The organism is Chryseobacterium soli (assembly GCF_000737705.1).
Classification (GTDB): Bacteria; Bacteroidota; Bacteroidia; order Flavobacteriales; family Weeksellaceae; genus Chryseobacterium; species Chryseobacterium soli.
This window is the reverse complement of the sequence record NZ_JPRH01000005.1, coordinates 1-57,671: the sequence shown is the minus strand read 5'-3', so window position 1 is coordinate 57,671 and position 57,671 is coordinate 1. Positions and strand designations below refer to the sequence as shown.

Below are 57,671 nucleotides of genomic sequence, written 5' to 3'. Positions count from 1 at the left end.
GGTCAACTTTGTGAAGATCCAGGATCTCCAGATTTCCTGTTTCCAATGCCTTTTTGAGGTAGGTTTTATCCAGGCTGTTCTTACCATGATTATTTCCATAGATGACTTCCGTATTCAAGGCAGAGCGGGGAACCTCATTTCTGAATTCTTTCTCCATATATTTGAAATCATAAACGTTGGGAACACGGATGGTTTTAAAGCCCGCTTTATGCGCTTCTTCTTCACCTACTCTTGTAAATTTATAATAAGGACAGTCTTTTAAAAACTGCTCGTCAATCACATTCACTTTCAGTTCTTTATGGACTAATGGAAAATAGAAATTATAAAATTTTTCAGCATCAAGGTCCGGAAAAATCTCCTTAAAATAACTTTCTTTCGGGGTAACAGCCATTCCACCGTTAACGATTGATCCGCCTCCTACGCCTCTTCCTACCCAAACATTGATGTGTTCATAATCCAGCCGGTCCAATGCCGCAGTAAATGGAGTTAAAGAAAAAAGATTCATGAAAGGGGCTATACTTTTCTTTTTTAACCAAGCTGCACTTTTACCAGGCTTTAGAAGATTGGAAAAAGGAATTCCTGATTTTTCCCAATTAAGACCCATTTCCAGCATCACTACTTTTTTTCCGGCTTCAGACAAACGAAGTGCTGAAACAGCACCGCCATATCCTGATCCGACAATAATGATCGGAGCCTCTCGGTCTTTTTGTTCAGAAGCCGTACGCTGGGCTGCCTGAAATAAATTAGATTGTAAAAAATAGAAGCCGGATACCGCTAAAACACTTGTTGTAATGAATTTCTTTCTGTCCATGTTCTGTATTTTTCAAAAAGCATGCTAGAGAATTCTATTTAAAAGCAGATTGTGCTTTTTTGGGGGAATTTTAACTTTCATCCCATGAAAAATTCATAGTTTTACTCTTTTAATCGAAACATGTATGAAAAAATATATTGTCTTATTCTTACTATTCCCACTGTGGATCTTTTCTCAAAAAATGGTTTCTCCGGAAGTCATGGAGGTTAAAAAATTTCAGGAAGATTTGAATGCGGAATACCTTAATCCTAAAGAAACTCCTTTACGTGGAGATAACTTTACGAATTTTAAAGGGCATCCTTTCTTTCCTTTTGATCTGAAATATAGAGTTACGGCAAAATTCGTGAAAACAAAAAATGCGAAACCTTTTGACCTTCCGACATCTTCAGGCAAAACAAAAACGTACAGAGAATATGGAAAAGCAATCTTTGAATTAGATGGGAAATCCTATACCTTAAACCTGTATCAAAGTTTGGATTTAATCAAACAGAAAAAGTATAAAGATTATCTTTTCCTTCCGTTTCGTGATGCAACCAACGAAAAGGAAACCTATGGTGGTGGAAAATATATGGACCTGAGGATACCGAAAGGCAATACCATCATATTGGATTTCAATCAATCTTACCAACCTTTCTGTGCTTATAACGCTTACGACTATAACTGTCCGATTGTTCCGGAAGAAAATAAACTTCCGGTAGAAATAAGAGCAGGAGTAATGTATCAGGATATTTATCACCATTAAGCAATGACCAGTTTACATTTTTTCAAGCCTGAAGATGTATCAGGATTACAATATACGTTGGATGAAACTCAATCTCTTTTTACCGCAACTGCAGAAGAGGCGCTTGAACGGATTAAAGAACGAGATGATGATTTGGCATATCCAATAACCATTTTCCATGATGAAAAGCCAGCTGGATTTTTTGTACTGGATTTCGGAGAAGATAAATTCGATCTTACCGAGAATAAAAATTCTGTGTTACTAAGATCTTTCTCTATAAACCCTCAATTACAGGGGAAAGGAATTGGAAAATCTGCCATGATGAACTTGGATGATTTTGTTAAAGAACATTTTGGAGAATGTAATGAAATAGTGCTGGCAGTTAACGAAAAAAATAGTTCAGCATATCAGCTCTACTTAAAAACAGGATATGTTTTTGAGGGAAAAACGAGGGTAGGAAGAAGCGGTCCTCAATTCCTGATGTATAAAACTTTAAGAAAATTTTAATTTAAAATCTTTCATTCTCACCGATACTTTCCATTAACTTTGAGTAAGATCAAATAATAAATATGGAAATATCACTTCAAAATCAGGTGGCTGTCATTACCGGAGCCTCAAGTGGAATAGGCAAGGGAATTGCTGCATCATTAGCTTCTGCAGGTGCCACAGTCGTTATTAATTATCCGGTAGAAAAATCTTTCCCGGATGCCCAGGCAGTTTTAAAAGAAATTACTGATGCCGGCGGAAAAGGCATTACTTATCAATGTGATGTTTCCAAAGAGGATGAGGTGATTGCAATGTTTAAAGATGTCGTTGCTGAATTAGGAACAGTAGATATTTTAATCAATAATGCAGGCATCCAGAAAGATGCGAAATTCACCGAGATGACACTCGATCAGTGGAATGCTGTCATTGGAGTAAACCTTACCGGGCAGTTTCTTTGTGCCAGAGAAGCTATCAAAGAATTTTTACGTCGCGGCATCGATCCTTCACGTTCTGTTGCGTGTGGAAAAATCATCCATATCAGCTCTGTTCATGAAATCATTCCCTGGGCGGGACATGCCAATTATGCTTCGAGTAAAGGAGCAATCAGAATGTTGATGCAGACACTTGCTCAGGAATATGGAGCGGATAAAATCAGGGTTAATTCAATTTGTCCGGGTGCAATCCAGACACCTATCAATAAAGATGCGTGGAGTACTCCACAGGCTCTGAATTCTTTGTTGACCTTAATTCCTTATAATAGAATAGGACAACCGCAGGATATCGGGAATCTGGCTGCTTTCTTGGCAAGTGACCTGGCAGATTATATTACAGGAACCAGTATTTTCATCGATGGCGCAATGACCACTTTTGAAAGTTTTTCAACCGGAGGGTAGAAGATAGCGATTGTCAATAGTGAATTAACTTCGTTGTGAATTTTAATTGCCTTGCGAAGCAGAAATTGACGATTGACCATTCACTTTTTTAAATAACTTAAAACTTAATTCATGTCGGAAAAGCAAAGAATTTCAGATGTTTCATGGAAAAAATGGGGACCTTATGTAAGCAACCGCGAATGGGGACTTGTACGGGAAGATTACAGTGCCAACGGTGACGCATGGAATTATACCACTCATGATACAGCAGAAGCTAAAGCGTACCGATGGGGTGAAGAAGGAATATGTGGCATCTGTGATGATTTTCAGAAGCTCGTATTCTCCGTAGGATTTTGGAATAAGAAAGATAAAATGGTAAAAGAGCGGTTTTTCGGTCTTACCAATGGGCAAGGAAATCACGGAGAAGATGTAAAGGAATATTTTTATTATCTGGATTCCACTCCCACGCATTCCTACATGAAGATGCTCTATAAATATCCCCAGAATGCTTTTCCCTACGAAAATTTAATAGAAACCAATGCAAGTATAGGTAAAGATGCCCCGGAATACGAACTTATCGATACCGGAATTTTTGACCATGATGAATATTTTGATATTTTCATTGAATATGTAAAAGAAAGTCAGAATGATATTTTAATCAGGCTCACGATTGTTAATAAGTCTGAAAACAATGTTCCTCTTGTCTTACTTCCTACCGTATGGTTCAGGAATACCTGGAATTGGGGCTATGATGATTATAAGCCACAATTACGTTCCGAGGATTCTTCCTGCATTGAAATCAGTCATAAAGATCTCGAAATAAAAAATCTCTATGCCAGAGAGTCTGCACAGGTTTTGTTTTGTGAGAATGAGACCAACAGTGAACGCATTTACCAGTCACCCAACACTTCAAACTATTGCAAGGATGGGATTAACGATTTTATCATTAATGGAAATTCAGGATCTGTAAATCCGGAGCATGTGGGTACAAAAGCTTCATTTTTTATTGATGAAAATTTTAAAGCAAAAGAAACTAAAACTTTTGAATTCAGAATGTCTGACAAAAAGCTGGAAAAGCCTTTTGAGGATTTTGAAGAGACTTTCAGTAAAAGACAAAAAGAATCGGATGAATTTTATGCTGAAATCCAGAAGGGAATCCAGACGGATGACGAGAAGTTGGTGCAACGGCAGGCATTTGCAGGAATGCTCTGGAACAAAATGTTTTACCATTACAATGTAGATAAATGGCTTAAAGGAGATCCGGCAGAAATAAAACCTCCGAAATCGCGTGAAAAAATAAGGAATTCAGAATGGAAGCATCTTAATAATGAGCATATCATTTCGATGCCCGACAAATGGGAATATCCCTGGTATGCAACGTGGGACCTGGCGTTTCATACCATTAGTTTTTCTTTAATTGATCCGGATTTTGCAAAATACCAGCTGAAATTGTTCTTATTTGAATGGTATATGCATCCGAATGGACAACTTCCTGCCTATGAATGGGATTTTAGCGATGTTAATCCGCCGGTTCATGCATGGGCTGTTTTCAGAGTATTTAAAATTGATGAATTTCTTAAAGAAAAACCTGACATAGAATTTTTGGAAAGTGCTTTTCAAAAGTTACTAATGAATTTTACGTGGTGGGTCAATAAAAAAGATAAAAATGGGAATAATATTTTTGAAGGCGGATTTTTAGGCCTTGATAATATTGGGGTTTTTGACCGCAATGCAGTTCTTCCGAATGGTGAACAGCTGGAACAGTCAGACGGAACAAGCTGGATGGCGATGTTTGCCCTGAATATGATGAGAATTGCTTTGGAACTCGCTCAGTATAATACAGTGTACGAAGAAATGGCGATGAAATTCTTTGAACATTTTCTTTCCATTGCCCATTCGCTGGATAATATGGGAGAAGAGAATTTCAGCCTTTGGGATGAAGAAGATGAATTTTTCTACGATGCAATTTCTTCCAGTGACGGAACAAATATGTATCTTAAATTAAGAACAATAGTCGGATTAATTCCGATGTTTGCAGTAGAAGTGATCGATGATGAAATGATTGAGAATCTTCCTAATTTTAAGAAGAGAATGAAATGGGTTCTTGAAAATAAACCGGAACTGGCTTCTCTCGTTTCAAGATGGGAAGTGAAAGGACAGGATTCTAAACATTTATTGTCTTTATTGCGTGGCCACCGTCTGAAAAGATTGCTGAGCAGAATGTTGAATCCGAATGAGTTTCTAAGTGATTACGGAATTCGGGCGTTATCCAAAGAATATGAGAACAATCCTTATACGCTGAATTTAAATGAAACAGATTACCGGGTAAGATATACTCCTGCAGAAAGTGACAGCGGCCTTTTTGGCGGGAATAGCAATTGGAGGGGACCCATCTGGTTTCCAATCAACTTTTTGATCATCGAAAGTTTGCAGCGGTTTTTCTTTTACTACAGTCCTGACTTTTTGGTCGAATATCCTACAGGAAGCGGAGAGTACTTAAATTTAGATCAGATTGCCGATTCTTTAAGCAAAAGGCTTTCAAAAATATTCCTGAAAGATGAAAATGGAAACCGGCCTGTAAACAATCAATATGAAAGGTTTCAGACAGATCCTAATTTTAAGGATTATATTTTATTTTACGAATATTTCCATGGAGACAACGGGCGTGGAGTAGGAGCTTCCCATCAAACAGGATGGACGGGCCTGATTGCGAAAATATTGCAGCCTAGATTTACCAAAAAAGAAATCGCAGCATCTGAAACAGAAATGCCGGAAGATGTGGAAAAGCTTAAAAGTTAAGAATAACAATTATTCAAAAATCTGTTGAATAACTTCAAGGGATGCGGGTATTCTGAAGTCTGTAATGTGGTAATGGTAATATACCAAAAGGCTGTCCAGAAAATCTTTTCTCAAAGAAGCCGGGATTTTTATATGGTAGAGGTTTTCAGATGAAACCGCATTTTTCCATAGGGCGGAAATCTCTTCATTAAATAGCTGGTGAGAAGCACCAACGGCAAACGTTCCTGTTTCCGGATCAAGGTATTTTCCGTTATTGACTAGCGGAGCAACTCCCTGAATTTTTAATATAGCAATGAGAAACAGCAGATGGGACTGATAGTTTTTATTTGTCAGTTCGGCTATGAATTGGTCAATGCTAAAGAATATACCAGGATTTTTATTTTCATGTTTAAGAATTTGGTTTAAAAAATCTGAAACGAAAAATATAACCGTATTTACTTTGATATCTGTATAGATATCGTTGTTTTCTATCAGTTCAAATTTTGATACTGAAGGTATTCCATTGCCTTTGACTGGATTAGTCGTAAAATTAAGCTTGCTTAAAGGCAGAAGTAGGGCTTTCTTTTTGTTTCTTTTGGAATAAATTCCTTTTAGAAAGTAAGTTTGAAAGCCGTCCTCTTCTGTAAAACAGTGAAGGACGGCATCATTTTCTCCGTATTTGATGAACGAAAGTAAAAATCCGTTTTGTGAATTCATTAATTAACTACGGCTATTTTTGCAGTAGCTTTATCAGAGCCATCCTCATTGGTCATCAGTACAAAATAGATCCCGGAAGCTACTCTGGTACCTTTTACATTATTAAGATCCCATTCATAATACCCGCCTCTTGCTACTGCTGAATGTACTACGTTTCCTGCAGCATCGGCAATTCTGATATTTGTTTTTTCTGCCAGTCCTTTAATTGTTACTTTTCCTTTGAAATTAGAATATACAACAGGATTTGGATAGACTACGACATTTCCAAAATTGGAATTAACATCGGAAACATCACTTTGATAAGCTACAATACCGCTGTAAGTGGCAAAATATACTTTACCGGTCTTTCGGTCTACTTTAATATCTGTTACACTGTTGGTTGGCAGTGGCGAATTTTCTTTTGTGAAATGTTTTATGGTCTGTTGGCCATCTGCGGATAAATAATATACACCACCACCATCTATTGATACCCATTTATGATCACCGGCATCTACTTCTATCTGAAGAATCTGGGCATCTCTGAAAAGTTCTTCTCCAAGTCCACCTTGTTCAATGATAATAGGGTTTACTTCTGGATTAGTTCCTTTTATTTCTGTAGCGGCATTAGATAATATTCTTAGTCCGCTGTCTGTACCTATCCATGCATCACCCGATTTATCAATGGCAACTGATAATGTTCCTTTTGAGTTACCGGCAAAACCATTGGATTCTTTTAATACATATTCTACATCATCAGAAGTATTGGTCGGAGTATTTTTATAATCATAGACCATAAAATTATTTGTCCTTGGCATGGGAATCCATAACAGTCCTTCATATAGCAAAGGCTTCTGAACTGCGTCACTTGTGAAACTGAATTTTTTTACTACAAAATTATCTGCTGATTTATCATAAATACCAATAGAACCATTTCCAAAATTGAATCCAAAACTTACAAAAAGATTATTTTGATTATCACTTACAAAACCTACAGGACGATAATAATAAGCATCATTGGCTACTAAATCATAGTGTTTTACAAAGTCAAAATCTTTGTTGGTAGAATTATACTTCATTTTGTAGATTCCCTGAGTGAAATAAGTGTAATTTGTAAAAAGAACTTCATTATTGTCCATTGGATTGATAACCGCATCCAGGATATTAAATGCCGTGGAATTTCCAATAAAATAAGAAGAGTAAAGCCATTCTGTACCATTAAAATAATAAAAACCAGGATTTTCAGGATTTATAATCTGTGAACCATATCGGTCTCCTCTTGCACCTGAAGAAACCAACATCTGATTGTTATCATACAAGTTTATTTTGTAAGCATAATTAAGATAGGGACCGGATGGCTTATATGTACTATTGGCTTCATCCTTTATTCCTGACAGTATTGTTCCCCCATATACTTTTCCGCCCACCATTGTTGCTGTATTACATTCCTCTCCGACACTTACTGTGGTCTGGGCTATTCCGTTAGAGTTAAACGTGTATATTCTGTTTTGGTCAGTGATTATAATATTATCAGTTGTAGTAACTACATCGTGAATATTTCCAAAGGTGATAGGAAGAGCTGTTGCTGTACCGTTATTGTACATAAATGCAGCAGTTGCCGAAGAAAAAACAAGTCCGGCTTCCGAATCAATGTGTTTAAATGATCCGGGGATTTCTGTAGTCCAGGTTGAAAATACCGGGAATGTAGTATCCATTTCATGACTTTTTAGCCCGGTATTTGTAACCGCATAGACCTTATTTCCAAAAATGGTAGCCTCGTTAGCTGTTTCATAAATACCTCCACTTAAAAAGAAGGCAGAATCTCCAAATTCTTTTTTCTTTAAATTAAATATTGAAACACCATATCCTACAGAAACCACAGCCTGGTCTCCTGTTATAGAAATATGATTAATTTTTTTGCTTCCGTTATAGCCTGCAGCAATAGGAATATCTACTACATATTTGATTTCTTGTGGAGTAATGACGTCCATCGAACCGTTCTGATATCCGATAAGACCAATCTTGGTTTTCGAATTATAATCAAAAGCCGTGATTTTCACATCATGGAGTCCGTTGGCTTTCGACAACTTTGTAATCTCTCCTGTTGAGGTTGTATAATAGAATATCCCGTTTTCTGTAGCGGCAATTATTTTTCCGTTGTCTTCTTTCATGGCCAAGACATTATTGTAGGAAAACAGATCGGTCCACTTTTTTGATGAAATGGTCTGTGCATTTGTCCATTGCAGGGATGCTAAAATACCAAGAGAAATTATATAAAGTTTTTTCATATTATGCGATTATGCTGCTGTCGATTACCTGATTGTTCCAGGAAATATGTTGTATATTTTTATTAGAATCAAAGTGAAAATCTATTCTGCCTAAAAGAAGACCTGCCCATCCAACCTGATTAACCAGCACATTTTTTCCTTGCCTGTTCGTATAGGTTTGTGGTTCGGGTAAAAAAGTATGGGTATGCCCACCTAATATAATATCAATATTTTCCGTTTTGGCCGCTAGAATTTTATCACTTACTTTATTGGGTTCGTCTTTATAATCATAGCCGATGTGTGAAAGGCAGATGACAAGATCACATTTCTGCTCATTTTTAAGAAAATTTGAATAATGCTGCGCGACATCAATAGGGTTTGAATAAACGGTTTCTCCGTATTGTTTCTTGCCTACAAGTCCGTCCAATTGTATTCCTACTGCGAAAATCCCGACCTTAATCCCATCTTTATTAAAAATTTTATACGGAATAGTTTTCCCATCTAAAACTGTATTTTTAAAATCATAGTTGGAGCAGATGAAAGGAAATTGAGCATTAGGCAGCACCTTTAAAAAACCATCCAAACCATTGTCAAAATCATGATTTCCCATCGTAGAAGCATCGTACTTCATCATTGACATTAATTTAAATTCCAGCTCACCTCCGAAAAAGTTGAAATAAGGAGTTCCCTGGAAAATGTCCCCGGAATCAAGCAGCAATACATTGCTTTCCTGGCTTCGGATTTTCTGAATCAGGCTTGCTCTTCTTGCAAAACCTCCCTGGTTAGGATTTTTTGTATAGCTTTCGTCAAAAGGTTCAATTCTGCTGTGTTGGTCATTGGTATGGAGAATAGTCAGTTTTCTTCCGGATGTTATTCCTCTGAATTTTAAATCTTCTGCCATCATCATATTAGGAGCTAAAGCCATTGCTAAAGTTCCGCCGCTTATTGCTTTTAAAAAACTTTTTCTATCCATTATTTCTTACCAATAAAATTTAAACGAATATCATTATTAGGCACTACTTCAGCATTTTTCTTGAAATAGTCAATAAATAAATCTCTTAACCGGATTCCGGTAGGAATTGATTCTCCTTTTGCGAAGAATTTCATATTGTCGCCACCTAAAGCAAGATAATCTGAAGTGGCAATGTAATAATCCTGATTAGGATTTACAGGTTTTCCGTTGATTAAAGATTTTGATAACTGTCCGTTATTTGTTTCAATATATAAATGGGACACAGGATTGTTCACCTGAGTTTTTGCGTAATAATCAAAAAGTCCCTGAAGATCAGTTCCTTTCAGTTTAACAATAATCACTTCATTTTCAAAAGGCATTACCTCAAAAACGCTTTTCAAAAGAATGTCACCTTTTCCGATTGTGGTACGAATTCCTCCGATGTTGATCAGGGCGGCATCTACATTTTTGTTAAGCTTGGACTTTGCCCATTGATCAGCTCCATCGAATGTATAGTCTGCTAAAAGATTTCCCAGGTTACTGTTATCTCCCTGTTTGGTAAGATCTGTATTGGTATGAGAGATTTTCTGATTCATCTCTTTATCCAATTTTTGCTTATAAGGTTCGATAATTTTCACAAAATCTTCATCATTCTTCAGCTCGTTATTAATAGAAATGTTTTTCTGTGTCTGTACATTATATACCTGCAAAGAAGCCGTCTTGCAGGCAGTAAGAACAGTCAGAGAAATTCCCAGTAATAAGAATTTATTTTTCATAATCTCTTTTAGTATATGCAAATATAATTATATGTATAATAAAACATTATTATTTATTATAAATTCTTAGTCTAAATTATTAAATTTGAAGAAAATAATTCTAGCAGATGAGCATTTTAAAAGGAGTAGGTGTTGCATTAATAACACCCTTTAATGAAGATTTATCCGTTGATTTCGACAGTTTAACAAAACTTGTTGAATATAATATCGAGAACGGAATCAATTATTTAGTTGTATTAGGAACTACAGCAGAAGCTGCAACACTTTCTACCGAGGAGAAGAAACAGGTAGTAGATCATATCATTAAAGTAAATGGTAAACGCCTTCCCCTTGTCCTGGGGATCGGTGGAAACAATACTCTTGAAGTAAAAAAACAGATTGAAGAAACAGATTTATCAGCTTTTGAAGCTGTTTTGTCAGTATCTCCGTATTACAATAAACCTAATCAGGAAGGGCTTTACCAGCATTATAAAGCACTTGCTTCAACAGGTAAGAATATCATTATTTATAACGTTCCTTCAAGAACAGGACAGAATCTGGAAGCGGATACTACCATCCGCTTGGCAAAAGAATTTCCTAATTTATTCCTGATCAAAGAAGCAGCACCCAACATTCTTCAGTATTTTGATATCTTAAGGAAGAAACCTGAGGGATTTTCTTTGGTTTCCGGTGATGATGAATACACACTTCCGGTAACACTGGCTGGTGGAGATGGCGTTATTTCTGTAATAGGCCAGGCGTATCCTAAAGAATTTACAACGATGGTGCAGCTTGCTTTCGAAGGAAAAGTACAGGAAGCTTATGCAATTCACAATAAATTAGTGGAGATGATCCGTTTGATTTTTGCTGAGGGAAACCCTTGTGGTGTTAAAGCAGTACTGGTAGAAAAAGGAATTATTAAAAATTATTTAAGACTTCCTTTGGTTCCGGCTTCTGAAGGGCTTTACGAAAAAATTAAAGCAGAAATGGTTAACATTTAATAAAAAAAAGTTAGTAATTATAAAGTGGAAAACCGTACTGGTTTTTCACTTTTTTTAATCCAAAAAAGTATGAAATTAATTGGAGCAACAGAAAAAGACATACCGCTGATTCAGAACTTGGCAAGAAGGTCTTGGGAAAAAACCTATGTTGGAATTATTTCCACAGAACAGATTGAATATATGTTGGAAGAAATGTATTCTGCTAATGAAATTTTAAAGCATCTGCAAAATTCTAATTATCATTATTACATGATTTTAGATGATAGAAATAATTCTTATGAAGGGTTCATTGGTTATGAACATGATTACGAAGCGGCGACTACAAAACTTCACAGAATTTATTTGGCTCCTGAAAGTAAAGGAAAAGGCTTCGGAAAAGGTGCCTTAGAATTTTTAAAAGAAAAGGTTCAGGAGAGCGGAAACAGCAGGATTATTTTAAATGTAAATAAGGATAATTCTGCCAAAAAGTTCTATGAATCGCAAGGATATAAGGTGTATAATGAAGTGATTTTAGATATTGGTAATGGATTTGTCATGGATGACTATGTAATGGAATTTTTAATTCACGGTAATTTGACTTAAAATTCTATAACATTATCCTATAATTCTATAACAAGTGATGTGGTTTTTTAGATCATCTTTGTATCAGAACCAAATCACTTCATAACAATACATTCATATGCTTGGTTTTAAGCTGTTAAGCTTTTTATCAGTGTATTTTTTTTCATCCTTAGTGTTTAAATTCCTGTATTTAATAATACAGGAATTTTTCGTGTTCAATTTTAAAGTTAAAAAAAAGCATCCTATTTCACTTTAGATTGAAATAAATCCTTATATTTACTTAAAATTTAGCACACTTATACTAGGATGAAAATGTACGTAAAATTTGATTTCAATGCTCTCTGTAAGAAAGTATTGGATGAAAAACTTAAAGAGCACGGGCTTAAATACCGCCTGCTGAACTTTGGTGAGGTAGAATTCTATGAATCTTTTACACAAGAGCAGCATAGTGTTTTTAAGAAAAATCTTAAAGACTATGGCATAGAAATTATTGAAAGCCAAAAAACAGCTTTGGTACAGAAAATAAAAGATGCCATTGTAGAACTTGTTTTTTCTAACGAAGCTATTCCTGTGAAAGCCTCTATTTATATTGCAGAAAAACTGAATCACAGCTACGGTTACCTTTCTAATTTATTTTCCGAGGTTACCTATACGTCGATAGAGAATTTTATTATTCTGCAGAAAATAGAATACGCAAAAGAATTAATCATCAGCAATAAGCAAAGCCTTACAGAAATTGCCCATAAATTAAACTATTCCAGTGTTGCCCATTTGAGTACGCAATTTAAGAATACGACAGGGATTACCCCTTCTCAGTTTCATAAAATCATTATGAAGAGACGGAAGGCTCAGAGTTTGGTTATCAATTCAAAAATGCTCTATGAATAAAGAATTTCTGAACGTAATAGTAGTAGACGAAGATGAAGGAAATTTAATATTCTTTAAAAGCATATTTAAAGATTTAAAAGTAGGGGTTAAGGTGCAGTGTTTTATGAATGGAGATAATTTAATGGAATACCTGAACAGCGAAGATGCTCTTATTCCTGAAATTGTATTCATGAAATACGAAATTACCAAGAAGAGCAGCATGGAATGTCTGGAAGAAATAAAGATGGACTTCAGATTCGGTAATATCGTGACAGCAGTATATTCTCACCTGCTTTCGGAAGATGAAATTGAAAGCGTTTTTGTAAAAGGAGCCAATATTTTTATTAAAAAACCTGAGGCTTATGAACCGTTGAAGAAGATTCTTACGGAAGTAATCACCATCAACTGGCAGTATCATACTTCGGGATTGAATATTGATAATTTCATGATGAAAGTGGGATAATTGTATAGGGAAATGTTACCTGTATTTGAATAAAAAGAATAGTATTTATTACATAATATTCACACTTATGTGAAAATTTTATAACTAATAATAGAAATAATGTAAAAGCTTTTCAGGTGAATAGTTGCAATTTTGTAACTGTAAATAAGCGACACAAATTTATTATATATAAAATCAGTAAATGTTTGAAAAGATAATTGTTTCGAATGAGAAACTAAATTATATTAGTCACAATGTTAGTTAAACAAAATGGATTATATTAATTTCCAACTATAAAGCGCAGAAGATCTTTAAACAAAACGGTACAATCATGAAAACTTGAGAAGAGCTGGAGGATATTTTTATTCGTTTCATTCCCAAATCCTTCAACTCAGACACAGTTAGTTTTTATAATAAGCAAGTTGGAAAAGTAATTCATTTTGTTTTTTTATAATTTATTTTAATAGTTATGGCCCAAAAATATTTTCAAATAATATATAAATATTTTCACACCACACACCAAATCACAAGATATTAAGCTATGGCTATTAAAATAAGTTTTTTGAAAGATCAAAAGTAATTTCTTCTAAATAACAGTTTTATAAGGGGGCCGCGGGAAGATTTCTTTTCGCGGTTTTTTTATGAAATTTTACTCCATTTATTTTCACCCTTATAATATCTTACATAGTAATTCTTGATGATGAGGTTGTCCGGTTTTACAAGCAATGGATCATTTTCAAGGATTTTTTCTACTGCATCTTTAGTCGCTTTAATAATTGCTGAATCGTTTACCAGATCCAGTTTCTTAAAATCTACTACACCGCTTTGCTGCGTACCCAGAATATCGCCCGGACCACGAAGCTGCATGTCAACTTCAGAAATTTTAAACCCATCATTGGTTTCAGTCATCGTTTTGATACGGGTTCTGCTTTCTTTAGACAATTTATCAGAAGTCATCAAAATACAGTAGCTCTGTTCAGCACCCCGGCCTACACGTCCGCGAAGCTGATGAAGCTGTGATAAACCGAATCTTTCTGCACTTTCAATCACCATTACTGAAGCGTTTGGAACATTTACGCCAACTTCAATAACTGTGGTAGCAACCATTATTTCAGCTTTTCCGGAAGCAAAATAATTCATGGCTGCATCTTTTTCATCAGGTTTCATTTTTCCATGCAGCATCGTGACATTATAATCTGAAAATGAATTCATCACATGTTCCAAACCATCCATTAGATTTTTGTAATCCAAGGTTTCGGATTCCTCGATCAGTGGATATACAAAATATACCTGTCTTCCTTTCTTGATCTCGTCTCTGCAGAAATTATAAACAAAAGTTCTGTCTTTTTCACGTCTGTGAGCGGTTATAATGGGTTTTCTTCCTACCGGCATCTCATCAATCACCGAAACATCAAGATCAGAGTAAAAACTCATAGCCAATGTCCTGGGAATAGGCGTGGCGGTCATCACAAGAATATGGGGCGGAATTCTATTCTTAGCCCAGAGTTTGGCCCGCTGTGCAACCCCAAATCTGTGCTGTTCATCAATAATAGCCAGTCCTAGATTTTTAAATTTTACTTTATCTTCTAACACCGCATGAGTTCCTACCAGAATAGAAAGTGTGCCATTTTGAAGCTCTTCATGAATGATCTTTCTTTGAGAAGCTTTGGATGAACCTGTTAAAATCCTGATATTGATTCCTGTTCCTTCTAACAGATCTTTTATTCCGTTGTAATGCTGTTGTGCTAGAATTTCGGTGGGAGCCATCAGGCAGCTTTGAAAACCGTTATCCATGGCAATAAGCATCGTAAGTAATGCAACCATCGTTTTTCCTGAACCCACATCGCCCTGAAGCAGTCTGTTCATCTGGATAGGCCTTTTCATATCCAGGCGGATTTCCTTTAACACCCTTTTTTGGGCATTGGTCAATTCAAAAGGAAGATGATTCTGATAAAAATTCGTAAAATAATCTCCTACGATCGGAAAGGAATTACCGAATGACTGCGTTTTATGATGGAGCTTTTTTAAACCAAAACCCAATTGGAAAAAGAATGATTCTTCAAATTTTAACCGATTATCAGCCTTTTCAACATATTCCAGGTCTTTTGGAAAATGAATATTCAGATACGTATGCTGTCTTGATAAAAACTTAAAAGCTTTTATCATATAATCCGGAAAATTTTCCTGAATGAGATTAGGAATTTCTTTGCAGACATTTTTTAAAACAGTCTGAAAAAATCTTTGGTTTAATCCTCTTTTGGTTAATTTTTCAGAACTAGGATATATAGGACTTAATCGGTGGTCACCTTCTTTCTTTTCCTCAATTTCAATCTCAGGGTGAGGCATGGAATATTGATTATTGAACACATTGATCTTCCCGAAAATATAAATTTCACGGTTAATAGGAAGCTGCTCCTTCATCCATTTAGAATACTGAAACCACACCAGATCCATGGTGCCGGTATCATCATTGAATTTTGCGGCAAGTCTTTTTATTTTCCCAGTCTGGATCTCCTGCACATGGGTAATTTTTCCTTTAAGCTGAATTTCCAGATTGCTTTCCTGAAGATTGGAAATTTTGTATACCTTGCTTTTATCAAGATAGCGGATCGGGTAGAAGGTTAAAAGATCTTCCACGGTAGAAATACCTAACACACTTTTGATGAGTTTGGCTTTTTCAGGACCGATACCTTTTACATATTCTATGGATGTCTCTAAAGTCATTTAAAAATGGGCACTAATTTCGTGAAAATAGGCTAAAGTTTAAAATTTGCGACACGGAAAAATTAAAAAATATTGATAAAAAAAGACCCTCAATTTCTGAAGGTCTTCTGTATTAATCTTTTATTTTAGATTTAAATTTTTTCTGATAATCTTCCCACTGATCCCGTGTTTTTATTTTTTTGAAAAGATTGGTGGAAATCAATTCTAAATACGGTTCCAACTCTTTTGCGGATAATTCCCCTTGAAGGATGGTAATAGGACCTCCACTCTCATCAAGAAAAACAGTACTTGGGACAGCACCTACATTCATATACTGGGTAAATTCATGAAGTGCATTTTTTCCTTTTTTATGTTCTGTATTTGGATTTGTAAACGTTCTTCCAAAAATATCCATGGACTTTTTCTCTTCTGCATTAAATTTTACAGCATAGTAATTGGCATTTAAAATATCAGCAATAACGGGATGTCCATAGGTTTTTTTCTCCATAATTTTACAGGGACCGCACCAGTCTGCATAAAAGTCAATCAGTATTTTTTTTGGATTTTCTTTCTGGGCTTGTAAAGCTTCCTCAATGGTCATCCATTTGATTTGTGCAAAACTAAAGGTGAGCCAAAAAAGAAATACTATGCTTAAAATTTTTTTCATAATTTGATATTTAAGTAAAATTAAGCATAATACGTATGACTATTTTACATCCTGCATTAATTTTTTTACAAATGGAGAGATCAAAATTAGTACCACACCGGCAATAACGGCATATAATCCTAATTGTTTATATCCATCAGTATAAGTGATTAAAACATCATAATTGGTAGCTCCTTTTTTTGCAGTGGCAAGACCTGCTCCGATAATTCCCGCCACATACTGGCCATATGCCGAAGCAAGGAACCACATTCCCATCATCATTCCCTGAAGATTTTTGGTGGAAAGTTTGGTCATAATTGACAATCCGATAGGGGAGAGACAAAGCTCACCCAGGGTAATTACTAATAAAGCAATCGTGAAAAAGTTCAATGAGGTGATCCCCTGTAAATTAGCAAAGAATTTAGTAGCAAATAAAACATAATACCCAAGTCCAAGGAAGATAAATCCGAGACCGAATTTAATGATGGTATTAGGCTCTATCTTTCTTTTATTCAGCCAAATCCAGAGCAGGCCGATAATAGGTGCTAAGAAAATAATGAAAAATGCACCTCCTGAATTATTAACTCCGTTCGGATCTAATCCAAGAAGGTCTTTATTTAAATTTTTAGCGGCGAAAATACTTAATGAACCACCACTTTGCTCATAAATTCCCCAGAACAGGATAGAGAATAAAATGAATACAAGTGCTGCCCACAATTTTTTACGTTCTGCAGCCGTCACTTTTGTCATTTCATAGAACAGATAGATCAGAGTTAATGGCCCGATGGTATACATAAAATAGTCTGTATACTGGGTCTTTGCAACCATGATCATAATAATCGGAACGAAGATTAGTGATAAAACATATACCCCGTATTCCTGCCATTTTGCGATAGGAGCTGATTTTATTTCATTATTGGGATGTCCCGGCTGAAGACCGATTGTTCCTAAACTTTTTTGCGTAAAAACGAAATTAATTAAGCTTATTACCATTACAATTGCAGCAAATCCAAAAGCAAGATGCCATCTTAACTCTTCTGGAATAAAACTGGCAAAAAGTTCTCCTTTACCTATTGCAATACATAAATATCCTCCAAGCAAAGCTCCAAGGTTGATTCCTGCGTAGAAAAGTGAGAAACCTGCATCAGCTCTTGAATCATTAGGCTTATAAAGCTGACCGACCATAGAAGAAATATTGGGTTTGAAAAAACCTGTACCTACTACTGTGAATGCAATTCCCAGGAAGAAGAACTTATGCGGATCGGTTGCTAGAATTAAACTTCCAACTATCATTAAGAGTCCGCCCCAGAACAGAGACTTTCGGAAACCTAGAATTTTATCGGCAAAAAGGCCGCCTATAAAAGTGAAGGCATACACAAATGCCTGGGTGGCACCATATTGAAGATTGGCTTCCTTTTCGTGGAAATTAAGCTGGGAGATCATAAAGAAAACCAGCATTCCTCGCATTCCGTAGAAACAAAAGCGTTCCCACATTTCAGAGAAAAATAAGCTCCATATTTGTTTTGGATATTTTCCTTTGAAATTTTGTATTTCATCTAAAGTTAAGCTCATAATTGCTTTATAATTATTTTAGTTTGAGTGATTATTTTCCTGATCAAGTTCGAAACGGATTCTGTCCTGATCAATGATTTGCTTTAATTCTTCTTCTTTCGGAAGGTACAACAAATATTTACTTGCAAAAAGGTTATTTTTGTCGTTAAGAATAGAGTACTTTACGATAGTTTCATCTTTTTCTGAGCAGAGTAAAATGCCTATGGTTGGATTATCGCCTTCATTTCTTTTCATGTCATCATACCATTCTTACATACATATCAATTTGACCGATATCCTGATGAGAAAGTTCCCCGGTTTTTAAATACAAGAGAATTAATTTGTCTTTTCAGATCTCTGTAGTTCCAGCTGTTTTGAATAGATTCATTGATGTAATAATTCACTTTATCTGAATTATTCATCTTTATCAATAGCCTGTAATGAGTCCAGCTCAATTCGTGACGCAATGCGTCACATATTGGGAATGCCTGATAAAAAGAACGCATATTTCTTAGATTACTTTCATCAAAATCTTTTCCAAACTCTAAAGTTAATTTTTTTGAGAGATTCTTCAGTGTATAGGATTCATAAGTTCCCCGTTCATTTCCTTTCTGTTCATCTTCAACAATAAGTTGCCCGATTTGCCAGTACGTAAGCAAAAGTGTGGAATTCGCCATGCGAAAAACTTTTTCGCGCGATTGCGTAACGATTTCCTTTACGGATTGATATAAAGAATCTTCGGAGATTTCCATCGTACGAAAATAAAAAAAACCTCTGACTTAGCAGAGGTTTTACTTATATTTTATTGATACGGTTAATTTACACCGTTCATCATTTTCTTTAAGATTGGTGAAATTAAAGCTAAAATTACAGCTGCAATACCACACAATACAACGAATACCATAAAGAATTCGAATAAGTTGTGGATTTCAACTCCTGCAAAAGTTGGATTTGCTAAAGGTAGTTGAGCTTTTTCAAATGCTGCAACCTGATCAGCATTTAATGTCACTTTTTTATCTAAAACATCTTGAAGGTTTACTCCGATTTCCTGTGCTTTAGAGAATTTATCACCAGTTGCAGGAATCAATGCTCCTAATGAACCAGCCAATGCATAACCGGCAGCATTAGAAATAAAGAATACACCATATAATAAAGATGCGAATCTTTTTGGAGCTAATTTACCTACCAAAGATAAACCGATTGGAGATAAACAAAGTTCACCACAAGTTTGGATGAAATATAAAAGCATTAACCATTTGATCGCTAATAATCCTGAATTTCCAAGATCTTTTACGTTATGCGCGATAATGAAATAACTTAAAGCAATTAAAGCTAATCCCATTGCCTGTTTCATTGGAGAAACCGGCTCTTTTCCTTTGGCTCTTAATTTATCCCAACATAAACTGAAAGGAACTGCCAATAATACAACGAAAATACCGTTGAAAATCTGCACCATTGACGGTGGCATATTCCATCCGAAAATACTTCTGTCTGTTTGGTTATCTGCGATAAATGTTAATGAAGATCCTGCCTGCTCGAAAGCTGCCCAGAAGAAAATAATGAAGAATGATACAATATAAATTACCCAAATTCTTTGTCTTTCTATCTTGTTTTCAGCAGAACTCATAATTAAGAATGCCAAAGAAATACCTGCAGCATAAATGAAAGGATAAATAATTCCTTTGATTAATTGCCCCATTTCCACAGCTTTAAACCCAAATTCACCAACAAGTAAGTATCTGAAAACGAAGAATAAAACAACGAAAATACCTCCAGTAATTCCTAATGATACTCCAGTAAATTTTGCGGTCTGAGTTTCTCCTTCTTCAAAATCTGCACTTGTATTATTTTTCGGTAATCCACCGATAGGTCTTCCTTCCGGCGTTACTACATACTTGTTTTTAAGGATAAAGAATGTTATTGTTCCAACTACCATGGCAATTGAAGCAGCTAAGAATCCCCATTTAAAAGCAAAAATATCTCTTACTCCCGTTGTGGCATCTTTTACGTCTCCTACATAAGGACAAATGAACTGTCCCAGGAACGCTCCAATGTTGATTCCCATGTAGAAAATCGTGAACGCTGAGTCTAGTTTAGATTTTTCCTGTTTAGGATAAAGACTTCCTACCATTGAGGAAATGTTTGGTTTGAAGAACCCGTTACCAAAAATAATAACGAACAATGCCAACCACATAATGGTTTTCGCACTTCCTAAATCTGCGGAAAAACTTGAGGCACTGATGAATAATAAAAACTGACCAATTGCCATTAATGAACCTCCAATAAGGATAGCATTTCTATTTCCGATATATTTATCAGCAATAAAACCACCCAAAAGAGGGGTAAGATAACATAAAGCTAAAAATCCACCATAAATGATTGCCGCATCCGCTTCTTTTATTAATAGGGAATTTACCATGAAAAGCGTCAAAAGCGCTCTCATCCCGTAAAAGTTGAAACGCTCCCACATTTCTGTTCCGAAAAGAACCCATAATCCCTTTGGATGTCTGGAACCCTTATTCTCTACAAATTCATCCGGTTTCGGACTTAATGCTTCAATATTATCCATTTCTATTGTTAATTTTTGTTAAGACTGACAAATATAGTTTTTTTTGAGTTTTTGGCAAGGTTTTAATTTTATAATTAAACAAAAAAGCCGTAGAATAGTACTACGGCTTTATAATATGTATGAAAAACAGGAGATTAATGTCCTTTTTCTTTCATGATTTTATTTAATCTTTTTAACATGGAAAGTCCTAATAATGTGGCGAATATGAGTAAAGCAAAGTTCACCAGAAAATAATTCATTTTGTTGTCGTAATTGTACCAGGTGCTTGCCAGAATTCCGGAAAGCTTGTTTCCTACTGAGTTGGCAAGGAAGAATCCTCCCATCATCAGTGCTGTGATCCTTGCAGGAGACAATTTAGAAACGAAAGATAATCCCATCGGGGAAAGGCAAAGTTCTCCGACTGTGATCGCTCCATACCCTGCCACCAGCCATAAGGCCGAAACTTTAACCGCTCCATTTTCACCTGCCATCACAGCAAATACCATGACCAGACAGGAAAGTGCAGAAATAAATAATCCAAGGACAATTTTTGTAGGCGTTAATGGTTCTTTCCCTTTTCTCCTCAGCAATGCCCAGAAACCAACCACTACAGGAGTTAAAGCAATCACCCAGAATGGGTTGATCGACTGAAAAAGTTCAGTATTGTAGAGAAAAACCTGTTTTTCAGGGTTTTGTTCTAATGCAGCCCGCTGTTCAGGGGAAATGTTTTTAAAGTAAATGTCTTTTCCTATTTCTTTAACGGGTTTTCCATCTTTATCCTTTTGAGATTGATACTGCTCATTATACACCGGAACTTCTTTGTCTTTGTAGCTTTTTCCTTCCACCATATAAATGTCTTCCAAAGGTTTTTCTAATGATGCAGGGACACTTCGGTCGGTATAATAATTCGCCCATCTCGTTAAAGCCGTTCCGTTTTGTTTGAAAACTGCCCAGAAAAACATACTGATCATAAATACAGATAAGAGGGCGCCAATAGAGGCTTTCTCTTCAGGTTTTGCTTTAAAGTATAGGGAAGCATAAAAGTAAATTACAGGAATACAGGCAAAAATGAATGCATCCGTGCTGTCGCTTCCGAAGATATTATTCGGAATAAACCAGCCTATAACTCCAAAACCAATAGCCGGAACAAAAACTTTCATCATGATTTCAGAAAGCTTTGTATCTCCTTCCTGTACAGGTTTCATCTGTGCAGCATGGATGTAATGCTTTCTTCCGATGGTAAAAATAACCATCCCGATCAGCATCCCGACACCAGCGGTAATGAATGCTTCACCCCAGCCGAACTTATTTCGCATGAAGGCGGCGATAATATTACAGATAAATGCTCCGATATTAATTCCCATATAGAAAATATTATATCCAGAGTCTTTATTAGCCTTATAAGGTTCTTCAGAATATAGATTTCCTAATAAGGTAGAAATAGTAGGTTTAAAGAAACCGTTTCCAATGATGATTAATGCTAAAGATCCATAAAACAAAGGCAGCTCTTTGAAAACACCCATTCCAATATATCCTGCGGCCATTAGAATTCCGCCTAAATAAATAGATTTGATGTATCCTAATACTCTGTCTGCTAAAAATCCTCCGATAAAAGGCGTCAGATACGTCAGAGCAATATAAGTTCCGAAGATATCATCGGCAGTTTTGTCGGGAAGTCCTAAACCACCCTTTACACCGGTCGGTTCGATAACGTACAGAACAAAAATTCCGAGAATCAAATAATACCCGAAACGTTCCCACATTTCAGTGAAAAAGAGAAAGGGCAGGCCTTTAGGATGTTTAGTCTTCATAGTTTCAAATTTCAAATTTCCCAAAAATAAGTTTTTAATTTTAATTGATAAAATAAATAATACTTTAGAAAACGATTAATGAAATAAATAAAAAAATCCTTTCAATTACAATTTGAAAGGATTTTTTTACATTGTTACAATACAGATTATAAATTCTTAAGAATGAAATCTGTCATTTTCTGATACAGTTGCGGTCTTGTCTGTCCGCCATAAATTCCGTGGTTTTTATCCGGATAGGCCATAAACTCAAACTGTTTTTTATTTTGAATCAATGCTTCAGAAAATTCCATGGAATTTTGGAAGTGTACATTATCATCAGCTGTTCCGTGAATCAGTAAGAAGTTACCTTTTAACAGATTTGCATATTCCGTAGGGGAATTTTTATCGTATCCATCAGGGTTTTCCTGTGGTGTTCTTAGGAATCTTTCCGTGTAAACAGAATCATAATATCTCCAGTTGGTTACTGGTGCTACCGCAATTCCGGCTTTAAATACATCAGCGCCTTTGGTCATGGCTAAACTTGTCATATACCCTCCGAAACTCCATCCAAACATTCCGATTCTTGTTTTGTCGATATAAGACTGGTTTCCAAACCATTTTGCAGCCGTAATCTGGTCTTCGATTTCGTATTTTCCTAAATTCATGTACGTTACCTTTTTGAATTTAGCGCCTTTGTAACCAGTTCCGCGTCCATCAACACAAGCAATGATATATCCTTTTTGTGCCAACATTTCGAACCAAATTGCGTTTGCATTGTCCCAAGAATTTGAAACCTGCTGAGAACCTGGACCCGAATACTGGAACATAAACAATGGATATTTTTTGTTTTTATCGAAGTTTTTAGGTTTTATGATCCAGGCATTCATCTGATCTCCTACTGCATTCGGAATGGTGATGAATTCCTTTTCAGCAAAATTATCTGATTTTAGCTTTTGAAGCTGGTCATTATTGTTCTGAAGTTCTTTTAACGTCTTGCCATTTCCGTCTTTTAAGACATACATGTACGGTTTTGAGGCTGTAGAAGATGTTTCAATGAAATAATTATAGTTTTTGCTGAAGTTGGCAGAATTATTTCCGTCCGTATTGGAAATCAGCTGTGACTTTCCATTTTCGATATTGATCTTGGAAACGACTTTATTGATGCTTCCTTTTTCTGTGGTCTGAACGTAGATTTCCTTAGATTTTGGATTGTATCCGTAATAATCAGTTACTTCCCAGTTTCCTTTAGTCACCTGTTTTTTCAGCTTACCGTCTTTGTCATACCAGTATAAGTGACGGTTTCCATCTCTTTCAGATCCCCAAAGGAAAGAATCGTCCTCCAAAAATTCTAAAGTAGGACTGTCTGTATCAATCCATTTTTCGTCTGTTTCGGTAAATAATTTCTGAACGGCTCCTGTTTTTGTATTCACTTTCAAAACATCGGAAGCATTTTGCGTTCTTTCAGAAGTTATTAATATGATCTCATCAGGTTTTGCCGTCTGGATCACATTAGGAATATAATAATTTTTATAATCGTCTAAATTGATTTTTGTTTTTTTAGCTCCATCCAATTGATAGATGTGGGCAGAAACCACCGAGTTTTTTTCTCCTGCTTTTGGATATTTATAACGCATTTCAGATGGATACAGCGTCTTTCCATAAATAGGAATATAAATTTCCGGAACTTCACTTTCATCAGATTTTACGAAAACTATCGCATCGGAATTTTTAGTCCAGTCATACAGTCTGGCGTGTCCGAATTCCTCTTCATACACCCAGTCTGCCAATCCGTTAAGGATTTTATTTTTAACGCCATGTTCAGTAATCTGTGTGATTTTCTCTGAAGTAAGATCCTGATAAAATAAATTATTATCTACTATAAAAGCAATCTTGGAAGCATCAGGTGAAAATCTTGGCTCCTGAATAGGTTTTCCGTTATTAATGCTGATGGTTTTTCCTGTTTTTAAATCTTTAACTTCAAATTTCCCTAAGAAAGAATGTCTGTAGATCGGCTGGCTTCCCGTTAACAATAATATTTTTGATTCATCATCAGAAAATTCATAGCTTTCATATTGTCCGTCAACGATATTTCCTTCTTTCTGGGAAGTTTTATATGAATACTTGGCAATTCCTGTAGGTTCAATAACCAGATAATTTTCCCCGTTTTTCATGGAAGTTATTCCGGCAATGCCTTTTCCACGGTAGTATCCGGAGTATATTTTATCTAAAGTGATTTCCTGTGCAGACATATTTTGAAATGCCACCGCAACAGTAAGAGTTAAAAGGATTTTTTTCATTTCTAATTTTAATCGATTTCAAATTTAATAATTCTTATCAAGATAGCCATATAAAACTAAAAAACAGGGCAAAAGCCCTGTCTATGCAATATATCAAAGAGAAATTACTCTTCAAGGCGGCATATTGGATAAGTTGTGATTCCGCATGGGTTGTCAAGACCTCCAATATATCCTACAGTTCTGGTACAGGAAATCGGGCTGATGCATCTGATCATGCCAGGAAGAATTCCTCCCACTACATCTTTAAGTTGTTCTCTTGAAATTTTCTTTAGATTTTTCATAGTTATTATAATGTTTTGATTACAAAGACTAAAATAATAAAAAAACAGCTTACTAAATGAAATTATAATATTATTTGTATGCATTTGGCAATAAAATTGAATATATAAAGTATAATCAATTTAATAGTAATAATTATGGAAACGAATGCATATAACCAAAAACTTAACCGATACGTTTTGACGAACAAAATTGTGTATACTGGTTTTTCAAGTTTTAAAGATGCCGAAGCATGCGCGCAAAGTAAAGGAGGAGATCTTGTAGAAGTAGCTTTTAAAGATGGAAATGATAACCCTCAGCTAACAAATGAAGCAGGATTAATTGAAAAAAAACTCCATTTTTATGTAGATGCCGGTGATGAATATAAATTTATCCATTCATCTGACCCCGGATTTAAAAAATATGCAGATGAACTCCAGAAAATAAAGGCCAGCAACGATAAAACAAGCCCTGAAGAAAGATATTTCGCCAATTTTGAGATTGAAAATATGGAAGATCCGATTATTGTGATTAAAAATGATCATTTAGAGTCGGTAACTTCCAGAGAGCGTTCAAAATATTTGAAGCACGCTAGTGTTTATGAATTAGGAGTAACCCTGCCAAAACCTTAAAAAAATTATAATGAGCAAGACAAAATACTCAGACAAGGCTCAAGACAAAGTAGGAAAGGTAATGCACGAATTTAAGGAAGGAAAATTAAAATCTTCTTCCGGAAAAAAGGTCACAGACAGAAAGCAGGCGGTTGCCATTGGAATTTCTGAAGCCAAAGAGAAAGGGCTTAAAGTGCCTAAAAAGAAAAAAGATTAATTAGAAAATATCCGGGAAAATTTTTCCCGGATATTTTTATTTGAAAAGAATTGGCTTACTGCTTTTTTGTATTATGTTGCAGTTCACTAATCGTTATAAAGTATTTTGTAGTATTCATCAGCCATTCGGTCGCTGTTGAAATGATCTTTAACATCATTCATTGAATTGTATTGAATTTTCCTCCATTTGTTTGGATTGTCATAATAAGTTGGAATAATCTCATTTTCCAGGATTTCATATAATTTGTTCAGGTCATAATTGTCCTGCTCATAAATACTCATATTGGCATAATCTGCTTTTGGAACGACAAATGAGTTTTCTCCGTGGTGGGCAAATTCAGGGATCCAGCCGTCATCGGTTGAAAGGTTTACAGAGCCATTCATAGCAGCCGTCATTCCGGATGTTCCTGAGGCTTCCCTCGGTACTCTTGGGTTATTCAGCCATAAATCAGAGCCTTGTTTCAGTGATTTACTTAAAGAAAGCTCGTATCCCGTTAAAACAGCCATATTCTTATGGTTTTTACTTTCCTCAACCAGCGTATTGAAGGTAGAAATTGCTGCATAATCCATCGGATAAGGTTTTCCTGCCCAAATAATCTGTACCGGATATTTAGGGTTGTTTAATAGATTCCGGAACCTTTCTTTATCATGTAAAAGCATGTCAGCACGTTTGTAGCCTGCGAATCTTCTCGCCCAAACGATGGTGAAAATTTTCGGATCAAACAAATTACCGGTCTGGTCTGCGACGATTTTAAAGAGTCTTTTCTTTAAATGCTTTTTCCGGAAATCAAAAACCGTTTCGTCATTCTCATCTTTAGAATTGTAAAGTATTTTATCTGACCAATATTTAAATTCCTGTGCATTAGTGATCGATTTTATTTCACAGATTCCCGGATATTTGCTCCACATAGCTCTGGAAACTACCCCATGAAGCTGAGAAACTCCATTGGCAACTTTCGCCATTTTTAAAGCACAAAGCGAATGGTTAAAACGGTCATCATCAGTTCCTTCAATTTTTTTTGCATCTTCCATACTGAACCCGGAGAAATAAGACATGTCATAACATAATTTGAGGTTATGTTTTTCATTTCCTGCTTCTTCAGGGGTATGGGTGGTAAATACTAGTTTTTCTTTGACTTTCTCAAGATCTCCATTGTATTTTTTCAATAAATGGAACGCAGCAGGAAGTCCGTGGGCTTCATTCAGGTGATAGATATCCCTTTCAATATTCATTTCATCCAGCAATTGTGCGCCTCCTTTGCCCAGTAAAATATATTGTGCAAGCTTTGTAGACTCATTGGCATCATATAATTTATGACAGATCGTCTTTGAAATATGATCGTTTTCAGGAACATCTGTGGAAAGAAAGAACATAGGTGCTGTATTGAAAATCTCAGGATCCAGATACCATACTTTCACCCAAACCGGTGCACTGTGAATTTCTATCTGAAATTTTATTCCTGTGTCTTCAAGAAAGCTGTACATTTTTTTTGTCCAGGTAGGCTGTAACGTCTGATCATGGTTTCTTGCCTGATCATAGTAGCCGAATTTCCAGAGAATTCCGATTCCAATAAGGTTTTGCTTTAGATTGTAAGCACTTCTCATATGAGATCCTGCTAAAAAGCCTAAGCCGCCGGAGTATACTTTCAGCACTTGCTCAATCGCAAATTCCATTGAAAAATAGGCAGTTTTTGTAGTGTATTGAGGATTGACACTATAGGGTATTTTAAAGTTTTTAAAATCCATAAATCACAGTTTTGTATTTTTATAAAGACTAAAGGTATTAAATATGAAAATAAACCCTACATTAATTATGTAATAAATAAATTTTAAAAGTATCTGCCGAATAGTTTTTTTACCTACCTTTAATAGGTAAATTTTTGATTATCAAAAACTTCTAATAATAAAAGCTCATTGGTACATGTGTTCTTTACTCATCAATAAAAAAATCACACATGAAAAAGACATTTTCCGAAGAAGATCTTATTAAGAATCTAAGCCTGTATTATCTGAATCGACATTTGAAAAAAAAGCCGATGGAGAAATATCACCGTAAAATAGATGAATCTCTGCTTCACGACCGCGAAAAATATAAGAAGAAATCCGAGATTTTGCTCTTAAACTCTTTTATGCACCATTTTCCAGAGGTGCAGTTTGAAAATCTTATTTGCGAAAGTCCTGACTTTATCGCCAAATTCAACGACAAAAAAATTGGAATAGAGCTTACGGAAGTGATTAACCATTTGGAAATGAAGAAAGTGGAAAGCTGTTTGAATAAAATTTTCCGTCAGGCTGAAATAGTATTAGAACAAGAGAACACTACGAAATATCGTGGTGTTTATTTTTTAGAATTCCATACCAATATTAAGTTTGAACGGCTGGAAGACCAGCAGGAAATTATCCAGTGTATCTGCCGGAGTATCCAGAAAAATAAAGCAGTGGGATGTGTAAAAAGCATCAGGAAATCTGTCCACAGGAGAAATGTGTTTATCACCCATGAATATAATATGAATCTTTTTGATGAGCTCTGTTCTGAAAAAATTTTGGAACTTATCGAAAAAAAGAATGAAAAATTCCCGTATTATGATACCTCGGTAGATGAATGCTGGCTGGTGATTGTTTCTGATATGAACTCTCTGGCCTCAAGATATACTTTCATTCAGGATAGAGAGCATCTCCAGGAAGTACAAAGTCCTTTTCATAAAATCTTTCATCTTGAAAATCTTTGTGGCAATATTACGAGTATAAAATAATCTGCATTTTTATTGTAGAATTCTATAGGTATATCTTTATATTTCAGAATAATTCAATCTATGAAGAATTTTATTATTTGTAATGAAATAATAGGTATATTTGATATATGTGTTGTGTATTGTTTTAATTTATGATTAATTTTTAATAAAAACATATATCTATGAGAAAAAATCTACTTTTTATTTTATTATTTGTATCACAGATCTTTTTTTCCCAGGCGGACTGTTCAACAGCACTTGCGGTTTGTGGAAATTCTAACATTACATATACACCTTCAGGAATTGGATCTGTCAATGAAACCTTAGGCGGTTGCCTGCAAATGGAGCACAATTCTGCATGGTATTCATTTACGATTGCTACAGGTGGTACCCTGACATTTGAAATTAATCCAACAGGACCTGTAGATTACGACTGGGCTATTTATGGACCCAATAAAACCTGCGCCACCAGAGGGACTCCCATCAGATGTTCTTCCAATGACGGTACTACAGCAGGTTATCCAACAGGGATGAATATGACATCTACAGATACCACCGAAGGGCCTGGTGTTGGGGATGGCTTTGTAAAATACATGGATGTTCTTCCAGGAGAAACCTACTATTTATATCTTGATAATTTTTCACCCACCGTTTTTTCTTTTGATCTTACATGGGGCGGAACGGCAACATTAGCTTCTCCGTTTACGGATCCTACTATTCAGCCACATCCTTTTATGCCTCCTGGAAATCCTGCAGCCAATCCTGCAGATCCAAGGGAAGTGGTGATATGCACCAATCCTGCTGTTTTTGATTTTTCTTTATTGTCTTCAGGAATTATTAATGGAAATCAAAATTTTACGGTGACGTATCATACAAGTCAGAATGATGCTTTAACAGGAAGTAATCCAATAACAGCACCTATAAGTGTTAATACCACTACTATTTATTATTACAGTATCAGCTATACAGATCCTACTAATCCCGTTAATCAACTGAATAAGTGTAAACAGATCGGTACTTTTAAATTTAAAGACGGCTCTATTCATCCCTATAATGCCCTATTAACCCAGTGTAACAATAATAATGCAGGGACTGCAATATTTGATTTAACAACAGCTGACGTAATTTTAGATCCTACGGTGACTAAAAAATATTACAATACCTTATCTGATCTTAATGCAGGAATAAATGAAATTACAACGCCTACTGCCTTTGTATCCGCAGAAGGAAAAATATACGTCAAAATAACCACACCATTCGGATGCACCGGTATTGCAGAAATTACTTTAAAATTCTATCCTGTTGTGGTCGTTAATGATGCTATTTTAAGATCGTGTTTCATCGAAGCCAATCCTTCTACGGCATCTTTTAATCTTATCAGTGCTGTTGTAACGACACAGTTAGGAGCAGTGAAAAAATATTATCCTTCTCTCACAGATGCGATTAATCAGACCAATGAAATTGCTACGCCCGCTGCTTATATCGCTCCGAATGGAGTAATTTATGTTCGGGTATCTAATGCGAACGGTTGTTATAATATTGCTAAAGTTACTCTTGTTGTGATTCCGCCTGTGTATTCCAACGTTCTTAAAGATAAAGTGATTTGTATTGAAGATAAAACCACTTTGGATGCCGGCCCGGGATTCAATGGATATGAATGGAGTACAGGCGCTACCACTCAGGCGATCAGCAATGTTGGTGTCGGAACGTATTGGGTAAAACTAAAAACAGGAGACTGTATTGTACAACAGGCGGTGAAAGTATATTCTTCAGGGCAGCCCGTTGTGTCTACAATTGATATCAGCAGCAGTACGATCACTGTTTATGTGATCGGTGGTACTCCACCTTATCAATATTCAATGGATGCCATCAACTGGCAGGATTCCAATGTCTTTACCAATATTTCGAGGGGAGATCATACCGTATTTATAAAAGATGCTTATGATTGTGAGCCGATACAGATTGATGTTGTAGTTCCTAATCTTATCAATGTGATTACTCCGAACGGAGATGGAATTAATGATGTCGTTGATTACTCTGCACTCGCTCATAAACAGAATCTGGTATTCAGTATTTTTGACCGATATGGAAATAAAATCCATCAGGCCGATAAATCCAATGGTTATAAATGGGATGGTACCGCAAAAGGAGGCGGAAAAGTTCCTACCGGAAATTATTGGTATTCTGTAACCTGGAATGAAAATGATAAAAAGAATACCGCTTTCAAGTTTTCAGGATGGATTATGGTGAAAAACAGAGAATAAATACAACCCTATAAAATGAGAAACCAGCTTAATACAAGCTGGTTTTTTTGTTATAATGATGAATGAATTTCTTTAAAAATAAGAATGATACCTATTAAAAACCTTTAGTATCTTTAAAATAATCAGAAAGATAAATGATTTTTCCGTTTTCTGAAAATTGAACCAAAGTACAGATGTTATTTTCATAGATGCCCTTTCCAATCATGGTTCCGTACGAAGTGGTCTGATAAAAATATTTGTGATTTCCTAATGAAAAAATTTCAGAAACGTGCCATTCAATGGTTTCATAACGTTTGAAAATAGCTCTGAATAAAGCTAAAATCCTATTTTTACCTGAAACTTCCTTTAAAGGCGGAATCCATATGGTACTTTCATCGGTAAACCATTTTTCAAGCTGTTCTATATTTAATGAATTCAGATCTTTCATAAAGTCACTTATCCTACAAACCATAACTGCATTTATACTGTATATACGGGAAAAATGGTAACTTAGTTTTTATTTTAAACCTATGGAAGATTTATTCATAAAACGTTTTGAGTACTATAAGTCTCTTGGAGATAATACCTTACAGCAGCTTTCTGAAGAGCAGGTATTCTGGCAGTACAATGAAGAAAGTAATTCTATTGTTGTCATCATACATCATATTGCAGGAAATATGCTTTCCAGATGGACGAATTTTCTGACGGAAGATGGAGAGAAATCCTGGCGGAACCGCGACGAAGAATTTGTAAATACGATGAACACCAAGCAGGAGGTTTTAGATTTTTGGGAAAAAGGATGGAAGTGTTTTTTTGATGCTTTAGGTCAGATTAATGAAGAGAATTTTTATTCAACGATTTATATCAGGGGAGAAGCACATTCTGTTGCCGATGCTGTTTTTCGTCAGCTGGCTCATTACCCTTATCATATCGGCCAGATCGTTTACCTGGCTAAAATGATGAAAAATGAAGATTGGAAAACACTTTCCATTGCGAGAAATAAATCTCAGGAATTTAATATGGAAATGAAAAAAAAGCAGGAAGAAAAGGATGTAACATCCAATGCTTCACCCGTTTGTTTTCAAAATAGTTCTGAAATAAGAGATGAATACAAACAATAGACTGAATCAATTTAGAGTCTTTATTAAAATTACTATCTTTGCACCCATAAAATTCAGGAGTAATCAATGTCTCACATTCACAGAACCGCCGCATTTCATACCCTTGGCTGCAAATTAAACTTTGCAGAAACATCTACTATTGCCCGTCAGTTAACAGATGCAGGTTATGATAAAGTAGGTTTTGATGATAAGGCGAATGTCTATGTCATCAACACGTGTTCGGTGACTGAGAATGCAGACCGTGAGTGTAAACTTCACGTAAAAAGAGCCATGAAAGCCAATCCTGAAGGGTTGGTGGTTATTGTTGGATGCTATGCACAGCTGAAACCTGAAGAAATTTCTCAGATCAACGGAGTGGATTTGGTTCTTGGAGCTAAAGAAAAATTCAATATTTTGAGCTATCTCGATGATTTGGAAAAATCTGAAAGCGAAGGAATTGTTCATTCTTGTGAAATTGAGGAAACAGACTTCTTTATCGGAAGCTATTCTATCGGTGACAGAACCAGAGCTTTCCTGAAAGTTCAGGATGGCTGTGATTATAAATGTACGTACTGTACGATTCCTTTGGCAAGAGGAATTTCCCGTTCCGATACCATTCCCAATGTTCTTGCGAATGCCAAAGAAATCGCAGGAAGAGACATCAAAGAAATTGTTCTTACAGGAGTAAATATCGGCGATTACGGAAAAGGAGAATTTGGAAACAAAAGACACGAACATACTTTTTTAGATCTGATTTCAGAACTTGATCAGGTAGAAGGCATTGAAAGAATACGTATTTCTTCCATTGAGCCCAATCTTTTGAAGGATGAAAGTATTGAACTGGTTTCTAAAAGCAGAAGCTTTGTTCCGCATTTTCATATTCCTTTACAGTCGGGAAGTGATGATTTATTGAAAAAAATGAAACGCCGTTATCTGACTCAGTTGTACAGAAATAGAGTCAATAAAATCCGTGAGGTAATGCCTCATGCAGCTATTGGTGTAGACGTTATTGTAGGATTTCCGGGGGAAACCGAAGAATTATTTATGGAAACCTATAACTTCCTGAATGAACTTCCGATAAGCTATCTCCATGTATTCACCTATTCCGAAAGGGAAAATACAGAAGCTGCCGGAATGGACGGAGTCGTTCCTATTCCTGAAAGAAAAAAACGTAATAAAATGCTGAGAATACTTTCTGAAAAGAAAAAAATGGCATTTTATGAAACCCAGCTTGGGAAAACGCTTCCTGTTCTTTGGGAGCACGAGAATAAAGACGGAAAAATGTACGGCTTCACAGAAAACTATGTGAGAGTTCAAAAAGACTTTGATCAGGCCTCCGTTAATCAAATAGAATTTCTGAATTTAGAAAAAATCCTGTCAGATGGCACAGTTTCTGTGCAATCTTCTTACGAAAGTTTTTTAGCAAAAGCATAGTCTCTTTGCAAAATTTCAACTAAATTTATTTTAACTTTTAAATACTACATTCTTATGAGAGATAAGTTTTTATCTTGGGGAATTGTATTAGTAACTGCTATATGGATTGTAGCGTTATTAATCAGAGCGCATTATTGGATACCGATTCTGCTTTCCGCCATTTATGCATTAGGCGTATATAATGCCTACCAGTCAAAACATGCCATTTTAAGGAACTTTCCGGTGCTAGGCTACTTCCGGTACTTTTTTGAAAGTATCTCACCTGAAATGCAGCAATATTTCATCGAAAGAGAGACCGATGGCAAGCCTTTTCCAAGAAACCAGCGTTCTGCAGTGTACAGACGTGCCAAAAACCTGAGTGATACAGTCGCTTTTGGAACGCAGTTAGAAGTTAATCATAGAAAATACGAAGGAATTAAACATTCCATTTATGCAAAATCTCCGTCAGAAGAATTACCGAGAGTCTGGGTAGGAGGGGAGCAGTGTACACAACCTTATCATGCATCGTTATTCAATATTTCAGCGATGAGTTTTGGAGCATTAAGCGACAGGGCTCAAATGTCTTTAAATAGAGGTGCAAAAAAAGGAAATTTTTATCATAATACCGGTGAAGGAGGGGTTTCTCCACACCATTTGGAAGGTGGAGATTTATGCTGGCAGATCGGAACAGGATATTTTGGATGCAGGGATGAAGAAGGGAAATTCAACCCTGAATTATTCACAAAATATGCAACGCTTCCCACAGTAAAAATGATTGAAGTTAAATTATCTCAGGGTGCAAAACCCGGTCATGGAGGCGTTCTGCCGGGAGTGAAAAATACTCCTGAAATTGCAAAAATCCGTCACGTCACACCCGGAATGACGGTTATTTCACCGCCCTCTCATTCTGCTTTTTCCAATGCTGCAGGATTATTGAGATTTGTACAGCATTTAAGAGAACTTTCAGGAGGAAAACCTGTTGGTTTTAAGCTTTGTATAGGAGATACCAGAGAATTTGAAGACATCTGTGTTCAAATGAATGTGTTGAAAATTTATCCGGATTTTATTACCATAGATGGTGCTGAAGGGGGAACAGGAGCCGCGCCGCCGGAATTTTCAGATGGAGTGGGAATGCCGTTGGAGCCAGCTTTAATTTTTGTCAACAGAACGTTGAATAGCTATAACGTTAGAGATAAACTCAGAGTGATTGCCAGTGGTAAAGTATTAACGAGTTTAGATATTTTGAGAGCAGTTGCCATGGGTGCTGATATGTGTAATAATGCAAGGGGATTCATGTTTTCTTTAGGCTGTATTCAGGCACTGAGATGTAATACGAATAATTGTCCTACAGGAGTTGCCACACAGGATAAAATGCTTATTAAAGGATTGGATGTAACCGATAAAAGCGAAAGAGTGTATCATTTCCATAAAAACACACTTCATACCTGTAATGAACTGATTGCTGCAGCAGGAAGAAAATCCTATGAAGAAGTAGATGCAACCATGTTTATGAGAGGAGATGAATTTGATCATCTGGCGGATCTTTATTTCCCGGATATTTTAGGAAATGTAAAACAGAAAGCCAGATCTTAAAAGATAAAAATAAAGTATAAAAAAAACCGCTTCACGTATTGAAGCGGTTTTTTATTGATATGTTGTTTAACTATTGTCCGGCAGGTCTCGGAGCTGTTCCGTATACCTGAAAATTAAAGACAAAAGAATTATTTCTTAAAGAAGATCCTGTATAGTTATTATACGGGTCTCTGGCAAAAGCTGCTCTAGATGGTACAATGATAACTCCCTGAAGGTTATATGCTTCTGAATTTCCTTTATTAAAAGCTTGGAATTTTTGCAGCGCTTCATTAAAGCCTTCGATCATATAATAGCTCTTTTGTTTTGCTGCATCAGTAGTTGCATTTACTATTAATGGATCTTTGTCAGATATGTAATAGAATTTAGGATCAACAGCAGGAATAGTAGATCCGTTTATCGTGTTTAGAAAATCTACTCCAGTCTGAAATGCTACATTTCCGTCCGTGTTTACTGCAAGATAAGACTTAGATTTCATCATGATTCTGATAATATCCGTAGAACCAATGGCGTATCCAGGTGTTGGTACATCTGCTGGCTGAGCACCGGCTCTTATGAAATAGATCGTTCCGGAAGGTAAAGTAGTATGAGGCAGATCAGTCAGCTTTGTTTGATTGTCATCAGAAGTGTCTGTACTGCTGAAAGCTTTTATATTTCCCTGGGCATCCAAGTAGTTTTCATTCATAAACTTAGCGATAGCCTGGTTATCATAGTCGTTTTGTACATTGATATCAGCCGGCTCCGTATAGGTTGTATCCGCATCATCTTTTTTACATGCAGAAAAACACAGCGATCCTGCAAGGATATATAAAAATATTTTTTTCATTTCAAAAAACTTTAATTACTTTACAAATAATATAACGGCAAAAGTATAAAAAATTATGAGAATAGATAAATTTTTATGGAGCATTCGTTTTTATAAGACAAGAAGTGTTGCTACAGACGAGATTAAAAAGAACAGGGTATCCATAGGAGAAGGTGTTGTAAAGGCTTCAAAAGAGGTAAAAGAAGGAGATGTTATCAAGATCCGTAAAAATCAGATTGATTATAAAATAAAAGTAATCCAGATTCCTAAAAGCAGGATTGGAGCTAAATTGGTTCCGCTTCACATTAAAGACGTCACCGATAATGACCAATATGAGTTATTGAAACTCCGTAAAATGACCCAGGATTATTACAGAGTTAAAGGAGAAGGAAGACCTACTAAAAAAGACAGAAGAGAGATGGATGAGTATGTAGGAAATGATATTGCTTCAGATTTTACCGATTGGGATGACTTTTTTGGGGAAAGCGGTGACGAGAATGAGGAAGAAGAAAATGAAAAAGCTCTATAAATAGAGCTTTTCAATAATTTCCTGAACAATATCTTCAGGTTCCCTTGAATCCGTATTGATGTTAAACTGTGCTTTGCTGTAAAATTCATTTCTTTCGAATAAATGCTTAGCAATGAACTCAGGAAGGTTTTCATCCGAAATATTGGCTATTAACGGCCTTTTTTCTTTTTGTTTTGAAAGCCTTTCTGATAATGTACCAATAGATGCTCTCAAAAAGATACTTTTAGAGCTGTGGTTGATAATCTCCATGTTATTGTAGTAAACAGGAGTTCCGCCACCAAGGCTTAAAACCACATTTTCTTCACTCGCTAATATTTCTTCCAACGCCTCTCTTTCCAGCTTTCTAAAGGAGATCTCGCCCTTTTTTTCGAAAATTTCGGAGATGGTTAATTTATTTCGCCTAGAAATCTCTTTATCTAGGTCAATTAATTTAAAATTTATTTTTTCGCTTAATATTTTGGAAATGTGAGATTTGCCACATCCCATGTATCCGACCAGTGAAATTATCATGAATTTTTTTTAAACAAATTTGCAAAAAAGTTTTGAGATAATGAAAAAAGTCCTATCTTTGCACCACTGAAAACGAGGAACAATATACAACTGCAAATCGTTATCAAAGTGACCGACTCGGTAGCTCAGCTGGTAGAGCAATACACTTTTAATGTATGGGTCCTGGGTTCGAATCCCAGCCGGGTCACAAGCGAAAAAATATTACTAGATTTTTGTAATTTTTTTAGCCTGCGTGGTGAAATTGGTAGACACGCCATCTTGAGGGGGTGGTTTCCTAAGGATGTGCTGGTTCGAATCCAGTCGCAGGCACTGCAAAGAAAATTTAATAGTTAACAGTGAAGTAATTCATTTTTAATTGTGGCCGACTCGGTAGCTCAGCTGGTAGAGCAATACACTTTTAATGTATGGGTCCTGGGTTCGAATCCCAGCCGGGTCACAAGTTTACTGAAAAGTAAATTTTTTTCATATTAATATTTTGTGATTTGGTGTTTCAAAGGCTTCCCTCAGGAAGCCTTTGATTTTTTGTTTTCTATTCTAAATGCATATTGTCGATCAATCGCACACCATCTACCATTACTACAATAAAGGCTCTGTAGTTTCTGTCTTTATAAAAGAAATCAGTCTCTTTCAATGTCTCTTCGTCAGCAATCAGGAAATATTCCAGCTGCATGCCCTGCTGCTGATCGAAAACATCAGCTACCCTTTCTTTAATTTCAGGAACGGTAACGGTTCTGAACCAGTCGTTGACTTTCAGTAAGGTCTGGTAAATAATTTTTGAAACCTCTTTTCGGTCTTCATGAAGTCTTTGGTTTCTTGAACTTAGGGCAAGACCATTGTCTGCTCTGTAAATAGAAACTCCAACTATTTTGATCGGGAGATGCTTCTTTTCGACCATTTTTTTGATAATGGCCAGCTGCTGGAAATCTTTTTCTCCAAAATAAGCATTATCAGGCTTAACCTGTCGGAATAATTCTTCCACCACAGTTCCAACTCCATCAAAATGTCCCGGTCTCGATTTTCCCTCCATTTCATTTTCCAGTCCGTCAAAATCATAATGCTGGCTTACTGCCTTTTCCGGATAGATATCTGCTACTTCAGGAATATATACGGCATCCACCAATCCTGAGTTTTTTAAAATTAAGATATCTCGGTTGACATCTCTGGGATACTTTTCCAGATCTTCAGGATTATTAAATTGAGTGGGATTTACAAAAATTGAAGAAATGACAAGATCATTTTCTTTTTTAGCTTCTTCATATAAGGAAAGATGGCCGTTATGCAGGGCTCCCATGGTAGGTGCAAAGCCTATTCTTTTTCCCATTTCTTTCTGTCTTTCAATGAAATCCTGAAGGGTTTTCTTGTTTTTTAGAACTTCCATAGTTTATTTTAATACTAATTCAAAAATACTAAAAATATAGCATAATAAAGTGCGGTTTTGATAATTTGGAAAAGGGAATTATCGTAAAAAAATGTTAATTAAAATAATGTTGGATGTTTTTTTGTAATTTTGCACATTAAAGCGTTTTTACAAAAAATTAGAAAGAAATTTATGCCGAATCAAAAAATACTGTACATTACTACGGAGATGTATCCATACCAAGAAGACACAAATATGGCTGCAGTGGTAAACAAAATGGCACTTAAGATGCACAATGAAGGCAATGATGTTAGAGTTTTTATGCCAAGATTTGGACAAATTAGTGAGAGAAAATTCCAGCTTCATGAGGTAATCCGCCTTTCGGGAATGAATATTATTATCAATGATCTGGATCAACCTTTGATTATTAAGGTAGCGTCTCTTCCGGGGGAAAGACTTCAAGTCTACTTTATTGATAATGAAGAATACTTCAAAAGAAAGCAATATTATGTTGATGACGAAGGAAATCCTTTCGAAGACAATGATGAGAGAGCAATCTTCTTCGCAAGAGGAGTTATTGAAACTATCAAAAAATTAAACTGGGTTCCTGATGTTATCCATTTAAATGGATGGATGGCTTCTTTTGTTCCAATTTATCTTAAAACCTATTACGAATCCGATACCTATTTCAAAGATGCAAAAATTGTACTTTCTCTTTACAACGAGAAAGAAGCAGCTTTGGACAAGAAGATCGATGAAAAATTAAAATTCGATAATATTTCAGGATTAAAAGCGTTAGATAACCCAAGCATTAAAAGTTTTGTTATCGAAAGCATGAATTATGTAAATATGGTAGTGAAAGGTGATGAATTCCTGGATGAAGACCTGGATAAAGCTTTCAACGAAACATCTACTCCAAAGTCGGAGTATCTTGATCTAGACTCTATAAACCAACTATATTAAAAAACACATTTTTAATGACTCATAATGTTAAAAGAACTTTCGCCATGTTATTATTGGCGATTTTTGGAAGTGTATTGCTTTATAATTGCGAACCGGAACCGGATTCGCTGGGGGAACAGCTATTTGCCAATGAAGCTACAGAAGGTACTGTGACACCATATGACCTTATCGCTTATAATATTAATAATCATGATACTATCAGAAGTGATGCTTCTAAATTGATCAATTTATGGGGATCAACTTCATCTACTGCCGTTTTAGGAGCCTTTAACGAAAGTAATTTTGGAATGCAGAAAGCTTCTTATCTTACGCAGTTAAGACTATCAACCGATAATCCTGATTTTGGAACCAATGCAGTTGTGGATTCTGTGGTTTTAGTAATAAGACCTTCTGCTGCTCAATATGATGGTACAGCTTTAGGGGATATAACAGATAAGGCTGGCTTTCTTAATGGAGATAACACTATTCCCACTAAGGAAAGTATCAAGACGTATGCTGTTAATAAATATGGTAATATTGGGACTACAGGAGCACCCACTTTGTTTAATATAAACGTAAATGAAGTAACGACTTTCTTAGATGCTAACAATACCAATTTTACCCGTTCTAACGTAAGTGTAAGCACAGGTGCTTTATTGGGAACCCGTGTTTTTAATGGAAATGTTACGGCTATGACCATTTTAAAGACTTCTGATAACAGTACTGCATTTACGTCTAACTTAGGTTTCAGAATCCCGCTGGATAAGACCTTCTTCCAAAATAAAATCATCGCTAAAAAAGGACAGCCTGAACTTCAGGATGCGTCTAACTTTACAAGATATTTTAATGGAATAAGAATTTCTGTTGCAGAAAATGATGGATATTTGTTCCAGTTTTCTCCTAACGATATGGAGATGATCATGTACTACAAATCTGATGTTACGACTAATGGTGTAGTAACGAGACCACAGACCACATTTACCTTTAATCTGCAAGGAGCAAACGCCCATATCGGACAATATGAATACAACAGAACCGGATCAAGTTTATCTGATGCATTAGCTGTCAGTAGCGAGCAAAATGGTGATCCAAGACTTTATACACAGGCTATGGGAGGGCCTTCTATCGGAATAAAAATTAAGGATACTGACATCAATACGCTTAAAACATTATATCAAAATAATAAAGCAGCAATTATAGGAGCTAAAATCAGAATTTATACTGATAAAACCAACTGGGACAATGCTTATGCTAAGCCTACAAAGTTTACCCTTCTTCCGGTTGATAGTAAAGCTGCCACGGGTGAATTGATTTCATCCACGTTTACTCAGGATATGTTGTTAGGCTTTACTCCATACAAAATGTATGATTTGGATAAAAACCCGGCTTATTATGATTTTACAGTAACGAAAACGGTTAAAGATATTGTGGAAACCGGAGCAGAAAACAAAACACTGGTGATCAACCTTGGAGAGTTTTTAGCCCTTTCATCATCGTCAACAACACTGGCTGGATATAAATATACTTCCAGATCATTTGCAATGGATAGAGCAGTGTTCGTAGGAACAGAGGCTACCAATGCTAATAGAATTCAATTATTAGTTACTTACGGAACAAAAAAATAAAAAAACACTAGAAAAAATATGTGCGGAATAGTAGGATATACAGGTTTCCAAGACGCGTATGATATAGTAATCAACGGTCTTAGAAGATTAGAATATAGAGGATATGACAGTGCAGGTATTGTACTGGAAGATTCTGACAACAAATTTGAAATTGAAAAAACAAAAGGGAAAGTACAGGACTTAGTCAATATTTCTCAACAGTTAAAAGGAAAAGCAAAAATGGGAATGGGACATACCCGTTGGGCTACCCATGGAGTTCCTAGTGATAGAAACTCTCACCCTCATTTATCCAATAATGGTAAAGTGGCAATTATCCACAATGGTATTATAGAAAACTATGATACCATTAAAAAAATGCTTACCGAAAAAGGATTTACTTTTAAATCAGAAACAGATACAGAAGTATTGGTTAATCTTATCCAGTATTTTATGGATCTGAATTCACAGACCGATTTCCCGACTGCAGTAAGATATGCACTTAATGAAGTATACGGAGCTTATGCAGTGACTATAATGCACGAGGATTATCCTGGTGTATTGGTTGTGGGTAGATTAGGATCTCCTTTGGCCATCGGAATTGGTGATAAAGAATACTTTATTGCTTCAGATGCCTCTCCTTTTGTTGAATTTACAAAAGAAGCGATCTATTTGGAAGAAGGTCATATGGCCACGATTTCATTAGAGGGAGGTGTAGATATTAGAACAATCAATGAGAATTCTAAAATTGAGCCGGAAATTCAGCAGCTTAAAATGAACCTTGAGCAAATTGAAAAAGGCGGATATGAGCACTTTATGCTTAAAGAAATTTTCGAGCAGCCGAAATCTGTCCATGATACTATGAGAGGAAGACTTCTTGTTGATGAAGGAATCATCAAGATGGCAGGAATCTGGGATCATGTTGAAAAATTCAAAAATGCAAACAGAATCATCATTATTGCGTGTGGAACTTCATGGCATGCAGGACTGATTGGTGAATATCTTATTGAAGAATATGCAAGAATTCCTGTAGAAGTAGAATATGCTTCAGAATTCAGATACAGAAATCCAATTATTACAGATAAAGATGTCGTTATCGCAATTTCTCAGTCAGGAGAAACAGCAGATACCATGGCTGCATTAAAGTTAGCAAAAGAAAAAGGTGCATTTATATATGGTATATGTAATGTAGTAGATTCTTCCATTGCAAGGATTACAGATGCGGGTTCTTACACTCACGCCGGTCCGGAGATTGGAGTAGCTTCTACAAAAGCATTTACAGCACAGCTTACCATTCTTAGCTTAATTGCACTGAAACTTGGAAAGCACAATGGAAATCTTGGGAATGCTGAATTTATGAGTCTAATTGCTGAATTGAATGCACTCCCTAAAAAGATAGAAGAAGTATTAAGTACAACCCATGAGCTGACTCAAAGTATTGCAAAAGACTTTGTGAATGCTACAAATTTCCTTTATTTGGGAAGAGGATACAACTATCCTGCAGCGCTGGAAGGAGCTTTAAAACTAAAAGAAATCTCTTATATTCATGCGGAAGGATATCCTGCAGCAGAAATGAAACATGGTCCGATTGCTTTAATTGATGAAAACATGCCTATCGTTATCATTGCTCCTAAAAAAGGACATTATGATAAAATTGTGAGCAATGTTCAGGAAATTAAAGCCAGAAGAGGTAAAATTATCGCTGTCGTAAATAAAGGCGATCAGCAGGTAAGTGAAATGGCAGATTATGTTATTGAAATTCCAGAGACTTCAGAATGTTTCTCTCCAATCATTGCATCAGTACCTTTACAACTCTTAGCATATTATATTGCTGTATATAGAGGTGCGAATGTGGATCAGCCGAGAAACCTTGCGAAATCTGTAACTGTGGAATAAAAAGTATTTGTAAATAAAATAAATTTAGATTTCTTTCGTTATTTCAAAAAAAATCTTAAAAGTTTCTTAAAAAAATTATATATTTACGGCTTAATTATAAAAATTAACATGAAAAGGATATTTCTTTTATTATTGTCTGCGTCGGTAGCGTCGGTATCTTGTTCAGGTGGTGGTAGCTCTTCTGTAGGGAAACCTGGAACAAAAGGAGAATTGATACCAAGAGAGAAAACGAAATCATTTGTTGCGGAAAGACCATACGGTATGGTGGCCATTCCTGCAGGTTCCTTTGTTGCTGGTTTAGCAGACCAGGATCCAACAAATAGCCCTGAAAAAGCAGCATTAAAAACGGTTACCGTTTCCTCTTTCTTCATGGATGAAGCTGAAACTACAAATGCAGAATACAGGGTATTTATTAATTACGTAAGAGACTCAATTGCGAGAACTTTACTTGCTGAAGCTGCTGGAGAAGGCGGTGATGAAGGCGGTCGTAAAGGGGCAAGCATAGGAGATTATGCATACCTTGCAAAGAAAGAAGAAAATTTAACACCCTATCAAGAATATTTAGAAGGCCAGGGAGGCAGAGAAGAAGGTGGATTTGATGCCACTAAAAAATTAGACTGGAAAATTCCTTTACATTGGAGTACCTCTAAATATCCGGATGTGGAATATGCGGAAGTATTAGAATCAATGTATTTGCCAGCTTCTTCTAGAATGGGTAACGAAAGAATTCTAGATGTTAGTAAATTAAAATACAACTATCAGTGGGGAGATATGGATGCTGCAATTGCTGATAACGAAAGAGGTGCTAACTACCTTAAGAGTAAAAGTATTGCGATCTACCCGGATACTACAGTTTGGGTAAAAGATTTCCACTTCGCTTATAATGAGCCATTGTTCGAACAATATTTCTGGCATAAAGCTTATAAAAATTATCCGGTAGTTGGGGTAACATGGGATCAGGCTAGAGCATACTGTAATTTTAGATCTAAACTGAAAACTGATTACAACGAAAGTTTAAAAAGAAAAAAACAAAGACCATTGCTATTCCGTCTTCCGACAGAAGTTGAATGGGAATATGCTGCAAAAGGCGGTATGCAAAATGCTACTTACCCTTGGGGAGGTCCATATTTAATGGATGACAGAGGATGCTATCTGGCAAACTTCAAACCGAAGCGTGGTAACTATATGGAAGACGACAAGAAAGGTACTTATACATATACAGCTCCAGTAAAGAAATTTAAGAAGAATGGTTTTGGGTTATTTGATATGGCTGGAAATGTTTCTGAATGGACAGTGTCTGCTTATAACAATTCTTCATACGGATTCTCTTCTACTTTAAATCCTTCTACAAAAAATACAACAGATACTAAAAAATCTGTGAGAGGAGGTTCTTGGAAAGATGTAGGCTATATGCTTATGACTGGTGCAAGAGATTGGGAAAGAAAAGATTCGGCTAGAAGTTATATTGGATTTAGAACAGTACAGGATATTCCTGAAGCTGCAGTAAAACCAAAAAGAGTTAGCAGATAATAAATCAGACAATTATTTTCAATAACATTTATAACACTAAAAAAAACTAACTTATATGTTTAAGACTAAAGATGCTTGGATGAACTTCTTTTATTCATTCGGTGCTGCAATTGTAATTCTTGGAGCTTGGCTTAAAATTACTCACATTACTCTGGGACCAATTAATGGTAATATGGCTCTTACAGTAGGACTTATTACAGAAGCAATCATTTTTATCATTTTTGCTTTTGACCCTCCGAAATCTGAAGAGTCTTATGCTTGGGAAAATGTATATCCTGAATTATTAGATAAACATGCAAACCCTAACCCAATACATTCAAATATATCTTCTAAAAATGGAGCAGCCGCTCAATTTGCGGAATTAGAAAATTCTCTTTCTACAAAATTGGACAAGATGCTTGCTGATGCAAAATTAGATGTTCAATTATTTGATAGACTAAGAACAGGTATTGATAAATTTTCAAACTCTGTAGACCAGATCAATCAAACGGTAGATGTTTCTGCTTCTACTCATAAGTATAATGACCAACTTAACAAAGCTGCTCAACACATGGAAAGCATGAATGCTTTATATGCAATGCAGTTGGAGAGTGGTAAAAGACAATCTGAATTTGCTAACAAATACGTTGCAGATATGCAGAAATCTGCTGAACATTCAGAGAAATTTAATCAAGAATTACAAGGTTTAACATCTAACTTAAATAATCTAAACAGAGTTTATGGCGGTATGTTGACTGCTATGAAGTCGTAATTTCCAAACCATTTTAATATTTAATTTTTAATCCAAAACAAAAAGAAAAAGAATGGCACAAGGAAAACAGACTCCACGTCAGAAGATGATCAACCTTATGTATTTGGTGTTCATCGCTATGATGGCCCTCAACATTGATGCTGAAATCATCCGATCTTATTACGATTCCACTAAAGCACTTCATGAAACAAGAACTTTAACAGAGAAAAAGAATGAGAAAATTTTTGAAAAAACCCTTGAATTAAAAGCACAGCAAGTACCTGATACATATGCACAGCCTTGGGAGCAATATAAAGTGCTGAAAGTGAAAATTGATGCTTTAGTAGATGCGTCTCAGAAAATAAAAGACGAGTTAAAAAAGCAGTCAGAATTTCATGACATAGATCCTGTAACCAAGAAAGAAATTGATGTAAGTGAAAACTTTGCAGCTCTTAACAATAACGAAGCAACAATGGCTTACTTCTTTAAAGAGGGAGATGAAAATACACTTACTAAAGGAGCTACAGACTTAAAAGCTAAGATTGATGATGTAAGAAATTATATCGTTGCTACTTTTGGTAATAATGCTCAATTAAAAGATTTGGTGGAAAGAGCTAATAAATCTCTAATTGCGGAATATCCAAAAGGAAAATCTCCAAATGATAAGACTTGGTTCCAAAACAAATTCTACCATCAGCCACTTATTGCGGCGATCTCTAATTTAGAGATTATCCAAAATGATGCCAGAAACGTACAATCTGATGCTTTAGCACTATTATTACAGGAAAAAGTAGATGCGAGTATTAAATTCTCAAAATATGAGCCTATCGTTTCAGGACCAATTGATATTCAAGCAGGTAAGCAGGCAGAAGTAAAAGTAATGTTAGGTACTTATTCTAATAGTAATAAAATTAGTATTACAGGTGTTGGCAGAGTTGTGGATGGACAAGGAATTAGTTCAATTACAGGATCAGGTATTGGCGAGCATAAATTAGGAGGCACGATTACATTAACAGATGCTTCAGGTACACCTCAGAGTTTCCCTTGGACACATACCTATAATGTAATTGCAGGACCAAGAGAAGTAAAACTTGAAAAAGGATTATTACTATCTGCTGATAAGATGAATGTAATGTATAGAGGTCTTGAAAACCCGGTATCCGGATCGATACTTGGTGCTGATAACTCTAAACTTTCATTATCTGCTCCAGGTGCTACTGTAAGAGGTACAGGTCCAGGAAAATGGATTGTTAAACCTTCTACAGGAAATACAGTGAAGCTTACATTATCTGGAATAGATCCTTACGGAAAATCTGTTTCTCAGGTATTTGAATACAGAATTAAGAATGTACCGCCACCACAAGGGCAGATGAGAGGTCAGAATGTATTGTCTATGCCGGCAAGTTCTATTCCTAACCAGTCTGTTCAGGCAGCAATTCCTGACTTTGACTTCCCGGTTTCATTTACTGTAACTCAGTTTATGGTTAGAGTTCCAGGTAAAGCAGCATTATTAATCCACGGAAGCTCATTAGATGATGCGGCAGGATTAGTGAGAAACTTAAGAACAGGTGATGTAGTATCAATCTTTGATATTAAAGCAACTGCTCAAGGCTTAGACGGACAAGTAATTAAAAATATTACTCCTATATTAATTAACGTTCAATAGGACTAAAATTGTAAATTTATTATGAAAAAATATATTAGCAGCCTTTTAGTATTAGTTTCGGGATTTGCTTTTTCTCAAACTATTCTGAACGCTTCTTCTCCAGAAGAATTTAGGCAGATGAGAGCTGAAAACAAGCAAAAAGTTGGAGATACTATCGTTGATAAAACAGTAAAACCTTTGGAATATGGTTTTGTGGATGATAAAGATATTTTAAAAAGTATGTTTGTTTGGGAGATCATTGATATGAACGATAAGATTAATCAGCCGTTCTATTATGATAATCCGGATGGCCTTCTTTCAACACCTACAAGATCATTATACCAGTTATTATTAGATGCTGCATTAAGCGGGAAAATAGAGCAGGTATACAATGACGAGAATTTTGTAGACAGACTTTCTGCTGAAGGTATTCAGAAAAGATTAGAGAAAGTAGTTATTAATGATGCTGCCATCGATATTCTTAACTCAGGAAGACAATTAACTGATCAGGAGAAAAAACAATATACTGACGTTTATAAGACTACTACTGAAAAAGTAAAAGTTCTTAAAATAATGGGTATGTGGTTCATCGATAAGAGAGACGGACAAATGAAGTACAGACCTCTTGGTATCGCAGCAATGGGTCCTGACCCAGCGGTGCAGGGAGTTATCGGTCCAGACGGAAAACCTATTGCAAGCAATGACGAACTGATTGATCTGTTCTGGGTATATTATCCAAGTGCAAGAGATATCTTAGCAAATAATTACGTTTTCAACAGAAAGAACTCTTCTGCAGATCTATCTTTTGATGATATTATTAATGCAAGAAGATTTTCTTCTATCATTTATAAATCTTCCGCAGGTTTAGGTGATGGTAACATTAAGGACTATATTCCTAAGAATGCCGAAGAGCAGTTGGAAGAAAGCGACAGAATTAAGTCGCAGATCCTTGACATGGAAAATGAAATGTGGAATTACTAAATTTCACTTGATATTTATACAAAACCTGAGTACTTTTACTCAGGTTTTTTTATTATGAAAAATATAGAATATATAATCGTAGGAGACGGATATGCAGGGCTTTTCTTCGCTCATCAGCTGATTAAAAACAATAAATCCTTTGTCATATTCTCAGAAGGTAGGAAAAGTGCATCGCAGGTTTCAGCAGGAATTATCAATCCTGTTGTGCTCAAAAAGTTTACGACATTCTGGAAAGCTCAGGAACAGATTGATTTCCTGACACAGACATTGGAGGAAATCAAGTCGTATACAGGAAAGAATTATTGGATTGGCAGTTCAATTCATAGAATTTTTCATGATGAAAACGAACAGAACCTTTGGATGAAGAAATCCGGAAATGAAGACCTTTCAGGTTTTTTAAGCCAAAATTTCGAGCACATAGATGGGGTAAAAAATGATTTTGACACAGGAAAGGTTATTCAGTCAGCAAGACTAGATGTTAGTGGGTTTTTCAATGGTCTTTTCGATTATTTTGAAAAAAATGAGCTATTTGTAAAAGAAAAATTTGATTATACTCAACTTGATGTAAAGGTATCTTCTTATAAAGACCTCACTTTTAAAAATATTATTTTTTGCGAAGGTATTGGTGTTAAAGAAAATCCATATTTTTCTGTAATTCCTATTAATCCCAATAAAGGGCATCATATAAAAGTTAAACTGTCCCGGGAAATTCCTAAGGATATCACTATTAAAAAGAAACATTTTTTATTTCCTGTTAATGATGGGCTTCATTTTTACGGAGGAACCTATGACAGAGAGCAACTGCACCATCATATTGATGATTCTGCTGTAGTACAACTTGTGAAAGGATTATCAGAACTTTATCCTCATGATTTTGAAGTAAAAGAAGTAAACTTTGGATTTCGTCCTACGGTAAAAGATAGAAGACCCATCATCGGAAATCACCCTGATTACAAAAACCTGTATGTTTTCAATGGCCTGGGAGCAAGAGGAATTTTAAATGGATGTTACTTTTCTAAAAGTTTATATGACTGCATTGAAGAGAATATTCCTTTACATGCAGAAGTAGATATAAATAGATTCAAATAGATAATATTTTTTGATCTTTTGTCTGAACGAGTGAAATATATTCGATAATCAGATGAAAATGTATATCTTCAAGAGAGAATTTTAAGCTATGAACGAAAATATTTTAGGTATTGTAGCAGGCGTACTTACTTCTGTTTCTATGATTCCTCAGCTTGTAAAAGTCATTAAAGAAAAAAATGTGGAAGATATCTCATGGATCATGATTCTGGTACTTATTTCCGGGCTTTCATTGTGGGTATGGTATGGCTTTTTGAAAAATGAATTGCCTATTATTCTTTCTAATGCCTTTGCTGTATTAGTGAATATAGGTCTTTTTGTTTGCTATTTGCTTTTTAGAAAATCCTGACCAGTCAACATTTAATTAAAATAAAAAAGAGACTTTACATGGTGTAAAGCCTCTTTTTATATAATGCTAATAGAATGTAAGATTATTGAAGAACAAATTTTGCCAAAGGGGCCATTCTTGCTTTGTTCAGCGTCAGTATATTCCCATTCACAGAATAGTTATCTGCGGTAAGTAAAGCTTTTGTGAATTGATTCTCAATATCAAGATCTTCACAAGCCATCATGGTAGAAATTCCCTGATTGAATTTTATTCTCATAATATCAGGTTTTATTTCAAAAGTACCGCCCAAACCATTGCATCCTGCATTTCCTTCATACCTCATGTCAGCCATATTCAGTTTGAAATGAGGATTATTTTTTTGGTTTTTTAGCGCAATAGGCTGTCCGTTAAGCTCTGTAAGTTTCCATGTTTTTCCGGTAATATCTTTATTTGTTTGGGAAGGCAGCGCATTCGTTTTGCTTTCACAAGAAATAAGAAATACCGTTAAAAATAATACCGTGATATAATGATACCAGTTTTTCATAATTTTTATTTTAAATATAGATTATCTTATAACTAATACGATGCCATCTTTGTGGGAGGCTGTACTTTTTTATCATGTTTTAGATGGAAAAGAACCATATCAACATCTTTTTTCAGAAAAGTAATATTTCCCTTGATATTAGAATAAAGATATTCAGTGTTGGTAGCGGTGTACTCTGGCAAATCATTATTCTTTTTAAGATCATAAGTTTTGCCGTTCAGATGAATAGTAACAGTATTTTTTGTTTCATTAACAGTAACTTCCATTTTTTCGCCATAAGTATCTACAAAGATATTCTTGACAGATTCATCAGGAGTTTCTGGGGCTACAGCAACGATTTCAGCTTCTTTTCCGGGATGTTTACACGCTGTTGCAGAAATGACTATCAATCCCATAAGAATCGATTGTAATAATTTTTTCATAATAATAGGTGATTTTAATGTGTTTCATGAAATGGTAATATTAATAACACATAAATTTACAAATATTTTTATTAAATATATGTTAATTTTATATAAATTAATCAAATTTTATTACCTGTAATGCTTTTAAAGCCTTTATGCAAAGCATTTTTCATGAAATATAAAAATGTAAATAACCATAGACAGACCTAGATTTCGAGGGAGATTTGCTGCGTATGGGTAGGGAATGGTTTACTGTAAATAAATAATAGACTTTTTTTCATTTGTTGTTTATTTTTGGCAAAAGTACTCTAAAATTGATGAAATAAAAATAGATGAATATCAATGATTTAAAATCTTAATATAGGTTTTGTTGATCAATGTAAATTTTTCATGGATTAAATTATATTCTAAAATAAAATTTTAAAATATAGATTATTTCGATTATTGATAACAAAAAAGGATTATCGTTTCAACTCTTTTGTAATGCGTTTGAATTTATCTCAATAAAAAGAATCGTATAATGTCAAATGTGTTTTAAATTAACTGATAATGAATAATATATGGTGTTTTTTATAATGTTGTAATTATTATTTTGCTCTTTAAAAAAAGGAGATTTATTCAGCTTATTTAAAGGAGAGTTAAATTTTGTTAATCTATTATGAAGGTATAGGATTCAAGGCGTACCTTTGCTCCTTCAAAATGAGAAACTGTATAGTATATTTTTTAACGAGTCTTTTTCTGCTTTTTATAGTAGAAAGTAAGATTAATGTTAAAACACTTCAAAATGATTATTCCGGTCATGCTTCTCATCATATGCCGAAAAGGGCAAACCGATTAAATCAAACCTACGAAAAGTTTTCTGTACAGCAGATGGCAGATGATGCAGGAATTAGTTATTCTCTGGAACTTCCGGAAGATGATTTTCAGTTATCAGACACGGTGCAGGCTATGGTTGCCTTTGCCAGTGTGTTCAGCTTGGTTTATATTTTTGGATTACGGTCTTTTAAACGCAGAAAACCCGACATTCATGGTTTTCTTTCGCGATTTTCTACAATAAAAAAGTTCATTCTGATACGTTCTATTAGAATTTAAACTCTTCTTTTCCGATGTATTTTCTACTTCCAAAACTGAGTAGGAAATACCCTGTGTTGTATATGCCGGTAATCATTACAATATTTCATATTCTCTATTACCAATTTTCAATTAAAACATTAACGATTTATATAAACTCTAGAATTATGATGAAAAGAGTTGCTTCAAGCATTATGCTTAGCACCCTTTTGCTCGTTGTTGGCTGCAACGGCAAAAAAGAAGAAAAACAGGAAGATACAGTATATCCTGTTACCAATCCTTTGAAAAAAGATACTGTAATTAATAAGGAATTTGTAGCGCAGATCCGTTCTGTGAGGAACATTGAAATCCGTGCACAGGAAAAAGGATTTCTTGAAAAAATTTATGTGGATGAAGGTCAGTACGTTCATGCAGGCCAGACCCTGTTCCGGATTATGCCTCAGTTATATCAGGCAGAACTACTGAAAGCGAAAGCAGAAGTAGAGCAGGCATCTATTGAATTGAGAAATGCAAGCACCCTAGCAAACAATAACATTGTTTCTAAAAATGAAAAAGCAATGGCAAAAGCAAAACTGGATGCTGCCAATGCAGAAATGAAGCTGGCTCAGATCCACCTTTCGTTTACGGATATTAAAGCCCCATTTTCAGGAGTGATCAACAGGATTCCTTTAAAATTAGGAAGTTTGGTAGATGAGGGAGATCTTTTAACTTCTTTATCAGACAATACGGATGTGTACAGTTACTTTAACGTTTCTGAACCGGAATACCTAAGCTATCAAACCCACGCTGCAGACCGTGGAAGCAATCAGGTATCTTTAATCATGGCTAACGGTGATATGCTTCCTCAAAAAGGGGAGATCCAGACCATCGAAGGTGAATTTGATAATGAAACAGGAAATATTGCATTCAGAGCGAAGTTTCCAAACCCGGATAAACTGTTAAGAAACGGTGAAACTGGAAAAGTACAAATGACACTGCCGCTTCATAACGCTTTGATTATCCCTCAGAAAGCAACCTATGAGATTCAGGATCAGAAATACGTGTTTATCATTGACAAAAACGGAAAAGCAAAATCCAGAAATATAAAAGTTGCCTATGAACTTCCAGACCTTTATGTAGTAGCTTCAGGTCTTTCAGAGGGAGATAACATCTTATTGGAAGGGGTTCAGAAAGTAAAAGACGACCAAAAAGTGAAGACAAAATTCCAGAATCCTGCGAAAGTTCTTCAATCATTGAAATTAAAAGCAGAGTAGTAGCAGTATGTTTAAGAAATTCATTCGCAGACCTGTTCTGTCAATCGTAATCTCATTGATTATCGTATTTATGGGGGTACTTTCACTGGTAAAGCTTCCGGTGACCCAGTTTCCCTCCATTTCTCCTCCTAAAGTAAATATCACCGCAGAATATCCGGGAGCCAACAACGAATTGTTGATTAAATCCGTAGTTATTCCTTTGGAAAGGGGTCTTAACGGGGTGCCGGGTATGAAGTATATGACTTCCGATGCCGGAAACGACGGGGAAGCTTCTATCCAGGTTGTATTTGACCTGGGAACGGATCCTAACGTTGCAGCAGTTAACGTTCAGAACCGTGTTTCCTCTGTAGTTAATAAACTTCCGCCGTTGGTAGTACGTGAAGGGGTGAAGATTACAAGAGAAGAGCCTAACATGTTGATGTATATCAACTTATACAGTGATGATCCGAAAGCTGACCAGAAATTCCTTTTCAACTATGCAGATATTAACGTAATGTCTGAATTGAAAAGGGTAAGCGGTGTTGGTTTTGCCGATATCCTGGGAACCCGTGAGTATGCAATGCGTATTTGGCTGAAACCTGACCGTTTAACAGCTTACAATATTTCAGCAGATGAAGTAATGGAAGCTCTAAACCAACAGAGTTTGGAAGCATCTCCTGGGAAAACCGGAGAAAGTTCTGGTAAACGCTCACAGTCTTTTGAATATATTTTAAAATACTCGGGACGTTATAATAATGAAAAAGATTATGGAAATATTATCTTAAAAGCAAAAACCGGTGGTGAGTTTGTAAGATTAAAAGATGTTGCCGATATAGAATTCGGAAGTTCAATGTATGATATTTATTCTACATTGAATGGAAAGCCTTCTGCAGCAATTACGATCAAACAGTCTTATGGATCGAATGCGAGCGATGTTATCAAAAATGTAAAAGCTTTGATGACTGATCTTCAGAAAAATAATTTCCCGAAAGGAATGCATTACGACATTAGTTATGACGTTTCAAGATTCCTGGATGCCTCTATCGAAAAAGTAGTACATACTTTATTTGAGGCCTTTGTTTTGGTGGCGATTGTTGTATTCCTGTTCTTAGGAGACTGGCGTTCGACTTTGATTCCGGCATTAGCTGTTCCGGTTTCATTAGTAGGAACCTTTGCGATTATGTCTGCCTTTGGAATTACTCTGAATATGATCTCATTGTTTGCTTTAGTAATGGCTATTGGGGTCGTCGTCGATGATGCAATTGTTGTAATTGAAGCGGTCCACGCTAAAATGGAAGAAAAAAACCTGTCGCCGTTAAAAGCTACAGAAGAAGCGATGCATGAGATCAGTGGTGCAATTATCGCAATTACATTGGTAATGGCAGCGGTATTCATTCCGGTGGCATTTATGTCAGGTCCGGTAGGTGTTTTCTATCGTCAGTTCTCTATTACAATGGCATCTTCTATTATTCTTTCAGGAATTGTTGCTTTAACGCTAACTCCTGCTTTATGTGCCTTAATATTGAAAAATAATCATGGTAAGCATAAAAAGAAAACTCCTATCACTTTATTCTTGGAGAAATTCAATAATCTGTTTACAAAAGGAGCTGGAAGATATGAGAAATTATTAAATAAGACCGTTACTAAAAAAATTATAACACTTCCGTTATTACTGGTTTTCTGTGCGGCTACTTATTTTATCAGCAATAAATTGCCTTCAGGATTTATTCCAAGTGAAGATCAGGGAATGATCTATGCTATTATTCAGACGCCTCCGGGATCAACGTTGGAAAGAACCAATCAGATTGCATTACAATTACAAAAAGCTTCAGAAGGTATTGATGGAGTACAGTCTGTTTCTTCATTAGCGGGGTATGAAATCTTAACGGAAGGAACGGGCTCTAACTCGGGAACCTGCTTGATCAACCTTAAAGATTGGGCTGACCGTAAAGAATCAGCCGCTGAAATTATTGAGAAACTTGAAGCTAAAGCCAAAGAAATTCCAGGTGCTAATATAGAATTCTTCCAGCCTCCTTCCATTCCAGGGTATGGTGCAGCAGGTGGTTTCGAACTCCGTTTGCTTGATAAAGCAGGAAGTGGAGATTATCAGAAAATGGAGAAGGTAAGTAATGATTTTGTAAAAGAACTTCAGAAACGTCCGGAATTGGGTTCTGCATTTACTTTTTATTCTGCGAGCTTTCCTCAGTATATGCTTAAAATAGATAATGATCTGGCAGAACAGAAAGGAGTAAGCATTGAAACGGCGATGGACAATCTGTCAACATTGATAGGTTCTAATTATGAAACGAGTTTTATCCGTTTTGATAGACCCTATAAGGTAATTGTTCAGGCCGGACCACAATATCGTGCGCTGCCAAGTGATTTATTGAAGCTATATGTGAAAAATAATAAAGACCAGATGGTACCTTATTCTGATTTCATGAAACTGGAAAAAGTATATGGGTTATCAGAGATCACGAGACATAATATGTATAATTCTTCTGAAGTAAGTGGTACGCCTGCTCCGGGTTATAGTAGTGGACAGGCAATTCAGGCAATTCAGGAAGTAGCAGATAAAACACTTCCAAGAGGTTTTGGGATAGACTGGGCTGGTATTTCTAAAGATGAAGTAAGCCGTGGAAATGAAGCCGTATTTATCTTCTTGGTATGTCTAGGATTTGTGTATTTGATCCTTTCTGCACAGTATGAAAGTTTCATTCTTCCGCTTCCGGTAATTTTATCACTTCCAACGGGGATTTTTGGAGCATTTTTATGTCTTTCACTTCTTGGATTAGAGAATAACATCTATGCTCAGGTGGCCATGGTAATGCTTATTGGTCTTTTGGGTAAAAATGCTGTATTGATTGTAGAGTTTGCCGTTCAGAGAAAGGCAGAAGGAGTACCGATTGCAAAAGCTGCGATTGAAGGTGCTGCCATCCGTTTCAGACCAATCTTAATGACCTCTTTCGCTTTTATTGCGGGACTTATTCCTTTAGTAATGGCTACCGGCCCTGGTGCCACAGGAAATAGAACTATCGGGACAGCTGCTGCAGGTGGTATGTTGATAGGAACTATTTTCGGACTGATGATTATTCCAGGATTGTACTATATTTTTGGAACGATTGCAGACAAATCAAGGCTGGCCAAATATGAAGAAGAAAATCCTTTAACAGAACAAACTGAACCTTATGAACATGATGGAAAATTCGAAGACTAAAAGTATCATTACAGCCATTGCTTTATCACTTGTTCTTGCAAGTTGTAAAGCTCCGATGGCGACCGTTATAAAAGATGAGGTTAAAGAAAATATACCTCAGAATTTTAATCAGCAGGAGCAACAGGATGCTAATAATAATAGCGGAACGACTCCATGGAGACAGTTCTTTACAGATCCAAATCTCGTTAGTCTGATTGAAACTGCACTGAAAAATAATCAGGAACTGCTGATTACCCTTCAGGAAATTGAAATTGCAAAAAGCAGTGTCCTTTACAAAAAAGGGAAGCTAAGTCCTACTGTTGCTGCAAAACTGGGAGCCGGAGTGAGTAAAGCCGGCCGCTACACCAGTGAAGGGGCTGGGGATGCTACAACAGATATAGAAGCTGGAAAAGAAATGCCTGATCCGCTTGGAAACTTTGAAGGAGGATTAATGGCCAACTGGGAAATAGATATCTGGAAAAAGCTCAGAACTGAGAAAGAATCTGCAGTTGCCCATTATCTTTCTACAGTAGAAGGGAAAAACTTTGTTCTTTCCAATCTTATTGAGGAAGTTGCTGATAATTATTATGAACTATTAGCACTTGATAATCAGTTGGATATTATTCAACAGTATATCAAACTTCAGGAAAGAGCACTGGAGATTTCTAAAATCCAAAAGCAGGCTGCAGCGGCTACAGAGCTGGCTGTGAAAAAGTTTGAGGCTGAACTGGCAAAATCAAAAGCTTCAGAATATACCATTCGTCAGGAGATCACAGAAAAGGAAAACGAGATCAATGCATTGTTGGGAAGATATCCACAGCAGATTGTGAGAACAAAGGAAAGCTTTATGTCAACGATTCCTCAAACCGTTTACACAGGTATTCCTTCACAGTTATTATCCAACCGTCCTGATATTAAACAGGCAGAATTGGAATTGAAATCTTCAAAACTGGATGTAGAAGCAGCTAGAAAAGAGTTTTATCCTTCACTGGAAATCTCTGCAACATTAGGATTGGAAGCTTTTAAACCTTCCTATTTGGTAAAGCTGCCTGAGTCGATAGCGTATAATTTAGCAGGAGAACTGGCTGGACCGCTGATCAATAAAAGCGCGATTAAAGCCAATTTTCAAACCGCTGATGCTAAGCAGATTCAGTCCCTGTATGAATATGATAAAACGATATTAAATGCCTATCTTGATGTGGCTAACTTAATGTCGAAGGTTAAAAATATTGACCAGTACTATCAGTTAAAATCTCAGGAAACAAAAGCGTTGGACGAATCTATTGATATTGCCAATCAGCTATTCCGCAATTCCAGAGCAGATTATCTGGAAGTTTTACTGAACCAGAGAGATGCATTAGATGCAAAAATGGAACTGGTTGAAGCAAAACAAAAGCAGTTAAGCACCGTTGTAGACATCTATAAAAGTCTGGGTGGCGGCTGGAAATAAGAAATCATAATTCAGCCAATATAAACATTATGTTTTGGGGTTAATTCTTTTTAGAATTAACCCTTTTTTTGTTTTAATACGACGGGTTTTGACGTGGTGGAGAAATAGATTTGTAATAAAAGTAAATACCAAGAAAGAAAAGACACCATGTGATAAGATTCATATTAAATCTTTTTAACGTGAATTTAATAATTGCTAAAAAATGTTAAATTTGCAGAATTATAATAATAAAAACGACTATTAACTTTAAAACACATAATAGATGAGGAAACTCTACACGAGTGTACTTTCGATGTGCACTGTTTTGGGCATACAGGCCCAGGAAGTATTGTGGCAAAAAGATATTAAGTCCTCAACACAGGATTTCTTAAGTCAGGTAACCACCACCATCGATCAGCAATACCTTATTACAGGAAGTTCGATACAATCTAAAAAACTTTCTACCGACAATACCCAAAACAACGGTTACGATTTCCATTTAGTCAAACTGAACCAGCAGGGTGACCAGGTCTGGGAAAAATATTTTTCAGGAAATAATCACGACTTTTTATCTGCTTCCGTAGCAACCCAGGAGGGCGGCTTTCTTCTGGCCGGAACTTCGTATTCAGGAAAAGGGTTGGATAAAAAAGATGATTCCAAAGGTGGTTCTGACATCTGGCTGATCCGTATCAATGAATTCGGAGATGAGCTTTGGCAAAAAACTTTGGGAACTTCTTCCGATGAAGAAGCAAGATCTGTGATTCAAACCACGGATTTAGGTTTTTTTGTGGCCGGAAATGTACAAAACTCAGCCAGAGGATATGGTTCCAAAGATGTTCTGATTATAAAACTCGATAAAAACGGAAAAGAACTCTCCCAAGTGATTCTGGGCGGAAAAGGTCTTGATGAAGTAGAGAAAATGATTCCGACAAAAGACGGCGGAGCATTGCT

At 35.8% G+C, this 57,671-nt stretch carries 50 protein-coding genes, 3 tRNA genes and 1 pseudogene (1 of these 54 running past the window's edge); 33 read left to right on the top strand and 21 right to left on the bottom strand.

Annotated elements, in window-relative coordinates:
• A protein-coding gene (locus IW15_RS13405) for a GMC family oxidoreductase N-terminal domain-containing protein (RefSeq protein ID WP_034712132.1) crosses the window boundary here: on the bottom strand, positions 1-811 show its 5' portion. It extends 767 nt beyond the left edge of the window; 811 of the gene's 1,578 nt are visible here — the first part of the coding sequence; it begins with the start codon at positions 809-811; its stop codon lies off the left edge, out of view.
• A gap of 124 nt (positions 812-935) precedes the next feature.
• Between IW15_RS13405 and IW15_RS13400 the strand changes: the two genes are divergently transcribed.
• The 4 genes from IW15_RS13400 (at position 936) to IW15_RS13385 (ending at position 5,689) form a co-directional block, all read left to right on the top strand.
• The gene (locus IW15_RS13400) at positions 936-1,553 is read left to right on the top strand and encodes a DUF1684 domain-containing protein (RefSeq protein ID WP_034712129.1); all 618 of its coding nucleotides are present in this window, start codon (positions 936-938) and stop codon (positions 1,551-1,553) included.
• A 3-nt stretch (positions 1,554-1,556) separates the two neighbouring features.
• Positions 1,557-2,039, top strand: a complete 483-nt coding sequence (locus IW15_RS13395) for a GNAT family N-acetyltransferase (protein WP_034712127.1) — start codon at positions 1,557-1,559, stop codon at positions 2,037-2,039.
• A gap of 62 nt (positions 2,040-2,101) precedes the next feature.
• Entirely contained in the window at positions 2,102-2,911 is an 810-nt protein-coding gene (locus IW15_RS13390; RefSeq protein ID WP_034712124.1) for a glucose 1-dehydrogenase, read from the top strand.
• A 111-nt stretch (positions 2,912-3,022) separates the two neighbouring features.
• Complete coding sequence (locus IW15_RS13385; protein ID WP_034712121.1) at positions 3,023-5,689, top strand: MGH1-like glycoside hydrolase domain-containing protein; 2,667 nt, start codon at positions 3,023-3,025, stop codon at positions 5,687-5,689.
• 9 nt (positions 5,690-5,698) lie between these two features.
• On the opposite strand, the gene recO is transcribed toward IW15_RS13385, so the two are convergent.
• From recO to IW15_RS13365, 4 genes are read right to left on the bottom strand one after another with little or no spacing between them, the layout of a single operon-like run.
• The gene (recO, locus tag IW15_RS13380) at positions 5,699-6,385 is read right to left on the bottom strand and encodes a DNA repair protein RecO (RefSeq protein WP_034712119.1); all 687 of its coding nucleotides are present in this window, start codon (positions 6,383-6,385) and stop codon (positions 5,699-5,701) included.
• Complete coding sequence (gene porZ / locus IW15_RS13375; RefSeq protein ID WP_034712116.1) at positions 6,385-8,649, bottom strand: type IX secretion system anionic LPS delivery protein PorZ; 2,265 nt, start codon at positions 8,647-8,649, stop codon at positions 6,385-6,387. The genes recO and porZ overlap by 1 nt, the downstream gene beginning before the upstream one ends.
• Position 8,650: 1 nt before the next feature.
• A complete protein-coding gene (locus tag IW15_RS13370; protein ID WP_034712114.1) occupies positions 8,651-9,601 on the bottom strand; it encodes a bifunctional metallophosphatase/5'-nucleotidase in 951 nt (316 codons plus the stop codon).
• Positions 9,601-10,356, bottom strand: coding sequence for a 5'-nucleotidase C-terminal domain-containing protein (locus IW15_RS13365; RefSeq protein WP_034712112.1), 756 nt, complete (start codon positions 10,354-10,356; stop codon positions 9,601-9,603). The genes IW15_RS13370 and IW15_RS13365 overlap by 1 nt, the downstream gene beginning before the upstream one ends.
• Before the next feature lie 107 nt (positions 10,357-10,463).
• Here IW15_RS13365 and dapA point away from each other — a divergent pair, with 107 nt between their 5' ends.
• The 4 genes from dapA to IW15_RS13345 all read left to right on the top strand — a co-directional run bounded on the left by dapA (position 10,464) and on the right by IW15_RS13345 (position 13,227).
• On the top strand, positions 10,464-11,336 hold the full coding sequence (gene dapA / locus IW15_RS13360) for a 4-hydroxy-tetrahydrodipicolinate synthase (protein WP_034712110.1): 873 nt from the start codon (positions 10,464-10,466) through the stop codon (positions 11,334-11,336).
• Positions 11,337-11,405: 69 nt separating this feature from the next.
• The gene (locus IW15_RS13355) at positions 11,406-11,918 is read left to right on the top strand and encodes a GNAT family N-acetyltransferase (RefSeq protein ID WP_034712109.1); all 513 of its coding nucleotides are present in this window, start codon (positions 11,406-11,408) and stop codon (positions 11,916-11,918) included.
• 285 nt (positions 11,919-12,203) lie between these two features.
• Positions 12,204-12,785 (top strand): helix-turn-helix domain-containing protein, encoded by a 582-nt coding sequence (locus IW15_RS13350; RefSeq protein WP_034712106.1) that lies wholly within the window; start codon positions 12,204-12,206, stop codon positions 12,783-12,785.
• Positions 12,778-13,227: a response regulator gene (locus IW15_RS13345; protein WP_034712103.1), complete on the top strand. Its 450-nt coding sequence runs from the start codon at positions 12,778-12,780 to the stop codon at positions 13,225-13,227. Before IW15_RS13350 ends, IW15_RS13345 begins: the two co-directional genes overlap by 8 nt.
• A gap of 618 nt (positions 13,228-13,845) precedes the next feature.
• Here IW15_RS13345 and recG read toward each other — a convergent pair.
• From recG to IW15_RS22810, 9 genes are all read right to left on the bottom strand, one after another.
• Positions 13,846-15,930 carry an ATP-dependent DNA helicase RecG gene (recG, locus tag IW15_RS13340; RefSeq protein WP_034712101.1) on the bottom strand — a complete coding sequence of 695 codons (2,085 nt, stop codon included), beginning with the start codon at positions 15,928-15,930 and terminating at the stop codon, positions 13,846-13,848.
• A gap of 112 nt (positions 15,931-16,042) precedes the next feature.
• Positions 16,043-16,576, bottom strand: coding sequence for a thioredoxin family protein (locus IW15_RS13335; RefSeq protein ID WP_034712099.1), 534 nt, complete (start codon positions 16,574-16,576; stop codon positions 16,043-16,045).
• Between the two features lie 39 nt (positions 16,577-16,615).
• Positions 16,616-18,127: a peptide MFS transporter gene (locus IW15_RS13330; protein ID WP_034712097.1), complete on the bottom strand. Its 1,512-nt coding sequence runs from the start codon at positions 18,125-18,127 to the stop codon at positions 16,616-16,618.
• 18 nt (positions 18,128-18,145) lie between these two features.
• Positions 18,146-18,361, bottom strand: a complete 216-nt coding sequence (locus tag IW15_RS23035) for a PDDEXK nuclease domain-containing protein (RefSeq protein ID WP_034712095.1) — start codon at positions 18,359-18,361, stop codon at positions 18,146-18,148.
• Between the two features lie 26 nt (positions 18,362-18,387).
• Complete coding sequence (locus IW15_RS13320; RefSeq protein ID WP_084681431.1) at positions 18,388-18,858, bottom strand: DUF1016 N-terminal domain-containing protein; 471 nt, start codon at positions 18,856-18,858, stop codon at positions 18,388-18,390.
• 62 nt (positions 18,859-18,920) lie between these two features.
• Complete coding sequence (locus IW15_RS13315) at positions 18,921-20,675, bottom strand: peptide MFS transporter (RefSeq protein ID WP_034712092.1); 1,755 nt, start codon at positions 20,673-20,675, stop codon at positions 18,921-18,923.
• 134 nt (positions 20,676-20,809) lie between these two features.
• The gene (locus IW15_RS13310; protein ID WP_034712087.1) at positions 20,810-22,465 is read right to left on the bottom strand and encodes a peptide MFS transporter; all 1,656 of its coding nucleotides are present in this window, start codon (positions 22,463-22,465) and stop codon (positions 20,810-20,812) included.
• 146 nt (positions 22,466-22,611) lie between these two features.
• Entirely contained in the window at positions 22,612-24,741 is a 2,130-nt protein-coding gene (locus IW15_RS13305) for a S9 family peptidase (RefSeq protein ID WP_034712084.1), read from the bottom strand.
• A 104-nt stretch (positions 24,742-24,845) separates the two neighbouring features.
• Positions 24,846-25,022, bottom strand: a complete 177-nt coding sequence (locus tag IW15_RS22810; RefSeq protein WP_165585197.1) for a bacteriocin-like protein — start codon at positions 25,020-25,022, stop codon at positions 24,846-24,848.
• Positions 25,023-25,157: 135 nt separating this feature from the next.
• Between IW15_RS22810 and IW15_RS13300 the strand changes: the two genes are divergently transcribed.
• Both IW15_RS13300 and IW15_RS13295 read left to right on the top strand, forming a co-directional pair.
• Positions 25,158-25,631: a hypothetical protein gene (locus tag IW15_RS13300; protein ID WP_034712081.1), complete on the top strand. Its 474-nt coding sequence runs from the start codon at positions 25,158-25,160 to the stop codon at positions 25,629-25,631.
• A gap of 10 nt (positions 25,632-25,641) precedes the next feature.
• The gene (locus IW15_RS13295) at positions 25,642-25,827 is read left to right on the top strand and encodes a DUF6496 domain-containing protein (protein ID WP_034712079.1); all 186 of its coding nucleotides are present in this window, start codon (positions 25,642-25,644) and stop codon (positions 25,825-25,827) included.
• An 86-nt stretch (positions 25,828-25,913) separates the two neighbouring features.
• On the opposite strand, the gene glgP is transcribed toward IW15_RS13295, so the two are convergent.
• On the bottom strand, positions 25,914-27,572 hold the full coding sequence (gene glgP, locus IW15_RS13290) for an alpha-glucan family phosphorylase (protein ID WP_034712076.1): 1,659 nt from the start codon (positions 27,570-27,572) through the stop codon (positions 25,914-25,916).
• Between the two features lie 209 nt (positions 27,573-27,781).
• Between glgP and IW15_RS13285 the strand changes: the two genes are divergently transcribed.
• Positions 27,782-28,579, top strand: coding sequence for a hypothetical protein (locus IW15_RS13285; RefSeq protein WP_034712073.1), 798 nt, complete (start codon positions 27,782-27,784; stop codon positions 28,577-28,579).
• Positions 28,580-28,740: 161 nt separating this feature from the next.
• Positions 28,741-30,822 (top strand): T9SS type B sorting domain-containing protein, encoded by a 2,082-nt coding sequence (locus tag IW15_RS13280; protein WP_034712070.1) that lies wholly within the window; start codon positions 28,741-28,743, stop codon positions 30,820-30,822.
• Between the two features lie 94 nt (positions 30,823-30,916).
• On the opposite strand, the gene IW15_RS13275 is transcribed toward IW15_RS13280, so the two are convergent.
• Complete coding sequence (locus tag IW15_RS13275; protein WP_034712066.1) at positions 30,917-31,249, bottom strand: nuclear transport factor 2 family protein; 333 nt, start codon at positions 31,247-31,249, stop codon at positions 30,917-30,919.
• 82 nt (positions 31,250-31,331) lie between these two features.
• Here IW15_RS13275 and IW15_RS13270 point away from each other — a divergent pair, with 82 nt between their 5' ends.
• The 3 genes from IW15_RS13270 to IW15_RS13260 all read left to right on the top strand — a co-directional run bounded on the left by IW15_RS13270 (position 31,332) and on the right by IW15_RS13260 (position 34,907).
• The gene (locus IW15_RS13270) at positions 31,332-31,922 is read left to right on the top strand and encodes a DUF1572 family protein (protein WP_034712063.1); all 591 of its coding nucleotides are present in this window, start codon (positions 31,332-31,334) and stop codon (positions 31,920-31,922) included.
• A gap of 66 nt (positions 31,923-31,988) precedes the next feature.
• Entirely contained in the window at positions 31,989-33,335 is a 1,347-nt protein-coding gene (gene mtaB, locus IW15_RS13265; protein WP_034712060.1) for a tRNA (N(6)-L-threonylcarbamoyladenosine(37)-C(2))-methylthiotransferase MtaB, read from the top strand.
• A gap of 54 nt (positions 33,336-33,389) precedes the next feature.
• Positions 33,390-34,907 (top strand): FMN-binding glutamate synthase family protein, encoded by a 1,518-nt coding sequence (locus tag IW15_RS13260; protein WP_034712057.1) that lies wholly within the window; start codon positions 33,390-33,392, stop codon positions 34,905-34,907.
• Positions 34,908-34,977: 70 nt separating this feature from the next.
• Here the strand turns inward: IW15_RS13260 and IW15_RS13255 are convergent, their stop codons facing one another.
• The gene (locus IW15_RS13255; RefSeq protein WP_034712055.1) at positions 34,978-35,730 is read right to left on the bottom strand and encodes a hypothetical protein; all 753 of its coding nucleotides are present in this window, start codon (positions 35,728-35,730) and stop codon (positions 34,978-34,980) included.
• 55 nt (positions 35,731-35,785) lie between these two features.
• Here IW15_RS13255 and IW15_RS13250 point away from each other — a divergent pair, with 55 nt between their 5' ends.
• Positions 35,786-36,238: an RNA-binding S4 domain-containing protein gene (locus tag IW15_RS13250; RefSeq protein ID WP_034712052.1), complete on the top strand. Its 453-nt coding sequence runs from the start codon at positions 35,786-35,788 to the stop codon at positions 36,236-36,238.
• On the opposite strand, the gene IW15_RS13245 is transcribed toward IW15_RS13250, so the two are convergent.
• Complete coding sequence (locus IW15_RS13245; RefSeq protein ID WP_034712050.1) at positions 36,233-36,748, bottom strand: shikimate kinase; 516 nt, start codon at positions 36,746-36,748, stop codon at positions 36,233-36,235. The two genes, IW15_RS13250 and IW15_RS13245, sit on opposite strands and share 6 nt — an antisense overlap.
• 114 nt (positions 36,749-36,862) lie before the next feature.
• Between IW15_RS13245 and IW15_RS13240 the strand changes: the two genes are divergently transcribed.
• From IW15_RS13240 to IW15_RS13230, 3 genes are all read left to right on the top strand, one after another.
• Positions 36,863-36,935, top strand: a tRNA-Lys gene (locus IW15_RS13240).
• Positions 36,936-36,974: 39 nt separating this feature from the next.
• Positions 36,975-37,057 (top strand) — tRNA-Leu (locus tag IW15_RS13235).
• A gap of 54 nt (positions 37,058-37,111) precedes the next feature.
• A tRNA-Lys gene (locus IW15_RS13230) sits at positions 37,112-37,184 on the top strand.
• Positions 37,185-37,277: 93 nt separating this feature from the next.
• On the opposite strand, the gene panC is transcribed toward IW15_RS13230, so the two are convergent.
• Positions 37,278-38,126: a pantoate--beta-alanine ligase gene (panC, locus tag IW15_RS13225; RefSeq protein ID WP_034712047.1), complete on the bottom strand. Its 849-nt coding sequence runs from the start codon at positions 38,124-38,126 to the stop codon at positions 37,278-37,280.
• Positions 38,127-38,297: 171 nt separating this feature from the next.
• Here panC and IW15_RS13220 point away from each other — a divergent pair, with 171 nt between their 5' ends.
• From IW15_RS13220 to IW15_RS13180, 9 genes are all read left to right on the top strand, one after another.
• On the top strand, positions 38,298-39,068 hold the full coding sequence (locus IW15_RS13220; protein WP_034712045.1) for a glycogen/starch synthase: 771 nt from the start codon (positions 38,298-38,300) through the stop codon (positions 39,066-39,068).
• A 14-nt stretch (positions 39,069-39,082) separates the two neighbouring features.
• The gene (locus tag IW15_RS13215; RefSeq protein ID WP_034712043.1) at positions 39,083-40,672 is read left to right on the top strand and encodes a DUF4270 family protein; all 1,590 of its coding nucleotides are present in this window, start codon (positions 39,083-39,085) and stop codon (positions 40,670-40,672) included.
• A gap of 18 nt (positions 40,673-40,690) precedes the next feature.
• A complete protein-coding gene (gene glmS, locus IW15_RS13210) occupies positions 40,691-42,544 on the top strand; it encodes a glutamine--fructose-6-phosphate transaminase (isomerizing) (RefSeq protein WP_034712040.1) in 1,854 nt (617 codons plus the stop codon).
• Between the two features lie 108 nt (positions 42,545-42,652).
• Positions 42,653-44,074: a T9SS ring complex lipoprotein PorK/GldK gene (porK, locus tag IW15_RS13205; RefSeq protein ID WP_034712038.1), complete on the top strand. Its 1,422-nt coding sequence runs from the start codon at positions 42,653-42,655 to the stop codon at positions 44,072-44,074.
• A gap of 55 nt (positions 44,075-44,129) precedes the next feature.
• Positions 44,130-44,825, top strand: a complete 696-nt coding sequence (porL, locus tag IW15_RS13200; RefSeq protein WP_034712033.1) for a type IX secretion system motor protein PorL/GldL — start codon at positions 44,130-44,132, stop codon at positions 44,823-44,825.
• 52 nt (positions 44,826-44,877) lie between these two features.
• Positions 44,878-46,470, top strand: coding sequence for a type IX secretion system motor protein PorM/GldM (porM, locus tag IW15_RS13195; RefSeq protein ID WP_034712031.1), 1,593 nt, complete (start codon positions 44,878-44,880; stop codon positions 46,468-46,470).
• A 21-nt stretch (positions 46,471-46,491) separates the two neighbouring features.
• Complete coding sequence (porN, locus tag IW15_RS13190) at positions 46,492-47,430, top strand: type IX secretion system ring subunit PorN/GldN (RefSeq protein WP_034712027.1); 939 nt, start codon at positions 46,492-46,494, stop codon at positions 47,428-47,430.
• A 54-nt stretch (positions 47,431-47,484) separates the two neighbouring features.
• Positions 47,485-48,519 (top strand): NAD(P)/FAD-dependent oxidoreductase, encoded by a 1,035-nt coding sequence (locus IW15_RS13185; RefSeq protein WP_034712024.1) that lies wholly within the window; start codon positions 47,485-47,487, stop codon positions 48,517-48,519.
• An 88-nt stretch (positions 48,520-48,607) separates the two neighbouring features.
• Positions 48,608-48,865: a SemiSWEET transporter gene (locus IW15_RS13180; protein ID WP_034712013.1), complete on the top strand. Its 258-nt coding sequence runs from the start codon at positions 48,608-48,610 to the stop codon at positions 48,863-48,865.
• Positions 48,866-48,947: 82 nt separating this feature from the next.
• Here the strand turns inward: IW15_RS13180 and IW15_RS13175 are convergent, their stop codons facing one another.
• A complete protein-coding gene (locus IW15_RS13175) occupies positions 48,948-49,388 on the bottom strand; it encodes an META domain-containing protein (RefSeq protein ID WP_034712010.1) in 441 nt (146 codons plus the stop codon).
• 32 nt (positions 49,389-49,420) lie between these two features.
• Positions 49,421-49,810 (bottom strand): hypothetical protein, encoded by a 390-nt coding sequence (locus IW15_RS13170; protein ID WP_034712008.1) that lies wholly within the window; start codon positions 49,808-49,810, stop codon positions 49,421-49,423.
• A 681-nt stretch (positions 49,811-50,491) separates the two neighbouring features.
• On the opposite strand from IW15_RS13170, the gene IW15_RS13165 reads away from it, so the two are divergent.
• The 5 genes and pseudogenes from IW15_RS13165 to IW15_RS13145 form a co-directional block, all read left to right on the top strand.
• A complete protein-coding gene (locus IW15_RS13165) occupies positions 50,492-50,884 on the top strand; it encodes a hypothetical protein (RefSeq protein WP_034712005.1) in 393 nt (130 codons plus the stop codon).
• 149 nt (positions 50,885-51,033) lie between these two features.
• Positions 51,034-52,116, top strand: coding sequence for an efflux RND transporter periplasmic adaptor subunit (locus IW15_RS13160; RefSeq protein WP_034712003.1), 1,083 nt, complete (start codon positions 51,034-51,036; stop codon positions 52,114-52,116).
• Between the two features lie 7 nt (positions 52,117-52,123).
• A complete protein-coding gene (locus IW15_RS13155) occupies positions 52,124-55,312 on the top strand; it encodes an efflux RND transporter permease subunit (RefSeq protein ID WP_034712002.1) in 3,189 nt (1,062 codons plus the stop codon).
• Positions 55,284-56,741, top strand: a complete 1,458-nt coding sequence (locus tag IW15_RS13150) for a TolC family protein (protein WP_034712001.1) — start codon at positions 55,284-55,286, stop codon at positions 56,739-56,741. Before IW15_RS13155 ends, IW15_RS13150 begins: the two co-directional genes overlap by 29 nt.
• Positions 56,742-57,003: 262 nt before the next feature.
• A pseudogene (locus tag IW15_RS13145) lies at positions 57,004-57,671 on the top strand (T9SS type A sorting domain-containing protein); the annotation flags it as partial.

Coding starts and splice junctions, on each gene's coding strand:
- porK (WP_034712038.1), top strand. CDS start 42,653: ATGAAAAGGATATTTCTTTTATTATTGTCTGCGTCGGTAGCGTCGGTA.
- IW15_RS13355 (WP_034712109.1), top strand. CDS start 11,406: ATGAAATTAATTGGAGCAACAGAAAAAGACATACCGCTGATTCAGAAC.
- panC (WP_034712047.1), bottom strand. CDS start 38,126: ATGGAAGTTCTAAAAAACAAGAAAACCCTTCAGGATTTCATTGAAAGA.
- IW15_RS13370 (WP_034712114.1), bottom strand. CDS start 9,601: ATGGATAGAAAAAGTTTTTTAAAAGCAATAAGCGGCGGAACTTTAGCA.
- IW15_RS13155 (WP_034712002.1), top strand. CDS start 52,124: ATGTTTAAGAAATTCATTCGCAGACCTGTTCTGTCAATCGTAATCTCA.
- IW15_RS13335 (WP_034712099.1), bottom strand. CDS start 16,576: ATGAAAAAAATTTTAAGCATAGTATTTCTTTTTTGGCTCACCTTTAGT.
- IW15_RS13220 (WP_034712045.1), top strand. CDS start 38,298: ATGCCGAATCAAAAAATACTGTACATTACTACGGAGATGTATCCATAC.
- IW15_RS13280 (WP_034712070.1), top strand. CDS start 28,741: ATGAGAAAAAATCTACTTTTTATTTTATTATTTGTATCACAGATCTTT.
- IW15_RS13365 (WP_034712112.1), bottom strand. CDS start 10,356: ATGAAAAATAAATTCTTATTACTGGGAATTTCTCTGACTGTTCTTACT.
- IW15_RS13285 (WP_034712073.1), top strand. CDS start 27,782: ATGAAAAAGACATTTTCCGAAGAAGATCTTATTAAGAATCTAAGCCTG.
- IW15_RS13150 (WP_034712001.1), top strand. CDS start 55,284: ATGAACATGATGGAAAATTCGAAGACTAAAAGTATCATTACAGCCATT.
- porZ (WP_034712116.1), bottom strand. CDS start 8,649: ATGAAAAAACTTTATATAATTTCTCTTGGTATTTTAGCATCCCTGCAA.
- IW15_RS13170 (WP_034712008.1), bottom strand. CDS start 49,810: ATGAAAAAATTATTACAATCGATTCTTATGGGATTGATAGTCATTTCT.
- recG (WP_034712101.1), bottom strand. CDS start 15,930: ATGACTTTAGAGACATCCATAGAATATGTAAAAGGTATCGGTCCTGAA.
- IW15_RS13250 (WP_034712052.1), top strand. CDS start 35,786: ATGAGAATAGATAAATTTTTATGGAGCATTCGTTTTTATAAGACAAGA.
- IW15_RS13185 (WP_034712024.1), top strand. CDS start 47,485: ATGAAAAATATAGAATATATAATCGTAGGAGACGGATATGCAGGGCTT.
- IW15_RS22810 (WP_165585197.1), bottom strand. CDS start 25,022: ATGAAAAATCTAAAGAAAATTTCAAGAGAACAACTTAAAGATGTAGTG.
- IW15_RS13215 (WP_034712043.1), top strand. CDS start 39,083: ATGACTCATAATGTTAAAAGAACTTTCGCCATGTTATTATTGGCGATT.
- porL (WP_034712033.1), top strand. CDS start 44,130: ATGTTTAAGACTAAAGATGCTTGGATGAACTTCTTTTATTCATTCGGT.
- IW15_RS13390 (WP_034712124.1), top strand. CDS start 2,102: ATGGAAATATCACTTCAAAATCAGGTGGCTGTCATTACCGGAGCCTCA.
- IW15_RS13160 (WP_034712003.1), top strand. CDS start 51,034: ATGAAAAGAGTTGCTTCAAGCATTATGCTTAGCACCCTTTTGCTCGTT.
- mtaB (WP_034712060.1), top strand. CDS start 31,989: ATGTCTCACATTCACAGAACCGCCGCATTTCATACCCTTGGCTGCAAA.
- IW15_RS13295 (WP_034712079.1), top strand. CDS start 25,642: ATGAGCAAGACAAAATACTCAGACAAGGCTCAAGACAAAGTAGGAAAG.
- IW15_RS13300 (WP_034712081.1), top strand. CDS start 25,158: ATGGAAACGAATGCATATAACCAAAAACTTAACCGATACGTTTTGACG.
- IW15_RS13315 (WP_034712092.1), bottom strand. CDS start 20,675: ATGGATAATATTGAAGCATTAAGTCCGAAACCGGATGAATTTGTAGAG.
- IW15_RS13350 (WP_034712106.1), top strand. CDS start 12,204: ATGAAAATGTACGTAAAATTTGATTTCAATGCTCTCTGTAAGAAAGTA.
- IW15_RS13385 (WP_034712121.1), top strand. CDS start 3,023: ATGTCGGAAAAGCAAAGAATTTCAGATGTTTCATGGAAAAAATGGGGA.
- IW15_RS13260 (WP_034712057.1), top strand. CDS start 33,390: ATGAGAGATAAGTTTTTATCTTGGGGAATTGTATTAGTAACTGCTATA.
- IW15_RS13270 (WP_034712063.1), top strand. CDS start 31,332: ATGGAAGATTTATTCATAAAACGTTTTGAGTACTATAAGTCTCTTGGA.
- dapA (WP_034712110.1), top strand. CDS start 10,464: ATGAGCATTTTAAAAGGAGTAGGTGTTGCATTAATAACACCCTTTAAT.
- IW15_RS13255 (WP_034712055.1), bottom strand. CDS start 35,730: ATGAAAAAAATATTTTTATATATCCTTGCAGGATCGCTGTGTTTTTCT.
- IW15_RS13305 (WP_034712084.1), bottom strand. CDS start 24,741: ATGAAAAAAATCCTTTTAACTCTTACTGTTGCGGTGGCATTTCAAAAT.
- IW15_RS13345 (WP_034712103.1), top strand. CDS start 12,778: ATGAATAAAGAATTTCTGAACGTAATAGTAGTAGACGAAGATGAAGGA.
- IW15_RS13310 (WP_034712087.1), bottom strand. CDS start 22,465: ATGAAGACTAAACATCCTAAAGGCCTGCCCTTTCTCTTTTTCACTGAA.
- glgP (WP_034712076.1), bottom strand. CDS start 27,572: ATGGATTTTAAAAACTTTAAAATACCCTATAGTGTCAATCCTCAATAC.
- IW15_RS13275 (WP_034712066.1), bottom strand. CDS start 31,249: ATGAAAGATCTGAATTCATTAAATATAGAACAGCTTGAAAAATGGTTT.
- IW15_RS13165 (WP_034712005.1), top strand. CDS start 50,492: ATGAGAAACTGTATAGTATATTTTTTAACGAGTCTTTTTCTGCTTTTT.
- porM (WP_034712031.1), top strand. CDS start 44,878: ATGGCACAAGGAAAACAGACTCCACGTCAGAAGATGATCAACCTTATG.
- IW15_RS13180 (WP_034712013.1), top strand. CDS start 48,608: ATGAACGAAAATATTTTAGGTATTGTAGCAGGCGTACTTACTTCTGTT.
- IW15_RS13245 (WP_034712050.1), bottom strand. CDS start 36,748: ATGATAATTTCACTGGTCGGATACATGGGATGTGGCAAATCTCACATT.
- IW15_RS13320 (WP_084681431.1), bottom strand. CDS start 18,858: ATGGAAATCTCCGAAGATTCTTTATATCAATCCGTAAAGGAAATCGTT.
- IW15_RS13175 (WP_034712010.1), bottom strand. CDS start 49,388: ATGAAAAACTGGTATCATTATATCACGGTATTATTTTTAACGGTATTT.
- IW15_RS13395 (WP_034712127.1), top strand. CDS start 1,557: ATGACCAGTTTACATTTTTTCAAGCCTGAAGATGTATCAGGATTACAA.
- porN (WP_034712027.1), top strand. CDS start 46,492: ATGAAAAAATATATTAGCAGCCTTTTAGTATTAGTTTCGGGATTTGCT.
- IW15_RS23035 (WP_034712095.1), bottom strand. CDS start 18,361: ATGAAAAGAAATGAAGGCGATAATCCAACCATAGGCATTTTACTCTGC.
- IW15_RS13400 (WP_034712129.1), top strand. CDS start 936: ATGAAAAAATATATTGTCTTATTCTTACTATTCCCACTGTGGATCTTT.
- IW15_RS13330 (WP_034712097.1), bottom strand. CDS start 18,127: ATGAGCTTAACTTTAGATGAAATACAAAATTTCAAAGGAAAATATCCA.
- glmS (WP_034712040.1), top strand. CDS start 40,691: ATGTGCGGAATAGTAGGATATACAGGTTTCCAAGACGCGTATGATATA.
- recO (WP_034712119.1), bottom strand. CDS start 6,385: ATGAATTCACAAAACGGATTTTTACTTTCGTTCATCAAATACGGAGAA.